Source organism: Pararhodobacter sp. SW119, from assembly GCF_017811755.1.
Classification (GTDB): domain Bacteria; phylum Pseudomonadota; class Alphaproteobacteria; order Rhodobacterales; family Rhodobacteraceae; genus Pararhodobacter.
The window spans coordinates 1-55,926 of sequence record NZ_JADDJF010000012.1 but is presented as its reverse complement, the minus strand read 5'-3'; the positions used below and the strand labels follow the sequence as shown (position 1 = coordinate 55,926).

The window sequence follows — 55,926 nt, the reverse complement described above, 5'->3', positions numbered from 1 at the left end:
TGGCCGCGGGTGAGGTCGACGCCGTCACCGGCTTCAGCTTCACAAGCTACCTGAACACGGTCCGGCTGGGGATCGACCCCGACGACATCTCGGTCATGCTGATGGCGGACTACGGGCTGGCGCTTTACGGCAACGCGATCATCGTGAACACCGATTTCGCCGAGGCGAACCCCGAGGCGGTGACCGGTTTCCTGCGCGCGGTCGCGCACGGGCTGCGCGATACCGTTGCGGACCCCGAGGCCGGCATCGCCGCCCTCGCCGAGCGCAACCCGGCGCTTGATTCCGAACTGGAACTGGAACGGTTGGAGATCGCGCTGCGCGACAACATCCTGACCGACTGGGTACGCGAGAACGGGCTGGGCAACATCGATGCGGACCGCTTCGCGCTCTCGCTCGAGCAGATCGCGATGACCTACGAGTTCCAGACCGAACCCGATGCGTCGCGCTACTTCACCGACGCCTATCTGCCCGACGACGGCAGCCTGACGATGGAATGAGGCGGCGCACGGCGCGGTCCGGACGGGTCCGGCCCTTGCGGGGCCGGTCCCGGAACCGCGCAGTACCGGCAGGATGAAGGACGGCTCGGCTTGGGCAACCTGATCGAGATCAAGGGCGTGACGCACGCCTACAAGACCAAGCGCGGCCCGTTTCCGGTGCTGCGCGATCTGGACATCGTGATCCCCGAGGGCAGCTTTTGCGCCGTCGTCGGCCCCTCGGGCTGCGGGAAATCGACGCTGACGCGGCTGATCGCGGGGCTGATGTTTCCCGACGAGGGCGAGGTCTGGCTGCATGGCGAACGGGTGACGAGCCCGCGCAAGACCGTCGGCATGGCGTTCCAGAACCCGGTGCTGCTGGAATGGCGCACGATCCTGCAGAACGTGATCCTGCCGCTGGAGATCGTCGCCCCGCGCATGCCTAGGCGCGAGAAGGAGGCGCGCGCGCGCGAACTTCTGGCCCTCGTCGGTCTGGAGGGGAACGAGAACAAGCGCCCGTCGGAACTGTCGGGCGGGATGCGCCAGCGCGCCTCGCTCTGTCGGTCGCTGGTGCACAAGCCCGACGTGCTGATCCTGGACGAGCCCTTCGGCGCGCTCGACGCCTTCACCCGCGAGGATCTGTGGCAGACCATGCACGAGTTGCGCGTGAAGGAGCCGGTGACGGCGGTGCTGATCACGCACGACCTGCGCGAAAGCGTCTACCTGGGCGATCAGGTCGTGGTGCTGTCGGGCCGCCCGGCGACGACACAATACGTCATGGACATCGATCTGCCCGGGCCGCGGCCGCTGGAAATGATCTACACGCCCGAATCCGTCGAACGGCTGGCGGTGCTGCGCAAGCAGATCCAGATCGCCCAGGGCCGGGCAGAGGTGGAGGCATGAACATCACCTGGCAAAAAGTGCTGGTGCCGCTGATCGCCATGGCGGTGCTGCTGCTCGCCTGGGAAGCGCTGGTCTGGTACATGGGCTGGCCGAAGTTCAAGATGGCCGCACCCTCGGACCTGTGGCCGGCCTACGTCCGGTTTCAGGAGCTGTTCTGGATCTACGGCTGGCAGACGCTGTGGCGCACCATCGCGGGGCTGCTGCTGGCGGTGGTCTTCGGCACCTTGATCGGCATGGTCATGGGCCTCAGCCGGATCATGAACGACGCGCTCTATCCGATCCTGGTGGGATTCAACGCGATCCCCAAGGCCACCGTGGTGCCGGTGGTGGCGCTGATGTTCGTCGGCCAGCACGATTTCAACACGATCCTGATCGCCTTCCTGATCTCGTTCTTTCCCATCGCCGTCTCGGTCGCCATCGGGCTTTCCACGCTGGAGCCCGAATACCGCGACATCCTGCGCTCGCTCGGCGCCTCGCGCTTCACCGTCTTCTGGAAGATCGCGTTGCCGAAGACCCTGCCCGAATTCTTCGGCGCGCTGAAGGTCGCGGTGACGCTGGCCTTCATCGGCACCAACCTGGTGGAGATCATTACCCCCCACGGCCGTGGGCTGGGCCACCTCTTCCAGTCGGCGCAGATCAATTCCGACTTCCCGCTGATGTTCGCGGTCCTCATCGCGCTCGCCGTACTCGGGATCTTCCTCTACTACATCGTCGTCGCGCTGGAACGCATCTTCGCCGGCTGGGCCGAGCGTAGCCCCACCTGACACCGCAGTGATCTGCACCCCCGCGCCGCACAACCGGAGTTTGCAGGAAATTCATTGACTCACCAAGGGTCGTGAGGGACAATAACGTTAACGACTTGCGTGGCAGAGGCAGGGTGGGCCGCGCGGGCATTTTCATTTGATTTTTGTTTACGGGTCGCGGCTGGGCTTTGCGTCGGCGACCGTCGCATGGCCATTCGCGGACCGGAAAAGAGAGGTCTGCCATGCCTGTACCTGCCGCCGAAAAGGATCAGAAAGCCGCTAAGGGCCGTGCCGACGGCAGCGCGAAGACGGTGGCGCAGCACGCGATCACCGTGGTCGGCACCGTTGTCCTGGCGCTTTCATTGGTCTGGATGCTGCTGGGCGCCGGCCAAGGCTTTCAGCTGGAAATGGACGGCCTGAAGCCGAAACTGGTGGTCGCCGCGCGGGAAGAGGCCCTTGGCCGGGTAATCGACGCGGCCCTCGTCGCCGACGCGCGCGAGACGCACGCGATCCTTCAGGCGCGGGACTTCCACCAGCCGGATTCGATCCCGCTGGAAACCATACCGACGATCCTCGACAGCCAGCTCGACATTCACGCGGTGCTGACGCGTGCCCTGTTGCGGGATCGCGGGTTCTTTCGCGTCAGCGACCCGGCGCTGATCACGGCGCTGGCGAACCTGTCGCCGACCGATCCGGCCTCCGGGCAGCTGCGGCAGATGCTCTTCAACCTCGAAGGCCCTTTCGCCCGCCCCAACACGCTGGACGGCGCTCGCGGGCGGTTCATCACCGAGGTTCTGGAAAGCCGCCCCGCCGACGACACCCTGGTTGCCGAGATCTGGTCGGGCTTCATCGCGCAATCGTTGTCCTTCCTCTATCCCGAGTTGCGGGCCAACCTCGTGCCTTCGAACATGCCGGTCAGACTGCAGATCGGCGAGGGCGGCAACGTCGTCTGGAACGCCGCCGCCTGCAATGGCAGCGACCTTTCGCGCAAGTTCCTGCAACTCTGGCAGGAAACGCCGGACGGCGCGATGATCGAACTGCCGGTCACCGTCTTCGTTCGGGAAACCCTGCCGATCAACCATTGCCGGGGCGAGCCGCTGAAGCTGATCGACATCGCCCGCGCGCGCGAGGCGAAGCTGGGTCTGCCGAACGAGTTGCACGCGAGCCTGATGGCAGAGGCCTCGTCGATCGAGAATGGCCGGCTGCGCTTTTCCTTCGCGATCTTTCCGGCCGGGGTTGCGCCGTCGGCGCCACCCGAGCCGCCACAACAAAGCGGAATCAACAATGGTCATACGGATGCCGATGCCGGTTAAGTTCCTGTTCGCCGGGGTGTTCTGCGTGCTTGTGTCCGGCTTCGGCCCAGCGGCCGCAGTGGCGCAGCAGCAGGCGTCCTGCACCTATCAGGGGCGGGTCGTTCCGCATGGGACGCAGATCGGCGTGCTGCGCTGCCAGAACGGACGCTGGGTGCGGGCATCGGGCTAGGCGCCCGCGCGCAGTCCCTCAATCGACGCGTTCGCGCGCCTGCAGCCGCTGTTCGATCGCCTCGAGGCGTTTGAGAACCTCGTCGCGGTAGGCGTCGGTGGCGGCGTTCGATTCCACCGCATGGGCGTCCTGCATCGAGTTCACGATTAGGCCGACCAGCAGGTTCACCACCGCGAAGGTCGTGACCATGATGAAAGGCACGAAGAACGCCCAGGCGTAGGGATAGACCTCCATCACCGGGCGGACGATGCCCATCGACCAGGACTCCAGCGTCATGATCTGGAACAGCGAATAGGCCGAGTTGCCAAGGTCGCCGAACCAGTCGGGAAAGCTGTCCTGGAAAAGCTTGGTGGCCATCACCGCGCCGATGTAGAACAGCATCCCCATCAGCAAGAAGACCGACCCCATCCCCGGCAGCGCGCGGACGAACCCCTCGACCACCCGGCGCAGCGACGGCGAGACCGAGATCACGCGCAGCAGGCGCAGAATGCGCAGCGCGCGCAGAACACTGAAGGTCTGCGCGCCGGGCACCAGCGAGATGCCGACGATCACGAAGTCGAAGATGTTCCAGCCGTTGCGGAAGAAACTCAACCGCTGGGAATAGAGCTTCAGCGCGATCTCGATGACGAAGACGGTCAGGCACGCGGTATCGAGCGCGATGATCAGTGGACCGGCGGTGTCCATGATCGCGTACGAGGTTTCCATGCCGAGCAGCACGGCATTGAAGAGGATCACGCCGATGATCCCCTGGCGCACCCAGGCCTGGTCCAGAAAGCGGGCTACTCGTTCGCGGTTGGTCATGCCGTGTCGTTCCTTGTCTTGCCTGGGCCGGACGGTAACGGGCCTTCCATCCCGCGCCATATGGCGGCTTCGGCCGCGCGCCGCAAGTTCCCGCTTGGCTGCGCTTTTGCGTGGACCGACCGGCTCGTCACGCGCTCCCCATGACCTGATCCAGTCATGTCACCGGCTGATGTCCACCGCGTGACGCCGGGGGGCGGTGCATGCGCCAGAAGTTTCATTGCGGTTAACGACAAGCCTTTCGTTATGTCTATCAATGACTTGCCGAAGTGCTCAAATTTGAGCACCCCACCCTGATCGCCTCCTTCGCCCGGCGCAGGCGCCAGCCGAGGCTGCTGCCCGCCCCCGCGGCCTACACCGCCGCATGACCGGCGTCGCGGCTCAGGCGCGCCACAAGCTCCACATGCGGCGACCAGCGGAACTGATCCACCACCTGCACCCAATCGATCCGGTAGCCTGCCCCGGTCAGGATGCGGGCGTCCCGGGCAAAGGTCACCGGGTTGCAGGAGACCGCGGCGATGACCGCCGGCGCAGCGCGGCCGGCGGCGACGATCGCGCGCGCCTGCGCCTCTGCGCCGGCGCGGGGCGGGTCGATGACCAGCCCGTCGAAACGCGCCAGCTCGTCGGCCAGAAGCGGGCGGCGGAACAGGTCGCGGGCCTCGGTCGTGACCCGCCTCAAGCCCGGCGCGCCGCGCCAGCCGGCGTCCAGAGCGTCCAGCATCGCGGCGTCGCCTTCGACCGCGTGCACCTCGGCCCCCTCGGCCAGCGGCAGCGCAAAGGTGCCGCAGCCGGAGAACAGATCGGCGACGCGCCGCGCCCCGGTCAGCGCTTCGGCCACCCTTGCGCGCAGCGCGGCCTCGCCCTCGGCCGTCGCCTGCAGGAAGGCGCCGGGCGGCGGGGTGACGCGGGCGCGCCCCATCGGCAGCGTCGGCGGTTGCGGCTGGTAGACCGCCTCGCCCTCCCAGGTCAGGCGGGCAAGCCGTTGCATCGCGGCAAGCTGCGGCAGCGCCCTGCGCAGGTCGGCATCCAGCGGCTTGCCGCCGCTCACGGTGACATCCACGCCCTGCTCGACGGCGGTGACGGTCAAAGCCATCTCGCCCTTGCGCGAGGCGCCGGTGGCGACCAGTCCCGCCAGCCCCGGCAGCGCCGCCATCAGCGCCGGGACCAGCAGCAGGCAGTCGGGGATCGCCGTCAGCGTGTCCGACCCGCGCGCGTGAAAGCCGACCAGCGCCCCCGATTTCAGCCGTCGGCCGGCAAGGGTGGCGCGCCGACGGCTGGATCGGGGCGATGTCTGGATCGGCCGAAAGGACGCTGACACCCCCTGTGCGGCAAGGGCCGCCTCGACGACCTGCCGTTTCCAACCTGCCACGAACCCGTCCGACGCGTGCTGCAGCGCACACCCGCCGCAGGCGCGGTAGTGCCGGCAAGGTGCGGCGACACGGTCGGGCGAGGGCTGCAGGATTCGCGGCTGCGCGATCCGCCCCGCTTCGACCTCGCCCTCGACCACCTCGCCGGGCAGGGTGCGGGCGACGAAGACGCCTTCCGCCACGCCATCGCCGCGATGGCCCAGCCGTTCGACGGTCAGCTGCATGGCGCCGGTACCGCCGGGCTGAAGGCGTAACCCTCGGGCGACAGGATCGTGGCCTCGCGCAGCCCGTGGGGTTTGTCGGCAGGCGGTTCGATCACCAGCCCGCCGGCGGTTTCGGCGCGCCCGCAGGCCGCATCCGGGTCGATGCCGAAAAGATAGACCTGCGCCCCGGCCCCGCGCGGGGGCTCTTCGGGCAATAGCCCGTGCAGCGGGTGGCGGGCAAAGGTTGCATCACGGTGCAACTGGATCAGCGTTTCGCCGTGGCGGACCAGCGCGAAATCGTCGCTCAGCCGATGGATCGTCAGGCCGAAGACCGCCTCCAGAAACGCTGCCATCTTGCGCAGATTGCGGCACAGCAGGTTCAGCCCCAGCCCCCGCAGGCTGCGTCCGAAATCCGCCGGGCTGACGGTTTCCAGGTCCATCAGACCGCCTCCTCGACCCCGATGAACCCGCCCGACTGGCGGGTCCAGAACCGCGCATAGACACCCCCCTGTGCCAGCAGGTCGTCATGCGTGCCTTCCTCGACGATGCGCCCGGCCTCCAGGACGATGATGCGGTCCATGCTGGAGATGGTCGACAGCCGATGCGCGATCGCCAGAACCGTCTTGCCGCGCATCAGATGCTCCAGCGCCTCCTGCACCTGCGCCTCGACTTCGGAATCGAGCGCGCTCGTCGCCTCGTCCAGCACCAGGATCGGCGCATCCTTCAGGAAGGCGCGGGCCAGTGCGATCCGCTGCCGCTGTCCGCCCGACAGCCGGACACCGCGCTCGCCCAGGTGCGCGTCATAGCCCGCACGCCCCATGTGGTCGCGCAGATCGGCGATGAAGTCATGCGCCTGCGCCGCGCGCGCCGCCGCCTCGACCTCGGCGCGGCTGGCGTCGGGGCGCCCGTAGCGGATGTTGTCGAAGGCCGAGCGGTTGAACATCGCGGTTTCCTGCGTGACCATGCCGATCTGCCGGCGCAGGCTTTCCTGTGTCAGGCGGCGCACGTCCTGCCCCTCGACCAGCACGCGCCCGGCTTCGACGTCGTAGAGCCGCAGCAGCAGGGCCACCAGCGTCGACTTGCCCGCGCCCGAGGCTCCGACGATGCCGATCTTTTCGCCCGGCCGGATGTCGAGGTTGATCCGTTCGACGCCGCCCGCCTGCCGGCCATAGGCAAAGTCCACGTTCTCGTAGCGGACGGCCCCGGTGATCGCCCCCAGGTCCACGGCATCGGGCGCGTCGACGAAGGTGGGTCGCGCCGTCAGCGTCTTCATCCCGTTCTCGACCTCGCCCAGGTTGCCGTAGATCGTCATCAGCACGAAGCTGACCCAGCCGGTCATCTGTGCGATACGGATGGCGATGGCGCCGGCGGCGGCGATGTCGCCGGGGCTGGCCTGGCCCAGCGTCCAGAGCCAAGCGGTGCCGCCGATCAGCAGCACCGGCAGAATCCCCGCAACCGTCATCAGCCAGAAGCGGAACGCCGCCTGCACCTGGCCGAAGTCGATCGAGCGGTCGCGGAAGACGTCCATCGCATTCAGCGCGGCGCGGTCTTCATGTTCTGAATGGGCGAACAGCTTGACGGTCTTGATGTTGGTGATCGTGTCGACGACCTGACCCGAGACCATCGCCCGCGCCCCGGCCCGCGCCCCCGACTTGGCACGTACATTCGGCAGGAAATGCCGGATAAGGACGAAGTACCCGATCATCCACACTGCCAGCACCACCGCCATACGCAGATCTATCGTGACCAACAGCACGACCGAGCCGATGATCGAGGCCAGCGCAAAGGCCACGGTGTTGATCGACTCGTTCGCCACATCGGTCAGCGCGCGCGCCGTCTGCACTTGTTTCTGCGCGATCCGGCCGGCGAAGTCGTTGTCGAAAAAGGTCACCGGCTGGCCCAGCGTCCAACGGTTGAGCCGCGCCTGCACCAGCACGTTCACGTTCGGCTGCACCACGATCGTGTTCGCCGCCGAGGAGGCGCCAAAGGCCAGCGGCCGCAGCACGATGAAGAAAGCCGCGAAACCCGCCAGCAGCAGCCAGTTCTCGGCGAAGAAGGCGCCGGGGCCGGACTCGAGCGCGGCATCGATCACCGCGCCCAGGATCAGCGCCGAGAGCACCTCCATCACGCCCGCCAGCGCCGAGATCGCGGCGGCCGACAGCAAGACCGGCCAGGCGCCCGACAGCCCCCAGTGAATGAACCGCCACAGCGTCGCGGGCGGCGGCCCCGGCGCCGGCTGGAACGGGTCGATCAGATCGGCCAGTTTCATGCCCGCGCGCCCTTCTTCATATGTCCGGAAATATCCCGGGGGGTGAATTGGCGCAGCCAAGAGGGGGGCAGCGCCCCCCTGCCGACCTGCCGCAAAAGCCGACCGCTCACTCCGCCGCCTCCTCGATCCCGATGAAGCCGCCCGACTGCCGCGCCCAGAACCGCGCGTAAAGCGCGCCGCGATCCAGCAGTTCCGCATGGGTGCCTTCCTCGACGATGCGGCCGTCGTCCAGCACCACGATCCGGTCCATCCGGGCGATGGTCGACAGCCGGTGGGCGATGGCGATCACGGTCTTGCCCTCCATCACGCCGTAAAGCGTCTCCTGGATGGCGGCCTCGACCTCGGAATCGAGCGCGCTCGTAGCTTCGTCCAGCACCAGGATCGGCGCATCCTTCAGGATCACGCGCGCGAGCGCGATGCGCTGCCGCTGCCCACCGGACAGCTTCACGCCGCGCTCGCCGACACGGGCGTCGTAGCCCGGATTGCCCTCGGCATCGGCAAGGCCGGCGATGAATTCATGCGCCTCGGCCCGTTCTGCGGCGGCGATCATCTCGGCTTCGGTCGCGTCCGGCCGACCGTAGAGGATGTTCTCGCGGACGGAGCGATGCAGCAGCGCGGTGTCCTGCTGGACCATGCCGATCCGCGCGCGCAGGCTGTCCTGCGTCACGCGCGTCACGTCCTGCCCGTCGATCAGGATGCGCCCGCGCTCGGGGTCGTAGAAACGCAGAAGCAGCTTCACCAGCGTCGACTTGCCCGCGCCGGAGCGGCCGACGATACCCAGCTTCTCGCCCGGCTCCACCGTCATCGACAGGTCCTGCAGCCCGCCGGATGGCCGCCCGTAGTGATGCGTCACGCCCTGCAACTCGATCCGCCCCTCGGTGAACTCCAGGGGTTTCGCATCCGCCGCGTCGATAAGGGTGATCGGCTGGGCGATGGTCTCCATCCCCTCGGCGACGACGCCGAGGTTGCGAAAGAAGCTGGACACCGCCCACATGATCCAGCCGGTCATCGCGTTCAGCCGCAGGACCAGCGCCGCGGCCGCGGCCACCACCCCCAGCGAGGCCGAGCCCGCGGACCACAGCCACACCGCCCAGCCGACCACCGCGACGATCAGGAAGCCGTTGATGATCGACAGCCCGACATCCATGATCGTGAAGATCCGCATTTCCTTCTGGAAGGTGTGGCGGGCGTGTTCGATCGCTTCCCTCGCGTAGTCCACCTCGCGCGCGTGGTGGGCGAAAAGCTTGACGGCGTGGATGTTCGTGTAGGCGTCGACCACCCGCCCGGTCACCGCCGAGCGCGCGTCGGCCGCCGCCTGCGAGGCCGGGGTCACGTGCCGGATCGTCCAGCGCACCAGCCCGACATAGAGCGCGAGCCAGACCAGCAGCGGGATCACCAGCCGCGGGTCGGCGCCCATCAGCAGGATCGCCGCGCCCAGGATATAAGCGATCGAAAAGCTGAGCGCGTCGAAGACCTGAAAGACCGCCTCGCCGGCCGCCGGCGGGGTCTGCATGATCCGGTTGGCGATGCGCCCGGCGAAGTCGTTCTCGAACCAGCCGACCGACTGGCGCAGCACCTGCCGATGCGCGCGCCAGCGGATGATGGTGCCGAAGTTGGGCAGGATGGCGTTGTTGATCAGCCCCACGTCCAGCATCTGCAGCACCGGGCGCACCAGCAGGATGAAAAGCGCCGCCAGCGCCAGTTCCCAGCCGTGCGCCGCCCAGAAGCCCGCCGCGCCGGTCGTTTCCAGCAGGTCGACGACGCGACCCAGGTACCACAGCAGACCCACCTCGATGAAGGCGACGATGACCGACATGACGGCGGCGGCGATGAAGACCCGGCGGAACGGCCCCATGTACTGGCGCAGGAACGGCCAGAGCCGTTGCGGCGGCCGGTCGCTTTCGGTGTAGACCACATAGGGGTCGACAAGGTTTTCGAAGAACTTGAGCACGGGGGGCGCGGTCCTGAACGGGTGCCGTGGAACTTAGCCCTTGCCGCGCTGAATGCAAAGGAGGCGCGCGTCGTCCGGCCCCGGGATCAGGCCGGTGTCGGGGTGCCTGGGCCCCTTTGACGGGCGCCGAAAGGGCGGCACAAGGAGCGGTCCGCTAGCGGACCGAAGGTCAAGCCTCAGAAAAACAAAGATTAAAGTCGTGATCGCAACCATTTCTAAAGGTTTGGTCTGCGGCGGGTGGGGGGCGTCAGTCGCCCAGCACCAGCGCCCGCAGCGCCGCGCGGTCGGGGGCGAAGTCCTGCGCGATCCAATGCGCCTCGGCGCGCTTGAGCGCGGCGCCCAGGGGGGGGCCGGACAGCGCCGGCGTCAGGTCGGCGGGGCGCAGGGGAAAGACCGATGCGGCACCGCGGTCGAGGTCGGCGCGCCATCCGTCGGGCAGCGGCGTCCCCTGGGTGGCGGCGCGGGCCAGCAGCGCGTCGGTCCCCAGGGCGCGGCCCAGACGGTAGCCCAGTGCCGCCGGGCGATCGTCGCCTTGGATCGCTGCGTGCAAGCGCGCGAGGTCGCGCGCCTCGGCCCGCGACAGGCGCAGCGCCTGCGACGGGTCCGGCCCGCCCAGCGTGGCCAACCTTCGCAGCCAGTCGCCGGGCGCACCCCCTTCCAGCGCGATCAGCCGGGACAGCGGACCGGCCGCGGCCCCCGGCAGCAGCGCCGCCAGCACGCCGATCACCTCCATCGCGGCGACGGCGGGCGCGGGGTCGGGCGCGGCCAGAAGCTTGCGCATCTCGGCGCCGACGCGCTCGCGCGACAGTCCGGCCAGCATGTCGACATGCGCCGCACAAGCCGCCAGCGCCTGCGGGTCGAGGCCGCCTTCGGGATCACCGTACTGGGCGTGAAAGCGAAAGAAGCGCAGGATGCGCAGGCAATCCTCGGCGATGCGGGCGTGCGGGTCGCCGACGAAGCGGATGCGGCGCGCCTGCAGGTCGGCCAGCCCGCCCAGCGGGTCCACCACCGTGCCGTCGGCGCGGGCATAGAGCGCGTTCATGGTGAAGTCGCGCCGCGCCGCGTCCTGTGCCAGATCGGTGGCGAAGGCCACGCGCGCGTGACGCCCGAAGGTCTCGACATCGTGGCGGAAGGTGGTGACCTCGTAGCCGGTGCCATCGACGACGATGGTGACCGTGCCATGGGCATAGCCCGTCGGCACCGCCTTCAGCCCCGCCAGGCCGGCCATGTGAAGCACGGTCGCGGGCAGGGCGTTGGTGGCGATGTCGACATCGGTGACCGGCGCGCCCAGAAGCGCGTTGCGCACGCAGCCGCCGACGCAGAACGCCTGGTAGCCGGCGCGCGCCAGCATCCCCAGCACCGCCTGCGTGCCGGCGCACGTCAGCCAGTCGCCCGATACCTTCATGCTTCGACCGCCCTCATGCCAGTCTTTCGGCCAGTTGGCGCAGCATCCGCGCCGTCGCCCCCCAGATGTAATAGGGCCCCCACGGGACGACATAGTAGCTGCGCCACTGGCCCAGCCAAAGCCGCCTTTCGACCCGGTAGCGGCCGGGATCGGCCAGATGGGCGAGCGGGACGAAGAACGCCTCCTCGACCTCGGCCTCCTGCGGGAAGGGCTGGAAGGGGGCGGTGACGCGGGCCAGCACGGGCGTCACGGTATAGCCGGTGACGGTCTCGTGCGTGGGCAGATGGCCCAGGGGTTCGACCAGACCACGGTGCAGGCCCACTTCCTCCTCGGCCTCGCGCAGGGCGGCGGCGGTGGCGTCGGCGTCGCCGGGGTCGATCTTGCCGCCGGGCAGAGAGATCTGGCCGGCATGATCCCGAAGCCCCGAGGCGCGCTTGGTCAGCAGTACGGACGCGCCCCCCGTGCCCGCGCCGATCGCGATGAGGACCGCGGCCGGGCGCAGCTTGCGCCCGGCCGGCAGCCGGTAGCCCGGATTCAGGTCGAAATCGGACGATCCCGTGCCGGGACCCGTCAGCGCCGCGCGCAACCGTTCAGGCGTCAGGTCCATGCTCGGTTCCATCGCCCGTGGGCTTGCTGGCCTCGAATCCCAGGGTTGCCGGGTCGAGGATGTAATGCGCGCCGCAGAACTGGCAGTCGGCGGTCACCGTGCCCGCGTCCGTGGTCATCGTGGCGATGTCCTTGGCCGAGTAGATCGACAGCGACTGGCGCACCTTCTCCTCGGAACAGGTGCAGCCGAAGGCGAGGGCCTGCGCATCGAAGACGCGCGGCGCTTCCTCGTGGAAGAGGCGCAGCAGCAGGTCCGTCGACTGGACCGAGGGGCCGATCAGTTCGATCTCCTCCACCGTGTCGAGCAGCAGGTTGGCGCGGTTCCAGTTCTCGGCCTCGTCGCCGTCGAGCACGTCTTCGGGCGCCAGCAAACCGCCTTCGCCGGTGGCCCCGCCGGTCGCGTGGGGCGAGGCCTTGGGCAGATGCTGCAGCATCACCCCGCCGCCGCGCCACAATTCGTCCCGGCCGGGCAGGCGCGAGCGGCCGAAGCCGGTGGCGAAACGGGTCGGCAACTGTTCGGACTGGGCGAAGTAGGTCTCGGCGCAGGCCGACAGCGAGCCGCCGGAGATGGGCGTGATCCCCTGGTAGGGGCTCATGTCGCGGCCCTGGTCGATGATCAGCGCGAAATACCCCTCGCCGATCTGGCTGAACGGGTCGGCGCCGGGGTCCAGTCGGTCGCGGTCGAAGCTGGCATAGCCGCGGATCCGGGCCGGGTTGCCGGCCTCGTCCGGGGCGAAGTAGTCGGTCGCGATCAGCCGCGCCGGCCCGTTGCCGCGGATCTGCAGCGACAGCCGCCAGCGTAGCTTCATGGTCTGGCCGATCATCGCGGTCAGCAGCGCGGCCTCGGCCACCAGCGCCTCGATCGGCGTGGGGTAGTCGTGCTGGCTCAGCACGCGCTGCAGGACGCCGTCCAGACGGACGACACGACCGCGGATGTCGCTGCGGTCAAGCTGGAAGGGCAGGACGGTGTCGTCCCAGGCGATTTGCGCACCGAGGGTCATGACGGGCCTTCGTTCAGGGCTTGGAATCAAGTCCTGCATATAGGAAGTGAGGACGCCGGTCCAAGGGGCAAGCCCGCGACCGCCCACCCGCTGCCCGAGGTAAGCCCATGATCCCACGCTATGGCGAGCCGCCCGAGACCGGCCGCCGCTACCGCCGCCGGCACGGCGTCTACGGGGTGCTCTGGCGCGACGGGCGCATCCTGCTGACGCATCAGACCGAACCGCACCCGGAGTTCCAGCTGCCCGGCGGCGGGATCGACCCCGGCGAAAGCCCGTTGCAGGCCCTCCACCGCGAGGTGCGCGAGGAAACCGGCTGGCGGATTGCGCCGCAGCGCCGGCTGGGAGCGTTCCGGCGGTTCACCTACATGCCGGAATACGACCTCTGGGCGGAAAAGCTGTGCACGATCTACCTGGCCCGGCCCCTGCGCCCGATCGCCCCGCCGTCCGAGCCCGGCCACAGCGCCCACTGGCTGCACCCAGCGGACGCCGCGCGACAGGTCGGAAACCCCGGCGATGCCGCATTTGTCATTGGGGTGATGCGAAAAATTCTTTCCTGAACGGCTCTGATTCGGCATCAAAAGAAAAAACAAGACAGGCAGACCGGGACATGTGGGTGATTCGCGTATTTCTTGCGGCGCTTCTGGCGCTGGCCTTGGCCGGCTGTTCAAGCGGGCCGCGCTTTCTGACCTATGACGGGCCCGAGGTGACGCGCGTCATCGTTGAGAAAAACTCGCGCTACATGCACCTGATGCACCACGACCAGGTGCTGAAAAGCTACCGGGTGCAACTGGGCTATCCCAACGGTCACAAGCAGCAGCGCGGCGACCGCCGCACGCCCGAGGGCGAATACACGATCGACCGGCGCAATCCGCGCTCGCGCTTCCACCTGTCGCTGGGCATTTCCTACCCCAACGAGCAGGACATCGAATTCGCGGCGGCGCGGGGCGTCAATGCCGGCGGCGACATCTTCATCCACGGGCGCGGGCCGAACCATCGGCGCGCGCGCGGCGACTGGACGGATGGCTGCATCGCGGTCGGCGACCGCGAGATCGAAGTGATCTATTCCATGATCCGCGACGGCACGCCGATCACGATCCTGCCGTGACCCCTCAGAGGCCGGCCATCGGCGTCGACGCGGCGCCGGTGGTCAATGCCCACCACAGCTTGCCGTTCGTTTCCTGATACCAGGCGAAGCCGATCTCGTTCATCTGCGGGTCGAGCAGCAGGCCGCGGGTTTCCCGCGCTTCCAGCCAGGCGGTCAGCGTTTCCAGTTCCGTCTCGAAGGTTTCCGAGATCAGCTCGCCCAGGAAGCGCCCGCCATAGCCCGCCCGATTCGCCCGGTCGATGGGCGAGGAGCCGTCCGAGCCGAAATGCCACGGACGCCCTTGGCGCGACATGTCGCGCGCATGCGCCGCCGCCGCCGATGACAGCCGGTCGTTGAGCTGAACGGGGCGCAGGCCGCGCCGCGCCCGCGCGGCATTGATGCCGTCGCGCATACGCGCCTGGACACGCGGGCCGTCGCCGGCGCCGATGCGGTAGACGGTGGGCACCGGTCGCCCATCAGGGCCGAGGCGCATGCCACCGGTGGTGGGCGCACAGGCAGCAAGCGCCGCCAGGGCGACCGAAACGACAGGCAGAAGAGGATTGGTCATGGCAATTCCGTTGGCGACTGGTTTTCCGTAACCGGACTGGCACGCCTTAACGGCTTGCAACACGAGATTCAAACGCAACTCGGCGTGAGCGGTTCCGTAAAAGTTGCCGGCGCGGCAGATTCGCCATAGAATTCACGGGTTCCGACCTGGGGGGGCAAGGAATGAGCAACGAATCGACCGGGCGCCTCAGCCGGCGCGTGTTTCTGGCGGCGGGTGCTGCCGCAGGGGGTGTACTGGCGGCGCCAGCGGTCTGGGCGCAGTCCGCCATGGCCAACAGCACCGAACTCGAAACCCCGGTGCGCGAGATCGTGCAGCGCAACATCATGAGCTTCACCACGCGGCGCTGGCGCGACCATTTTTCCAGCCTGCGGGGCGGCGCGATCCTGTGCGACACGCAGAGCCGCTGCGTGCACTTCTGGTCCGCCGACCAGAGCGTCTATCGCATCTATCCCTCCTCGGTCCCGATGACCGAGGAGATGACGCGGCGCGGGCGCACGCGGGTCGTGCAGAAGGTGGTCGGCCCCAGCTGGTCGCCTACGCCCAACATGCGGCGGCGCAACCCCGAATGGCCGCCCTACGTGCCGCCCGGTCCCGACAACCCGTTGGGAACGCACGCGCTTTACCTGTCGTGGCAATATTACCGGGTGCACGGAACGAACGATACCCGGAAGATCGGGCGACGCTCGTCGAACGGCTGCATCGGGCTTTACAACAATCATATCCAGGAGCTTTTCAGCTATGCCCGCGTGGGCACACAGGTGTTGCTAATTTGACGACATGACTGGGAAAGTACCCCTGTCTGCCGCAGACTCCCGTTGCTTTTTGCGGGTTGCGGTGTTTTCAGGAATAGGACGATCTGTCGTCTTGACTGCTCTGCATCGTCATCGCCTTGTGAGGCGATGTTGCGCAATTACTGGAGGTTGAAATGAAGAAACTTGCTCTTGCCGCGCTGTTCGCCGTTGTTGGTGGTGCTGCCATGGCTGGCGCTCTGGCCGATCCGATCATCGAGCCCGAGGTCATCGTCGAGCACTCGACGTCGTCGGCAGCCGGGATCATCATCCCGCTCCTGCTGCTGGTCGCCGCCGTGGTCGCGCTGCGCTGATCCAGGTCCTTCGGGACACGAAAAGGGCGCGGGTCTGACCCGCGCCCTTTTCTCATGCCCGCCCCCCCAACCGCGTTCCGACCGACAGCGACAGCGTCGCGCGCCGTTCGGCGGGGTATCGGCCGGTCCAACAGCCCCGCGATCGGCCCCCGGACCGGCATTTGATCCGTACCGTGGCGGACAACGCCGGTAGACCACCAGACAGGCTGGCGGCGGAGGTTGAAATTCGGTTAATTTTTCAGGCTTTGTCTGGCGATATCAGCGGTTTATCCGTCGGTCCGCTAGCGGACCGCCCCTGAAAACGCGCCGATCCGGCGCAAAAAGGCCGGATCGGGCGCCGGATTTAGCGCGTCCAGCCGGCCAGATTGTCCTCGATCACCGCGCAAAGCGCGTCGACATGCGCGGCGTCATCATTGAGGCAGGGGATATAGGTGAACTGCTCGCCGCCGGCCTCCTCGAAGCTTTCGCGGATCTCCTCGTTGATCTCTTCCAGCGTCTCGATGCAGTCGGCCGAAAATGCCGGCGCGATCACCGCCAGCCGCTTCACCCCCTGCTTCGCCAGTTCCGCGACATGGTCGACCGTGTAGGGCCGCAGCCACTCCTCTGACCCGAAGACCGACTGGAAGGTGGTCTGGACCTTGTCCTTCTCCCACCCCAGCCGCTCGCGCAGCAGCCGTGTCGTCTTGGCGCACTGGCAGTGATAGGGATCGCCCTCCATCAGGTAGCGCTTCGGCATGCCGTGGTAGGACGCGACCAGCACCTCGGGCTTTTCCGCGGCGGCATCCCAGGCTTTCTGCACCGACTGCGCCAGGGCCTCGATGTAGAGGGGATGGTCGAAATAGGGCGCGACGGTGCGCGCTGCGGGTTGCCATTTTTCCTTCATCAGCGCGCGGAAGAACTGGTCGCAGGCCGTGGCCGAGGTGGCGCCGGCGTAATGCGGATAGAGCGGGAAGAAGAGGATGCGCTCGCAGCCCGCCTCGACCAGCGCGCGGACCTTCGAGTCGGTCGAGGGGTTGCCGTAGCGCATGCAGAAATCGACCACGACCTCGCCGCCGAAGCGTTCGGTCATCCGTTCGGCGATGCGGGCGGTCTGGTCCTTGGTGATCGTCATCAGCGGGCTTTCGCCCTTGTCGTGGTTCCAGATCGATTTGTAGTTCGCGCCCGAGGTGAAGGGCCGCTTGGTCAGGATCACCAGTTGCAGAAGCGGCTGCCAGAGGAACGGCGAATAATCGATCACGCGGCGGTCCGACAGAAACTCGTTCAGGTAGCGCCGCATCGACCAGTAGTCGTAGTTGTCGGGGGTGCCGAGATTGGCCAACAGGATGCCGGTCCTGGCGCGCGTCACCGCCGGATGGTCCGCCGGTGCATGTGCCAGGCGTCCGCTGCCGGGGGTGTCCTTGTGAACGGGGCAGGCCCCGGCCTGCGCGGGGGCCGGTTTCGGGGCGGGCTGTGCATCAAGCATGGCGGGCATGGTCCTTGGCAACTTTCGGCTCAGGTAGCGGCGCGCGCCGCGGGTTCAATCCCTCGCGCCGGTCACGCGGCGCGGGGGTGCGGGTTAAAGCGGCTCCTCGGCGGTACCAAGCGCCTCGGCAAGGCGGGAGGCGGCCGAGCCGGGGCGCAGGGGCTTCGGCTGTGTGTCGGCGGGCGCCCAGCCGGTCAGGAAGACTGTCTCGATCGTGGCCGGCAGTCGACCCTCCGCGTCGCCCCACTGGCTGCGATAAATCGTCTCGGCCCGCGTCAGAACGGCGCGCGGCAGCGGTGCGCGATGCCGGCTGGCCAGCGCATTTCCCTCGCCCATGCCGCGCAGATCCGCGACGAGGTGGCGCAGATCACGGTAGAGCACGCGGCGCTTGACACTGTCGGCGACCGGCAGCGCCAACCCGGCACGTTGCAAGAGCCCCCCGAGATCCCGGATCTCGCCCATCGGCAGCACCCGGGGGGACAACCCGCCCAGCAGGTCGCTTTCCGCCTGTGCCAGCGCGGTGCGCAGTTCGTGCAGCGTCTGTCCGCCGAAAAGCGCGGCAATGAGCAGGCCATCGGGCCGCAAGGCGCGGCGGCACTGGATGATCTGTCCCAGCGGATCGTCGGCCCAGTGCAAGGTCAGCGCGTGGATCACCAGATCATGCGCACCCGGTTCGAGCGCCAGTACCGGCTCGTCCCCGACGATGCGCGCGCCGGGAATTCGGCTTTGCCAGATGCGCGGAAAGGGCGTGATCACGGCGGGGTCGGTAAAGGACCTGTTAACTTCTTTAAGCCTCTCCTCGACCTCGTCGGCGGTGTCCTGGTGCAGGAACAGGTCCGCCGTCCGTGCGGCGCGGCGGCGCTGCGCGGCAAGGCGGGTCCGGTCGGTCAGGGCGGGGGTCATGGTCTTGGTCATGGCAGTCCGGGCCGCGAAGTCAAGGGCAACGGGTCAGGAAAGGGGCGCGAATGGCCGGAAATGCACTGCGGATGGCAGCCCTCGAGCGGCTGGGTCCGGTCCTGCGCGGGGCGTTGCGTGTCGTCTATCCGCCGCAATGCCTGACCTGTGAGACCCCGGTCGCCGAGGAAGGCACGCTTTGCCCCGCTTGTTGGCCGGATGTTCGGTTGATCCACGGGCTGGCCTGCGACAAATGCGGCATTCCGCTGCCCGGCGAAAGCGCGACGGCTGTCCTCTGCGACGATTGCCTGACCATAGCGCGCCCCTGGGGACGGGGGCGGGCGGTCCTGCTCTACGGGGGCGGCGCGCGGCGGCTGGTCCTTGGGCTGAAGTACGGCGACCGGCACGACGTCGCCGCACCCGCGGGGCGGTGGATGGCGCGCGTGGCGCGACCGTTGCTGCGACCCGACAGCGTGATCGCGCCGGTACCGTTGCATTGGTGGCGGTTGTTCCGGCGGCGCTACAACCAGTCGGCCTTGCTGGCCGCGGCCCTGGCGCATGAGACGGGGGCCGAACTGGTGCCGGATCTTCTGATCCGAAACCGTCATACGGGCAATCAGGACGGTCGCAGCCGGGCCGACCGCTTTGCCAATCTGCACGGGGCGATCGTTGCCCGTCCCTCCCGGTCGCCGCGCATTGCGGGGCGGCATGTGCTGCTGGTGGACGACGTGATGACCTCGGGCGCGACGCTGGCCGCGGCGAGCGAGGCCTGTTTCAAGGCCGGCGCCGATGCCGTGGATGTCATCGCGCTTGCCCGTGTCGGGCGCGAGGAGACCGATTGAAACGTGCCGCGGCGGCCTGAAGGGTTCCCCTGCGCGCGCATCCGGACTACATCCTACGCGAGGTTGTGGAGTTGTCGGAATGCAGGCCGTTGAAATCTATACCACGCCGCTTTGCGGCTATTGCCATGCCGCCAAGCGACTGCTGCGCGAAAAGGGTGTCGCCTTTTCCGAGATCGACCTGGCGACCGAACCGACCCGCCGGGCGGAGATGGTCGGTCGCGCCGGTGGTCGGCGCACTGTGCCGCAAATCTTCGTGGGCGAGACGCATGTCGGCGGCTGTGACGAGCTTTATGCGCTGGACCGCGCCGGCGGGTTGGATCCGCTGCTGAACGGCGGCTGAGCGATGCGCGCGGGACTGCTGCAGATCACATCGAGCGATGATCCGCAGGCGAACCTGCCGATGATCCGCGACGCGGTACGCAGGGCCGTCGCTGGCGGCGCCGGTTTTGTGCTGACGCCAGAGGTGACGAATTGCGTGTCGTCGAGCCGGACGCATCAGGCGCAGGTCCTGAGCCTGGAGGAAGACGATCCGACCCTTGCGATGCTGCGCGAGGAGGCGGCGCGCGCGGGGGTCTGGCTGCTTGTCGGATCGCTGGTGCTGAAGACGCGCGACCCGGATGGCCGCTTCGCGAACCGGTCGTTCCTGATTTCGCCGGGCGGCGACATTGTGGCGCGCTACGACAAGATCCACATGTTCGATGTCGAGGTTTCGGAGACCGAGACCTATCGCGAGTCGGCCGGGATCCGTCCGGGGGACCGGGCGGTTCTGGCGGCGACGCCTTTCGCGGCGGTGGGGATGACGGTCTGCTACGATATCCGGTTTCCGCAGCTTTATCGCGCGCTGGCGCAGGCCGGGGCCGAGGTGCTGACGGTGCCGGCGGCGTTCAGCCCGGTGACCGGCGCGGCGCACTGGGAGGTGCTGCTGCGCGCCCGCGCGATCGAGACGGGGTGCTATGTGCTGGCGCCGGCGCAGACCGGCACGCACCCGGCGTCGGGCGGGCGGGAGCGTCGGACCTGGGGGCATGCGATGGCTGTTGCGCCGTGGGGCGAGGTTCTGGCCGATGCCGGGACCGAGCCGGGGTTGATCCATGTCGATCTGGACCTCGATGCGGTGCGTTCGGCGCGTGCGCGGGTGCCGTCGCTGCGGCACGACCGTCCCTGGGACGCGCCGGGATGAGTTCAGGCGCGACCGAGGACACGCTGGCCGTCGCGCTTTTCGCCGAGTTGTTCATGGCCGACCAACTGGCGCGCGCGCGGCTGTCCAAGGTGCTGCCGAGGGGGATGGAGTTGTCGCATTTCACCGTGCTCAACCACCTTGCCCGGCTGCAGGAGGAGCGCACGCCGGCGCAGCTGGCGCGGGCCTTTCACGTCACCCGCGGCGCGATGAGCAACACGCTGGCCAAGCTGCAATGGGCGGGGCATGTGCATATCCGCCCCGACTGGGAAGATGCGCGGCGCAAGTTCGTGTCGATCAGCCCCTCGGGTAAGGCGGCGCGGGATGCGGCGCTGCACGCCATCGCGCCGATCATCGTGGAACTGGCGCGCAAGCTGGGCCGCGACCGGGTGCGGGCGGTGATCCCGGTGCTGCGCGAGTTGCGGGCGATGTTGGAGGCGCGCAGCATCGAGTGAAAAGGCCGTCGCCGGGGGCGATCCGGCCAGGCTGCTCAAGCTTGAGCAATCGCGAAAGTCTTTGATAAAGAACGACAACGGTTTTTTTGTTTATCGGATTTTAACCCTCCCGGCCGCGAACGTGCCGCGCTCCTGGCAACCGAACTCAGGCCGCGATGGTGCGGCCGGTGGGGATCAGTCGGCCAGCGCCTTGGCCAGTGCGCGGGCGACGCGCGGTACGCTTTCTTCGGTCAGGCCGGCGACGTTGAGCCGCCCGCCGCCGACGACGTAAACGCCGAATTCCTCGCGCAGGCGGGCGATCTGCGCCTCGCTGCCGCCGAGGACCGAGAACATGCCCTGCTGCGCGGCAAGCTGGCCGAAACGGTCGGAGCCGGTTTCCCGCCGCAGCGCGTTGGCCAGCGACCGGCGCAGCCCGGCGATGCGGTTGCGCATCTCTTCCAGTTCTTCCAGCCAATCCGCCTTCATCGCCGGGTCGTCCAGGATGGTGGTGACGACACGCGCGCCGTGGTCGGGCGGGAAGCTGATCGAGGCGCGGTTGAGACCGGCCAGCGTGGCCTGCACCGCCGTGCGTTCCTTTGCGTCGCAGACGACCAGCGCGATGCCGGCGCGGTCCCGGTAGAGGCCGAAGTTCTTGGCCGCGGAGGCCGCGATCAGGACCCGCGGCACACGCTCGGCCAGGAGGCGCAGGCCCGCGGCGTCGGCCTCGACCCCGGCGCCGAAGCCCTGATAGGCGATGTCGACGAAGGGGGTCAGGTCGCGCTCGGTCAGGAAATCGGCCATCGCCGACCAGTCCTGCGCGGTGAAATCGGCGCCGGTGGGGTTGTGGCAACAGCCGTGCAGCAGGACGACATCGCCGGGCTTCGCCGCCTGAAGGTCTTCCATCATGCCGGCGTGGTCCAGCGCGCCTTCGGCGGCGTCGTAATAGCGATAGCCCTTCTGCGCCACACCCACGACCTTGGCCAGAAGCGTGTGGTTGGGCCAGGTCGGCTGCGAGATCCAGACCGTGGCGTCGGGCCGGGCGGTGCGGATCAGTTCCATCACCAGCCGCACCGCGCCGGTGCCGCCGGTCGTGGCGGCGGCGGCGATCTGGTCGTCTGCGACCGTATCGCCCAGCAGCAGCGCTGCCATCGCGGCGTGATAGGCGGGATCGCCGGCGAGGGCGGTGTAGGTCTTGGTGTCCTGGGTCTTCAGCAGATGCGCCTCGGCGGCTTTCACGGCGCGCATCACCGGCGTGTTGCCGCTGTCGTCGCGGTAGACGCCGACGCCGAGGTCCACCTTGTCTGCGCGCGGGTCGTCGCGGAACATCTGCATCACCTGCAGGATCGCGTCGGGGGCTGGGGTCTTGAGCGACTGGAACATGGAGACTCCTTTCACAGCAGCGGCTGTTGGAAGACGTGATCGCGTTGCAGAACGCGGGAATGCACCTCGGTCCGGACCGGCGCGAAGCCGAAGCGCTGATACTGGATCAGGGCCCGGGGGTGATCGAGCGTGCAGGTGTTGACGGTCATCTTCGCGACCCCCTCGCGGGCCCAGCCGGAGAGGATGGCGCTTTGCAGAAGCCAACTGCCGAGGCCGCGGCCCACCACCTCGGGCACGAGGCCGAAATAGGCGAGGTCGCAGATCCCTTTGGTGCGCCAGTCGAGCAGGAAGAAACCCTGCGGCCAGCCCTGCCCCATCAGCGTGAAGAGCGCGACATCGGGGTCGGCCAGCCACGCCTCCAGTTCCTCGGTCGGGGCGTTGTGCAGGTCGGTCCAGGCATGGTCGCGCCCGACCGAGTCGTAGAGCGAGAGCAGATACCAGCGCGGCGGCGCCTCGGCGCGCAGAAGCAGGGCCTCGCGGCCGACGGGCAGCTTCGGCCAGTCGAACCGCGGCCGCGCCGCCATCTCGAGCCATGTGACGCGGTAATCGACCCGCTCGCCGGCGCGGTGGGCAGGCATGGTTCAGCCCTTTCCGATGGGCAGGTCCGGATACATGCCCCATTCGGTCCAGGACCCGTCGTAGAGCGAATGTTTCGGGTGGCCAAGACGCTCCAGCGCCAGGCTCAGGATCGCCGCGGTGACGCCGGAGCCGCAACTGGTGATCACCGGGCGGTCGAGGTCGACGCCGGCCTGGTCGAAGGCTGCGCGCAGGCCGTCCGCATCCTTCATCGTGCCGTCGGCGTCGAAAAGCTGGCCGAAGGGCAGGTTGAGCGAATTCGGGATGTGCCCGGCGCGCAGGCCGGCGCGCGGTTCCTCGGCGTCGCCGCGGAAGCGGTCGGCGGAACGGGCGTCGACGATCTGCCAGTCGCCCAGCTTGGACGCGGCGGCGACCTGCGCGACGTCGCGCACCAGATGCGCCTGGCGCTGGACGGTGATGTGGCGGTCGCGCACGACGGGGGGCATATCCTCGAGCGGGCGCCCCTCGGCCTTCCACTTGGGCAGGCCGCCGTCGAGGACGGCGACATCGGTCTTGCCCATCAGCCGGAAGGTCCACCAGACGCGCGCGGCCGAAAAGATGCCCATGCCGTCGTAGACCACGACCTGATGCCCATCGCCGACGCCCATCGCGCGCATCCGGCTGATGAACTTCTCGGGCGGGGGGGCCATGTGCGGCAGGTCCGAGCGGTGGTCCGAGACCTCGTCGATGTCGAAGAAGCGCGCGCCGGGGATGTGGCCTTCGGCGTATTCGGCGCGGGCGTCGCGGCCCATCTGCGGCAGGTAGTAGGAACCGTCGAGGATGCGCAGATCAGGGTCGGACAGATGCGCGGCGAGCCAGTCGGTCGAGACAAGCGTACGGGGATCGTCGGCGGCCATGGGCTGTTCCTTCATCGCGGGCGGGGCGGCATCTGACCACTGGTAACGGCCGGGGGGCGCACAGGCAAGTGCGGGCTTTTCCCCGCCCCGGCGGCAAGCTAGGAAAGGCCATGCGCCGCAGCCTGACCCAGATCTACGATGCCCGCGTCGCCGAGGGGGCGTACCGCGCCGATGCCGCGCAGCGGGCGGTGCTGCCGATCCTGGAGGCGTTTCGCGCCCGGCTGGAGGCGCCGCCGCCGAAGAAGCGGCTGCTGTCGGGGCTTTTCGGCAAGTCCGAGCCGGCGGGGCCGATGGGCCTTTATCTCTGGGGCGGGGTCGGGCGCGGCAAGTCGATGCTGATGGACCTATTTGCCGCGGCGGTGGATATCCCCGACAAGCGGCGCGTGCATTTCCACGGCTTCATGCAGGAGGTCCATGCCGGCATGCACGCCGCCCGCAAGCGCGGGGTGGAGGACGCGCTGGAGCCGGTGGCGCAGGCGGTGATCGCAAGGGTGCGGCTGCTGGCCTTCGACGAGATGCAGATCACCGACATCACCGATGCGATGATCGTCGGCCGGCTGTTCGAGAAGCTGTTCGCAGCGGGGGTGATCGTGATCGCCACGTCGAACCGCCCGCCCGAGGATCTGTACAAGCACGGGCTGAACCGGGCGCTGTTCGTGCCGTTCATCGAGTTGCTGCGCGCGCGGATGCAGGTGATGGAGCTGGAAAGCGAGACCGACTACCGCCAGCACCGGCTGGAGGGGGCGCAGGTCTATTTCCATCCCGCCGACGCGACGGCGCGCGACGCGATCGATACGTTGTGGCAGGAGCTGACCGGCGCCGACCCGGGCGCGCCGCTGGTGCTGACGGTGCAGGGCCGGACGGTGGAGCTGCCGCGCCATCACAACGGCGTCGCCCGCGCGGATTTCTGGGAGTTGTGCGGCCGTCCGCTGGGCCCTGCCGACTACCTGGAGATCGCGCGCAACCTGCGGCTGCTGATTCTGGAGCACATCCCGCGGCTTTCGGCAGCAAACTACAACGAGGCCAAGCGGTTCGTCACGCTGATCGACACGCTCTACGAGGCGCGGGTGCGGCTGATCGCCAGCGCCGCGGATGCGCCCGAGGAACTTTATCTGGAAGGTGCGGGCGCGTTCGAGTTCGAGCGCACGGCCAGCCGCTTGCGCGAGATGCAGGCGGCCGACTGGGGGAGCGATCGCAAGGCGGACTGACGCGGCAGACGCGAGGCGTGGGGTTCGGAGAGGGTGCGGAAAAAGCGATGGGGGGCTCCGACCGCCCGGAACCCCCCACCTTCCCACGCGCCCTTCGCACCACACGTGTAACAGGAATTGGTCCGGACCGTCCTGGCCCACTCAGCGACATTGCCAGAAGCGGAGGCCCTCGGCAAATGGCAAATTCCTGCGATTTTAAGCAATTGCGGTGGGTCTGCCGCGGACCCACCGTTTTCAGCCGTAGGCCGCTTCCTTGCCGAAATGGCGGAGCCGATAGTAGACCACCGCGCGATACTTGTTGCGCTCGGACCGACCAAAGGTTTCCACCACCATGTCGATGGCGGCGTCGGGTTCCTGCCCGTCCGGCAGACCCAGCTTGCCCATCCGGTAGTTCTTCTTCACCGTTTCCAGTTCGGTCTTCTGCGACGCGGCGACGGTATTGTCGTCGGCGTCGTGGATCGATGGCCCGCAGCCCGCCGGGCAAGTCTGGCGGGCCGGTCCCGTGATCGCAAGAGCGCGGTCAGAACCGCTCGGCGCGCAGGATATGGGTGTCGGTCACGCTGACCACGCCGATATGGTCGTTCAGGACCGGAAACAGCGCTTCGAGCAGCGCATCGAGCCGGTCGGGTGCGATCAGGCAGATCACCGCGATCATGCCGGTGCCGCGCCCGACCGTCCCCTCGCGCGTCCAGCGGCCCGACCGGCCCGATCCACCGAGGACCGGCAGGATGGTGAATCCGGTCACCCCGGCCTCCTCCAGCGCGCGGGTGACCTGCTTTTCCATCACCCCCTCGATGATGACCTCCACACGCCTGGCATCATGCATCTGCATCGTTCAGCCTCCGGTCAGCGACTGGGCGAGCGCCATGTAAAGCGGAATGCCCAGTGTCAGGTTGAAGGGAAAGGTAATCCCCAGCGCCAGCGTCAGGTAGAGCGCCGGGTTGGCCCTGGGCAGCGCCACGCGCATCGCCGCGGGCACCGCGATATAGCTGGCCGAGGCCGAGAGCGTCATCATCACCGCGACGCCGCCAGCCGCCAGTCCCAGCGCCAGACCGGCAGCCAGCCCGAAGGCTGCGCCGACCAACGGCATGACCAGCCCGAAGGCCACCACGCCCGGCGTCACCACGCGGCCCGCGGCGCGCAACTCCCGCCCCGCGACGATGCCCATGTCCAGAAGGAACAGGCAGAGCACCCCTTTGAACGGCGCCTCGATGAAGGGCGCGATCTCGGCCATGCCGCGCTCGCCGGTGATCCAGCCGATGGCGAAGGCACCCAAGAGCAGCACGATGGAGCCGTTGAGCAATATCTCGCGCCAGAGGTCGCCGTCCACCTTGCCGCCGGCGCCGCCGCGCGTCGCCAGCCACAGCGCCGAAACGATGGCGGGCGCCTCCATCGCCGCGGCGACGGCAACCATGTAGCCTTCGTAGGCGATGCCGCTGGCAGTCAGCAGCGAGGTCGCGGCGACGAAGGTCACGATCGAGATCGATCCGTAATGCCCGGCGACCGCCGCCGCATCGGTGACCGAGACCCCGCGCGCCAGCGCGCGCAGCAGCGCGAAGGCGACGAAGGGCAAGAGGAAGGACAGCACGACGCCCGCCACCACCGCCAGGCCCAGGCTCAGATCCGCGCCGTGCTGCGCCACGCTGGCGCCGCCCTTGAAGCCGATGGCGAAGAGAAGATAGAGCGACATCCCCTTGGCGATGGCCTCGGGGAAGGTCAGGTCGGAGCGCGCCAGCGACGCCCCCAGCCCGAGGACGAAGAAAAGGATCACCGGCGACAGCAGGTTCTGCCCGGCAAGCGTGAGAATCTGCTCCATGCGCCCTCCCTGAACCGCTCACCCGATAGCGCCCGCGCGCCGTCTGGTCCAGAGGCCCGCCGCTTCATCTGTCCGGAAATATCCCGGGGGGAGTCGCGCGTCGCGCGACCGGGGGGCAGCGCCCCCCGTCAGGCCTAGAGCCGGCGCAGCAGTTCCGGCGTTGGCCAGCCGTCGGCGGGCAGGCCCAGCTGCGCCTGCGTGTCCTGCACCGCGGCACGGGTGTTGGCGCCGAGGATGCCGGTCGTCCCGCCGGTGTCGAGCCCCCGCGCCTGCAGCCGGCGCTGCAACTCGCGCATCTGGTCGCGGTCCAGCCCCGGCTGCGGATTGCCCGCGTCATAGACCGGCGCCCCGTCGAGGCGGGTGGCGAAATAGGCCGCGGTCACGACATAGGTGAAGCTCTGGTTCCATTCGAAGAGCACGCGGAAGTTCGGGAAGACCATGAAGGCCGGCCCGCGATGCCCCTGCGGCAGGATGACCGAGGCGCGCATGGACCCGCCGGGCAGGCTGCCGTGACGCGGCTGCACGCCCAGCCGCTGCCAGTCGGCGACCGTCATCTGCGTCCGAAGCCCGGTGCGGGTCAGGTCCAGCCCCTGCGGGATGCGCACCTCATGCAGCCAGGGCTCACCCGCGCGCCAGCCGTGGTGGCGCAGAAGTGCGGCGCCCGACAGGACGGCATCGGGGAGCGAGCGGCGCAGGTCGATCCGCCCGTCGCCGTCGCCATCGACCGCAAGGCGCAGGATGTCGGAGGGCAGCATCTGCACCATGCCGATCTCGCCCGCCCAAGCGCCGGTGGTGGTGGCGGGGTCGAGCATGCCGCGCCGAAAAAGCTCGACCATGGCGAGGACCTGCGGCCGGAAAAGCTCGGGCCGGCGGCAGTCATGGGCGAGCGTCACCAGCGCGTTGGCGGTGTTGAAATCGCCCTGGAAGCTGCCGTAGTCGGTTTCGAACGCGAGGAAGGCCAGCAGCATCGACGGCGCCACGCCATAGTCGCGCCGCGCCCGGTCGAAGAGCGCCGCCTGTTGCTGGCGCATCCGCTGGCCGCGGGTCAGGCGGTCCTGGCTGATCAGCTGGCGCGAGAAGTCGATGAAGGGGCGGGTGAAGAAACCCTGGCTGCGGTCGCGCTGCAGCACCGCGGGGTCCTGACGCACGGAGCGGAAGAAGCGGTCGACGACCTCGCGCGGCTGGCCCTGGGCGACGGCTTCGGACTTCAGCCCCTCGACGAAGGTGGCGAAGGGGCCGCCGCAGCCTTGCGCGGCGGCGGGCAGGGGGGTCACCGCCAGCACGGCGGCAAGAAGGAACTGGCGCATGGAACCTCTCGGAATGTTTTCGGAAGGCTAGCAAGCCCCGCCGCGGGTTCCAAGCGTCGTCTGGGGCTGGTGTGCGCACCGAGTGGGCTGTCCGGCGAGCCCGGAAGTGGCGCTGCGCAAATTTGCGCAATTCGCCAAGCTTATGAAATACAATGATAAACGTTTTTCCCGAAAGCTTTGGTTAACCTTGGGTCCGACCGGAAAGCGGGTGCCGCGACGTCCCGGTTCCCAAGGGGACCGGGGCGCCCTGCCGGCGGGTCTCGGCCGTCTCAGCCGCGTCCGTGCGGTTCGTCAAAATCCAGCACCGGCCCGATGGGCACGATCCGGTGGGGATTTATCGTCTCGTGGCTGTAGTGGTAGTGGCGCGTGATGTGGTCCATCTGGACCGTCCCCGCCACGCCCGGGTGCTGGTAGAGCTCCCGCGTGTAGGCCCAGAGGTTGGGGTAGTCGACGATGCGCCGGCGGTTGCACTTGAAGTGCCCGTGATAGACCGCGTCGAAACGGAAAAGCGTGGTGACCAGCCGCCAGTCGGCCTCGGTCAGGCGGTCGCCCATCAGATAGCGGTTGTGGGCCAGGTGCCCCTCCAGCCAGTCGAGCGAGTCGAAGAGCGGGCCGACTGCGGCGTCATAGGCTTTCTGCGTCGTGGCGAAGCCCGACTTGTAGACGCCGTTGTTGACCGTGTCGTAGATGCGTTCGTTGATCGGCTCGATCGCGTCGCGCAGGTCTTCGGGCCAGTAGTCGTCGGTGTTGCCGGTGATTTCGTCGAAGGCCGAGTTCAGCATGCGGATGATCTCGGCACTTTCGTTTGAGACGATAGTTCCGCGCTGCTTGTCCCACAGGACCGGCACGGTGACCCGGCCCGAAACCTCGGGGTCGGCGCGGGTGTAGACCTGGTACATGAACTTGGCCCCGTGCAGCGTGTCGCCGGTGGCGCCGGGGAAATCGGTGCGGAACTCCCAGCCGTTGTCCAGCATGTCGGGGTGGACGACCGAGACGTCGATATGATCTTCGAGCCCCTTCAGGGCGCGGAAGATCAGCGTGCGGTGCGCCCAGGGGCAGGCGTAGGAGACGTAGAGGTGGTAGCGTCCGCTTTCCGCCTTGAAGCCCCCCTCGCCCGACGGGCCGGGGCTGCCGTCCGCCGTCACCCAGTTGCGAAAGCGCGAGGTGTCGCGCTTGAACGCGCCGCCGGTGGCGCGCGTGTCATACCATTCCGAGGACCATTCCCCGTCGATCAGCTTGCCCATGTGGAACTCCTTTGTGCTTCCCTCAAGATCGTGCGGGCTTCCGGGGTTTCAACCGACAGGTGCGCGCACGCGCTGTGCGCGCCCGAACAGCGCGAAAAATCGCAGGCGTCATAAAAGGATAACTTGTTTTCTACAGGGTTTCCGGCATGATCAGGGAAGCTGCCGGGGGGCACGTCATGCTGGAACATCTGCCGGAAGACATCCGGCGCGGACTCGATGTCGCGCGCCTGCGAAACGAGCGCAAGAGCCGCCGGCTTTGCGTCCATCTGAACGACGCGGTCTTTCCGATCCGGCGGTTGTGGGACGACGGCTTCGCCATTGATGCGGCGCGCGCGCCGAAGCTCCGCGGACTGATCGATATCTACGACGGCCCGCGACACCTGTTGCACGCCTTGGTCATCGCGTCCGAGCTTGAGGACGACGAGATGCGCTACGAGTTCAAGCAGGCCACCGAAGTCAGCTACCAACCGGCGCGCGACTATGTCGAGGAGGTGCCGGCGCCTTCGGGTTTCCTGTCGTTCCTGCCGCGCCTGATCTGACAGCCGCGCTTCAGTAGAGGTCGAGGCGGGGCGGGTTCGCCGCCCAATAGGCGCGCGCCGCCAGAAGCAGCCTGGCGGTCGGATCGTCCAGACCGGAAGCGGCAAGGCCGTACGCCTCGGCCTGGCGCGTCAGGGCATTGCGCGTGGCCGGCCCGACCGCGCCGTCGACCGCGATCGATTCGCCCAGGACCACCAGCAGCATCTGCGTGGCGCGATCCTTGGCGCGGGTATCGATGCGTCCCAGTTGTTCGCGGGCGCGATCGACCGCGTCGGAATTCGGCATTTCGACAACCTTGGCGGCGCGCAGGGCGGCGTCGGCGGGGCTGCGGTCGGCCAGCCGGCCGGTCAGGATGATCTCGGCGGCGTTGGTGCCGGAGGTCCCGTCGCCGCGTTCCATGCCGACGTCGTACCAGCGCAGCGCCTCGGCCAGGTCCTGCTCGCCCAGCTGGCCGCGCACATACATGCGACCCAGGTCCGCCGGCGCGCGCGGGTGCCCGCCCTCGGCGGCGCGGACCAGATAGTCGCGGGCGCGGGTGAAGTCGGGGTCGTTGCCGTCGAGGCCGAGAAGGGCGACGAGGCCGAGGTTGTGGTGGCCGTAGATGTCGTTGCGCTCGCTCGAGACGGTGAGGTAGGCCATGCCGCGCGCTGGCTGGTAGATGCCCGAGTCGCGCACCATGAAGTTGTAGCCCAACTCGTTCATCGAGAACGTGTGCCCCATCTCGGCGGCGCGATCGAGAAGTTCGAAACCCCGCTCGCGCTCGGCCTCGGTGGACGCTTCGCGGAAAAGCTGCTTGCCCAGTTCGTGCATGGCGAAGGGGTCGCCGGCGGCGATGCCCCGTTCGAGAAGCGCGCGCGCACGTTCGGGATCGGCGGGGATGTTGAAGACCGTGCGATCGACCTGCGGGGCGGTCAGCAGGATGGCGAGTTCGGTATAGGCGCGGATGTGGCCGGCTTCGGCGGCGGTGCTGAAGCTGCGGTAGGCGCCTTCGAAATCGCGATCGGCAAGTTGCGCGCGGCCGTACTGGAAGAGGAAGCGCGCGGTTTCCGGCGCGGCGGCGACGGCGGCGCCGCAGGCCTCGAGCGCCACGGCGGGATCGATCTCGTTCGGCCAGCGGTAGTAGCCGACCCCCTGCAGGTCGAGCGCGTCGCCGGCCTCGAGGTCGCAGGGGTCAACCTCGAGCTCGAGGTTGACGGTCACGGTCTGCGCGCTGTCGCCGGTGTCCAGACGCATGCGAAAGCTGTCGGAGACGCTGAAATCGGCGTCGCCGACCGCGTGGATCTCGCGCAGGGCGGGACGGAAGGTCAGCGCGCCGCCGCGCAAATGCACGGCATCGCTGAGACCGACGGGGACCAGGTTGCGGGTGGCGCGCCCGGCGTCGGCCAGTTCGGCCAGTTCGATCCGGCCGCGGGTGGGCGCGGTGACGATCTCGGCCCCGTCGATCGACCGGCCGAGCACGGCGGCAACGGCGTCGCCCAGCGGCACGCGGCGGTCGAAGCGCAGATCGACGGTGAGCGAGTCGGGCAGGGCGGCGAGTTGCGTTTCGGGTTCGGGCGCGACCTGCGGCGTTGACGCGACTTCGTCGGCGGGGGTTTCATCGACCGTCGGGGCCTCGGCGAGGGTGTCTTGCGGGGGCTCGGGGCGCACCGCGGCCATGGGAATTTCGGCTGCGGGCGCGTCATCCTCGGCCGGCATGCGCTGCAGCACGAAGGGTCGCACCAGGGTCGAGCTTTCCCAGGGCACCTGGAAGCCGTCGGTCACGGAATAGACCCGTTCGCGCACCTGCGAGAGGACGCTGGTCAGGTTGTCGCGCGGGCTTTCGCGCACGGCGCCGATCAGCGCATGGGTGTAGGGGCTGTGACCGCCGGCTTCGCCGTCCAGGGCCAGCGCCCCGGGCGAGGCCGAGAAGGCGACGAGCGAGTTGATCGGCGTACGCATGACCTGGAAGCCGTCGCGTGCCTCGTAGAAGCTGGCGTCGAGGCCTGCGGCCAGCATGTGGTCGGGCAGCGGATTCTCGCGGCAGGCGTCGATGATCGCGGCATGCGCCGATGACCGGGCCGAGAGCGCCTCGATCACCCGGTCGAGCGTGATCGAGTATTTCGGAAGATCGTAAACATCGTCGAACCGGGCGTCGACCGGCAGCAGGTAGTTGCGCTGGCCGATCTGGACGCCATGGCCGGCGAAGAAGAAGAGGACCTCGTCGCCTTCATCGACGTTGAGGAGCGCGGTGCGTAGCAGATCCTCGAATTCCTCTCGGTCGAGGTCGTAGCCGTCGTGCACGCGAAAGCCGAAGTCGCGCAGCATTTGCGCCACGGCGCGCGCATCGGCGACGGGGTTGGCCAGCGCCTCCACCGCCTCGTAGCGTTCGTTGCCGACGACCAGGGCGATGCCGCCGCCCGACAGCGATTGCGCCGCGGCGGGACCGGCCGCCAACGCCAGGACGACCGCGACGGTCGACACGACATGTCGGAGGGGACCCGCTGCTTCGCCGCGCGACCCTTGCTTTTCCGGATAGGTCGCCAGTTCCGACATGGCCTTACCAGCCGCCGCCACCACCGCCGAGTTCAGGCTCGTAGTCGAGTATCGGCGCAGTTGCGGGTTGCGTCGTCGGGGCCGGTATCGTGGCGGCCGGCGCGCGACGAGGTGCGGAAGTCGTCTGCTGCGTCGGGGCGCGACGCGGGGCCTGGGTGGAAGCGGTCTGTTGCGCTGGCGCGGCCTGCGTTCGCGTCTCGGCGCTTTGCATCGTGTGTTGGCACCCCACCAGCGTGAAGGCCGACAGAAGACCGATCGCAAGAGAAAATCGCATGCCGCCTCTCCCTGAAAGTATTTATCGAATGACGCTTAATTACCAGAACCGCGCGCATCGCGCAACAAAACACTCGCGAACACATGCGGGTCAGAGGCGCGCCGGGCGCGGATCTTCGCCGCCCGAAAGCGCGCGGGCCGCTGAAAAAGCGACGAGAATCTTTCCGGCCCTCACACGCACGGGTTGACAAATCTCCATGAGTTGTCATCAATTTATCATGTCATCGTGGCGAACTTTTGTGTATCCTAGTGGCCTGCGGCGTGTATTCTCGCGCCGGCAATAGACGCAAGGCCGACTCGGTTATTGCGCGCGCATCGGGAGGACGGAATGGACCTTGAGGCGCTTCTCGCCCCGCGCGAGGGCAATCCTCCGAGCGGAGAGAACCTCGAATACGAGGATGTCTTCGTCGCGATGGAGATTGCCGCGCGCCCGGTCGAGGAACGTCAGGCCGGCGACGAAATCCTGGAAGGGGCGGATCCGGACTACGGCGATCTGCGCATCAAGGCGCTTGCGGTCATGGCGCAAAGCCACGATCTGCGCGCCGGTGTGGCGCTGTCCGGGGCGCTGCTGTTCACCGAGGGTCTGACCGGTTTCGCCCAAGGCACGGCCTATGTCCGCGGCTGCCTGGAACGCCACTGGGAAAGCTGTCACCCGCAACTCGATGCCGAGGACGACGACGACCCGACGATGCGCATCAATTCGCTGCAGTCGCTGGCCGAGCCGGGGCGCATCCTGCGCGGACTGCGGACGGCGCCGCTGAGCGACAGCCGGGCGTTCGGCAAGGTGACGCTGCGCGACATCCAGATCGCCACCGGCCAGATCGCCCTGCCCGAGGGCGAAAGCCCGTTCTTCGACAATGCCTCGATCGCCGCCGCCTTCCGGGATACTGACAGCGACAGCCTGACGGAAACGCTTGCCGGGGCGCGCGCCGCGAAGGAGAACCTGCAGGCGATCGACGGAATCTTCAACGAACGCACGCCGGGCCAAGGGCCGCAACTGAGCGAGCCGATCCGCCTGCTGCAGCAGATCGAGCAGCATCTGGCGGCCGCGGCGGGCGTCGAGGTCGCCGGGGCGGACGAGGCCGGGGCGGAGGATGCGCCGGGCGGCGGCGCAGCACCAGTGCGCGGCGCGCCCGGTTCCATCGCCTCGACCGCGGATGTGCGCAGCGCGATGGATGCGATCATCGCCTACTACCAGAAGAACGAACCCTCCAGCCCCGTGCCGATGCTGGTCGAGCGGGCGAAGCGGCTTGTCGGCGCCGATTTCATGGTCATCGTCAAGGAGCTTGCTCCGCAGGGCGTCGACAATGTCCGATTGGTAGGGGGGATTCCCGATGAAGATTACTGACCGCCGGCCTGACAGGTTCACGATGCCAACCTTCCCCCTTTTCACCGACCCTAGGAGTGATCGATGAGCAGTTCGCAGAAATTCATCGCGCGCAATCGCGCGCCACGCGTACAGATCGAATACGACGTCGAGGTCTACGGCGCCGAGAAGAAGGTGCAGTTGCCCTTCGTCATGGGGGTGATGGCCGATCTTTCGGGCCAGTCCGAAGTGGCCTTGCCGTCGGTCAACGACCGCAAGTTCCTGGAGATCGACGTCGACAACTTCGGCTCGCGCATGGCGGCGATCAAGCCGCGGGCGGTGTTCACGGTGCCGAACACGCTGACCGGCGAAGGCAACATGGCCGTCGACATCACCTTCGAGAGCATGGACGATTTCACCCCCGGGGCGATCGCCCGCAAGGTCGAGCCGCTGCGCGAGTTGCTGGAAGCGCGCACCCAGCTGTCCAACCTGATGACCTACATGGACGGCAAGAGCGGGGCGGAGGATCTGCTGTCGCGCGCGATGCAGGACCCGGCGCTGCTGAAGTCGCTGGCCGCGGCGCCGGCGCCGAAGGATGACGAAGAAGCGGCGAAGGAGTGAGCGAAATGAGCGACACCACCTCTCAGCAGGGCGCGGCCGCCCAGGGCGAAGCCCTCGAGGCCGATGATTTCTCCGCGCTGCTGAACAAGGAATTCAGGCCGAAGTCGGATCAGGCGCGCAGCGCCGTGGAAAGCGCGGTGCGGACGCTGGCCGAACAGGCGCTGGCCAACACCGCGCTGATTTCCGACGACGTGCTGCAATCGCTGGAATCGATCATCGCGCAGATCGACCGGAAGCTGACCGAACAGGTCAACGCGATCCTGCACGCCGAGGAGTTCCAGAAGCTCGAAAGCGCCTGGCGCGGGCTGCACTACCTTGTGAACAACTCCGAAACCGACGAGATGCTGAAGATCCGGGTGTTCAACGTCTCCAAGAAGGACCTGCACAAGACGCTGCGCAAGTTCAAGGGGACCGCCTGGGACCAGTCGCCGATCTTCAAGAAACTCTACGAGGAAGAGTTCGGCCAGTTCGGTGGCGAGCCCTATGGCTGTCTGGTCGGCGATTATCATTTTGACCACAGCCCGCAGGACGTGGAACTGCTGGGCGAGATGGCCAAGGTGGCCGCGGCGGCGCATGCGCCCTTCATCACCGGCGCCAACCCGTCGCTGATGCAGTTCGACAGCTGGCAGGAACTGACCAACCCGCGGGATCTGACCAAGATCACCGGGACGCCGGAATACGCGGCGTGGAACAGCCTGCGCCAGAGCGAGGACAGCAAGTACATCGGCCTGGCGATGCCGCGTTTCCTGGGCCGCATGCCCTATGGCGCCAAGTCCGACCCGGTCGAGGAATTCGCCTTCGAGGAGCATGTCGGCAATGCCGAATCCGAGAACTTCTCGTGGGTGAACGCGGCCTACGGGATGGCGGTCAATATCAACCGGTCGTTCAAGGAATACGGCTGGTGCTCGCGCATCCGGGGGGTCGAATCGGGCGGGACGGTCGCTAACCTGCCGACCCACACCTTCCCGACCGACGACGGCGGGGTGGATATGAAATGTCCCACCGAGATCGCCATCGCCGACCGGCGCGAGGCGGAGCTTGCGAAGGCCGGGCTGATGCCGCTCATCCATCGCAAGAATACCGACATGGCGGCGTTCATCGGTGCCCAGTCGCTGCACAAGCCCGCCGAATACGAGGATCCAGACGCCACCGCGAACGCGAACCTGGCGGCGCGGTTGCCGTACCTCTTCGCGACCTGCCGCTTCGCGCATTACCTGAAGTGCATGGTTCGCGACAAGATCGGCTCGTTCAAGAGCCGCAACGACATGGAGTCCTGGCTCAACAGCTGGATCCTCCAGTACGTCGACCCGAACCCGGCGACATCGAGCGAGGGCGACAAGGCCCGCAAGCCGCTGGCGGACGCCACGGTCGAGGTTTCCGAAGTGGAGGGGAACCCGGGATACTATTCCTCGAAGTTCTTTCTGCGGCCGCACTACCAGCTCGAGGGGCTTTCGGTTTCGCTGCGCCTCGTGTCGAAGCTGCCGAGCGAGAAGGGATAAAGCCAAGGCCTTGCCCCGCGCCCTATTTGGCGTGCGGGACAGGGCGTCGTTTTCGGAACCGGCGGTTACCACCGCCGAGCAACATGAAGGAGATTGGATATGGCCGTCGACATGTTTCTCAAGATCGGTGAGATCAAGGGAGAGTCACGAGATTCCAAGTACAACGGCAAGGAAGGCTGGTTCGACATCCTGGCCTGGTCGTGGGGCGTCAGCAACAGCGGCACCACACATATGGGCAGCGGTTCGGGCGCGGGAAAGGCGAATTTCCAGGACATCTCGGTGACCAAGTACATCGACAAGGGTTCGACCGATCTGATGAAGTCCACCGCCAAGGGAACCCACCACGCCAAGGCGACGCTGATCGTGCGCAAGGCGGGCGACAAGCCGCTCGATTACCTGGTCGTCGAGATGGAAGACGTGATGATCACCTCCTATTCCACCGGCGGTTCCGGCGGCGAGGATCGGCTGACCGAGAACGTCTCGATCAACTTCGACTGGTTCAAGATCAAGTATACCGAGCAGCTGAAGGATGGCGGCGCAGGCGCGACGCCGGACTTCGCCTGGTCGATCGCCAGCCAGGCCGAGAAGAAGGCCTGAGACCGACGAGCGGCCCGCCGACAGGGCGGGCCACTTAATCTTCCACGCGGAACGCGGCGGAGCCCATGGACGCGACCGAACATCTGAAAAGCGGCGACCTGGAAGGGGCGCTGCAGGCGCTTCAGCGCGAGGTGCGCGCAAAGCCGGGCGACCCGCGGCTGCGCGTCTTCCTGTTCCAGTTGCTGTGCGTGCTCGGTGACTGGAAGCGGGCGATCACGCAACTCAAGCTCTGCGCCGAGCTTGACCCCCGGGCGATCCCGATGGCGCAGGCCTATCGCGAGGCGATCGTCTGCGAGATGCAGCGCCAGAAGGTTTTCGCCGGCGAGGCGAGCCCGATGGTGATGGGCGACCCGCAGCAATGGCTGGCGCTGCTGATCCAGGCGCAGGGGCACCTGGCCCGCGGCGAAATCGGCCATGCCGAGACCTTGCGAGGGCAGGCCTTCGACGCGGCGCCGGCAAGCCCCGGTGAAATCGACGGCACCCGGTTCGAGTGGATCTCGGATGCCGACATGCGGCTGGGGCCGGTCCTCGAGGCGGTGATCAACGGGCGGTACTTCTGGGTGCCATTCGGCGCGATCCGCAGCCTGACCCTGGAGCCGCCGGAGGACCTGCGCGACGCGGTCTGGATGCCGGCGCAGATCGAACTGGTCAGCGAAGGCGAGGTCGTGGCGCTGATCCCGACGCGGTATCCCGGCACGGTGCAGGACGGCGCGACAGCCGAGAAACTGGCCCGCGCGACAAGTTGGCGGGACGCGGGCAACGGCCTGTTCACCGGGCTCGGCCAACGGGTTCTGACGACCGACGCGGTCGAGTTGTCGCTGATGGACGTGCGGCGCATCACGTTGGATCCCGTGCCGATCGGGACGGGATAGACGGCATGGCGGATCGCACGATCAGCGACAAGCTGCAGCCCGCCCTGCTCGACCGGCTTACCGACGACGAGCCGGAAAAGCGGACCGAGGCGCGCGACCGGCGTGTCATCGATATCCAGCGCCTGCGCGAGATCGTGCAGCGTGACCTCGCCTGGCTGCTGAACACGCAGAATGCCGACACCTGGATCGACGCCGCGCGTCACCCGCAGGCCGCGCGGTCGGTCCTGAACTTTGGCATCGGCGATCTCTCGGGCAGCTTCGCCACAGGCGACCGGGCCGGCATGTTGCGCGATTCGATCCGGCAGGCGATCGAGACTTTCGAGCCGCGCCTGCGGCGCGGTACCGTCCAGGTCGAGATGACGTCGCAATCGGTGGAACGCGGCGTTGTCCTGACCTTCGACATCCGCGCCGAGATGTGGGCGCATCCCGTGCCGATGGAGCTTTACCTGCGCAGCGAGGTCGATGTGACCACCGGCGATGTGCAGATCGAACGGGTGGCGTGATGGATACCCGGCTGCTGAGCCACTACGAAGCCGAGCTTGCCTTCATGCGCGACATGGGGGCGGAATTCGCCGCCGCCTATCCGAAGATCGCCAGTCGGCTGGGCATGGAGGGGCTGGAGGTGTTCGACCCCTATGTCGAGCGTCTGCTGGAGGGTACCGCCTTCATGGCGGCCCGGGTACAGCTTGAACTGGAACAGCAGTTTCCGGCCCTCACCTCGAACCTGCTGGAGATCGTCTATCCGCACTACCTGGCGCCGACCCCGTCGATGATGGTCGCGGCCTTCGAGCCGGATATTAACAATGCCGGCGTCAAGGCCGGCTTCCGCCTGCCGCGGCATACCCAGTTGCGATCGCGCGTGATCGAGGGGGAACAGACCGCCTGCATCTATCGCACCGCCGCCGACGTGACGCTATGGCCGCTGAAGATCGCCGAGGCCGAGTATATCGCCAGCCGCGGCGAACTGGTCGCGGCCAATGTCGCGGGTGATACCGCGGCGCGCGCGGGCATCCGATTGCGGCTGAAGCGCACCGACAACGAGCCGATCGCCAAGTTGCCGCTTGACCGGCTGGTGCTGCATCTGGGGGGCGGTGGGCGCGGTCCGCACGATCTGCTGGAGGCGCTTTGCACGCGGTCCAGCGGGATCACCGGGCGTTCGGTCGATCCGCGCGCGGACTGGGTCGCGCCGCTGCCGGGGGCCGCCGTTCAGCCGCGCGGCTTCGATCCCGAGGAGGCCTTGCTGCCCCTGCCGCGCCGGAGTTTCGATGGCTACCGTCTGCTGCAGGAATATTTCGCCATGCCGGCGAGGTTCCATTTCGTCGAACTGACCGGGCTGCAGCCGGCGATTGCGCGCGCCGAGGGCGACTCGGTCGACCTCTATCTGCTTCTCGGCGAGGCGCTGCCGGACGGCGGTTCCTGCGTTCACACGGGCGCTTTCGTGCTGAACGCGGTGCCGGCGGTCAACCTTTTCGAACGGCGCTTCGACCGGGTGTCGATCTCGCAGGCCGATGTCGAACATCACGTCGTGCCGAACCGGACCGCGCAACTGGATTATGAGGTTTTCGCCCTGCAGTCGGTCACCGGAATCAGCGGCGAGGGGCAGGCGGACACGCCGTTCCTGCCGTTCTATTCGGCCACCGATCTGACATCGGCGGGGTCCGGTCATCCGGCCTATTTCACTCTTCGGCGGCGGCTGCGGCAGCGCACCGAACGCGAGCGGTTGCGGGGCACGCGAACCTCGTATCTGGGCTCCGAGGTCTTCCTGTCGCTGGTCGATCGCAGCCAGGCGCCCTATCCGGCGGCGCTGAACCAGATCGCGGTCAAGGGGCTGGTGACGAACCGCGACCTGCCACTACTTCTGTCGGGTGCCGGGCGCGACACCTTTCATCTACCCGAAGGCGGGCCGGTCCTTTCGGTCTCGACCCCGGTGCCGCCGACCCGACCGCAACCCAGCCTTGCGCATGGCGACACGGCCTGGCGGCTGATCAGCCATCTGAGCCTCAACTACCTTTCGATCGCCGAGACCGGCGACGGCGACCGCAGCGCCGCCGCCGCGTTGCGCGAGATGGTCGGGCTTTACGTCCCGCCGGGCGACCGTGCGCTGAGCCAGCAACTGGAGGGGATCGCGGGGGTTTCCACCCGGCCGATCGTGCGCCGGATGACCGGCGATGTCCTGTCGACCGCGGTGCGCGGCCTCGAGATCGGGCTCGAGTTCGACGAGAGCTTTTTCGAGGGCACCGGCGTCTATGCGCTGGGCGCCGTGCTCGAGCGGTTCTTCCGCAAGTATGTCGCGATCAATTCCTTTACCGAAACGGTCCTCAGGACCCAGCAACGCGGAGAGATCGTTCGATGGAAGCCCGGCGCCGGCATGGGGCGGATGATCTGACGCTCTATGCGCGTCTGGTCCAGGACCCCCGGTCCCATCATCTGTTTCAGGCGATGCGCATCCTCGAGGCGCATCACGCCGACCGTCCGCGACTGGGCAGGTCGCGCCGGCCGGAACAGGATGCCCTGCGCCTGGGCCAGGAGCCCGAACTGGCTTTCGCACGCACCACGATCGTCGATTTCGCGCGCGATCGCCAAAGCGGACGCCTGCGGCTGGCGCAACTGGCCTTCGGGTACTTCGGACCGAACGGGCCCCTGCCGCTGCACTTGACCGAGTTCGCGCGCGAGCGGAAGCGCAAGCATCGGGACAGTGCCTTCGTCGCCTTCGCCGACATGCTGACGCATCGGTTGCTGTCGCTTTTCTACCGCGCCTGGACCACCGGTCAGCCAGCGCCCTCGTTCGACCGGCCCGATGCCGATCCCTATGCGCGCAAGGTCGCGGCGCTGGCCGGGCTGGACGGCAAGGCGTTGCGCGACCGGGATGCGATGCCCGATCTGGCCAAGCTGCATTTCGCCGGCCATCTCTCATCCGGCGCGAAACCGGCCGAGGCGCTGGTGGCGATGATCTCGGCCTTCTTTGACGCGCCGGTCCGGCTACAGCAGTTCGTCGGTTCCTGGCTCGAGCTTGAACCCGACGACCGGTGGCAGTTGGGGCAACCGGCAGGTCTGGGCCGCACCACGAGCATCGGTAACCGCGTCTACACGCGAAGCGCCAAGTTCCGCATTCGCCTCGGTCCGGTCGGGCTGGAGGAATTCAAGCGCCTGCTGCCCGGCAACGGGTCGCTTGAACGACTGGCGTCGATCGTGCGCAATCATGTCGGCGATGCGCTGGACTGGGACGTGAACCTGGTGCTGAAGGCCGAGGACGTGCCGCGCAGCGCGCTTGGCGGGACCACCGCGCTGGGTCACACCAGTTGGCTGGGCACGCGGCGCAGCGATGCGCGCGACGCCGATGATCTTTACCTCGCCCCACCCCATGTCCTGCGCCGGCAGCGCGCATCAGCCCAAGGCCCGGCGCCGGCCGCAGCCCCCGTGAAGGAGACCCCGAGATGAGCGACATCAGCCGCGTTAAACTCTTCGGCAAGCTGAACGCGTTCGGCTACAAGGCGATCGAAGGGGCGACCGTGTTCTGCAAGCTGCGCGGCAACCCCTATGTCGAGATTGTCCACTGGATGCACCAGATCCTGCAAAACCAGGACAGCGACCTGCACCGCATCATCAAGCACTATGACCTGGACCCCGGCCGTGTCGCCGCCGACATGACCCGCGCGCTGGATGCCCTGCCGCGCGGGGCGAGTTCGATCAGCGATCTTTCCGACCATCTGGAGGATGCGATGGAGCGCGCCTGGGTCTGGGGCTCGCTTCTCTACAATTCCAGTCAGGTGCGGACGGGGCATCTGATTCTGGGCATGCTCAAGACGCCTTCGCTGCGCAACATCCTGTTCGGCATCTCGGGCGAGTTCCAGAAGATCAAGCCGGACGCGCTGGCCGATGAGTTCGATGCCGCGACCTCGGGTTCGCCGGAGGAGGGGATGGCGCCGAAGGACGGTTCGGTGACCGGCGGCGGGGCGGCGCCGGGCGAGGCGTCGGGCGCGATGGCGCCGGCCTCGATGGGCAAGGAAGAAGCGCTCAGGAAGTTCTGCACCGACATGACCGAGCAGGCGCGCAGCGGCAAGATCGACCCGATCGTCGGCCGTGACGGCGAGATTCGGCAGGTCGTCGACATCCTGATGCGGCGCCGGCAGAACAATCCGATCCTGACCGGCGAGGCCGGGGTCGGCAAGACCGCCGTGGTCGAGGGTTTCGCGCTGCGGATCGCGCGCGGCGACGTGCCGCCCGCGCTGCGCGAGGCGCGGCTGATGGCACTGGACGTGGGGCTGCTGCAGGCCGGCGCCAGCATGAAGGGCGAGTTCGAGAATCGCCTGCGCAGCGTCATCGACGAGGTGCAGGCCAGCCCGAAGCCGATCATCATGTTCATCGACGAGACGCACACCCTGGTCGGCGCAGGCGGGGCAGCCGGCACCGGCGATGCGGCAAACCTGCTGAAGCCGGCGCTGGCGCGGGGCACCTTGCGCACGATCGGCGCAACGACCTGGGCCGAATACAAGAAGCACATCGAGAAGGACCCGGCCCTGACCCGGCGTTTCCAGGTGGTGCAGGTCGACGAGCCGGATACCGAACGCGCGATCCGCATGATGCGGGGCATCGCCTCGATGCTGGAGGGGCACCACCGCGTCCAGGTCCTGGACGAGGCAATCGAGGCGGCGGTGAACCTGTCGGCGCGATATATCCCGGCGCGGCAATTGCCCGACAAGTCGGTGAGCGTGCTGGATACCGCCTGCGCCCGCGTCGCCGTCAGCCAGCACGCGGTCCCGGCCGAGGTGGACGACAGCCGTCGCCGGATCGAGGGGCTGACGACCGAGCTGGAGATCATCGACCGTGACGAAACGGCCGGCTACGATGTGGCCGACCGGCGTGAGGCCGTGACGGCCGCCAAGGAAGCCGAGGAAGCGCGCGAGGCCGAACTCAACGCCCGCTGGGAGGCCGAGAAAGCCGTGGTCGAACAGATCCTGGCCTTGCGCGCGAAACTGCGAGAGGGCGGCCAGCCGGTCGACAATGCCGCCGCCGAGCCGTCCGAAGGCGATGCGGCGCCGGCTGAAACGGCAGACGACCGCACCGGCCTGATCGCGCAACTGCGCGCCAAGAACGCCGAGTTGCAGGCGCTTCAGGGCGAGACGCCGCTGATCCTGCCGATCGTGGACGCGCAGGCCGTGGGGTCGGTCGTCGGTGACTGGACGGGCATACCCGTGGGCCGGATGCTGCGCGACGAGATCGCGACGGTGATCGACCTCGACAAGCATCTGGCCAAGCGCGTGATCGGCCAGGACCATGCCATGCGGATGATCGCCAAGCGCATCCAGACCAGCCGCGCCGGGCTCGACAACCCGTCAAAACCCATCGGGGTGTTCCTGCTCGCCGGCACCTCGGGCGTCGGCAAGACCGAAACGGCACTGGCGCTGGCCGAGGTGCTCTATGGCGGTGAGCAGAACGTCATCACCATCAACATGAGCGAGTATCAGGAGGCGCATACGGTGTCGTCCCTGAAAGGCGCGCCACCGGGTTATGTCGGCTATGGCGAGGGCGGCGTGCTGACCGAGGCGGTGCGTCGGCGACCCTATTCCGTCGTGTTGCTGGACGAGGTCGAGAAGGCGCATCCGGACGTGCACGAGATCTTCTTCCAGGTCTTCGACAAGGGCGTGATGGAAGATGGCGAAGGGCGTCGCATCGATTTTCGCAACACGCTGATCCTGCTCACCTCGAACGTCGGGTCCGACCTGATCATGTCGATGTGCGCGGACCCCGAACTGATGCCCGAGCCCGAGGAGATCGCCAAGGCGCTGCGCGATCCGCTGCTGAAGGTGTTTCCCCCGGCACTGCTGGGGCGGCTGGTGACGATCCCCTATTTCCCGCTAAGCCCGGACATGATTGCCGAGATAACACGCCTGCAGCTCGACCGGATCAAGCGGCGCGTGACGGCAAGCCACGGCGTTCCCTTCACCTACTCCGACGCCGTGGTCGACACCATCGTCAGCCGCTGTCAGGAACTGGAAAGCGGCGGCCGGATGATCGACGCGATCGTCACCAACACCATGCTTCCCGATATCTCGAACGAGTTTCTGCGACGGATGTTCGAGGGGCAGCCGGTGGACCGGGTCGCGATTGATGTGCAGGATGGCGATTTCATCTACGATTTCGACGCGGCTGACGCAGGGATGCGGAATGTGGCAGAATAGGCGTAAGCGGCCTGGCACGGAATCGGGGCGCGCTGCGTCCCGAACCTGCCGCCGTGAAATGCGCTGGACGGGAAGGTTTGAATGAGCACGTCACCGGATTTCGACAAGATCGGCTCTGCCATCGAGGGCAGCTTCGGCGATGCGCCCGTCCATTTTCGGGCCGCGCGGGTGTCCGAGGCGTTGAGTACCGTGACGGAGATCCGGATCGAGTTTCTGACCACCGACCGGGCATTCGATGTCGAAAGCCTGCTCGGGACCCGGATGACCCTGAAGCAGAAAACCGAGAACGGAACGCGCAAGTTCCAGGGAACCGTCGTGGCGGTGGAGTTTCTGGGCACGTCCGAGAAGCAACTCTACTACGGCGTCGACGTTCGACCTTGGCTGTGGTTTCTGCGTCGCAGCAGCGACATGCGCATATTCCAGGGCAAATCCGTCCCCGAGATCGTGACCGACCTCTGTGGCGAATACAGTGTCAGTCTGCTGCGCCAACGTCTTTCCGAAAGCTACGAGGCGCGCGAATACTGCGTCCAGTACGGCGAGACCGACTTTGACTTCATCAGTCGCCTGATGGAGGAAGAGGGGATCTACTACTATTTCAATCACGAGGGCGACAGCGAGGAAATGATCCTCGCCGATGGCATCGGCTCGCATGACAAGCTGAAGGGGCAAGGCGAGCTTTCGTTCCGCGCCTTCGACCGGAATACCCGGGTGGACGAGCCGCATGTCTTCGAATGGTCGCACAAGGGGCGTGTCGTTTCGGGCAAGGTCTCGCTTGTCGACTACGACATGACCAAGCCGAATACCGACCTCAAGGTCAGTTCCTCGGTGAAGAAGGGCGATCATTCGCACGGGGAATACGAGCTTTATGAAGGCGACGCCGCCTATACGCAGGGGTCCGCCGGCGAGGTATTGGCCCGCATCCGGGTGGAGCGCGAGGCCCACGCCGCCCGCCGCCATGTCGGCGCGGCAAACGCGGCCGATCTGGGTGTCGGCTGCACCTTCAGCTTGAAGGACGCGCTGAAACCGGCCGATGATGACAGCTATCTTGTCATCGCGGCGACGCATCATCTGAAAAGCGCGGCATCAAGCGAGCCTGACACGCCCCCGTTCGCTGCCGGGTCGACGCCGCTTCTGCGCTATCCGCATCCGCTCGGCCATTACGCCTGCACTTTCGAAGTCGCGCCGGCGTCGGAGCCGTTTCGCCCGCCCAAGGTGACGCCCGCGCCGCGTGTCGCGGGGGTTCTGACCGCGCTCGTCACCGGGCCGAGCGGGGCCGAGATCTACACGGACGAGTATGGACGCATCAAGGTCCAGTTCCACTGGGACCGCGAGGGCAAGAAGGACGAGAACACGACCTGCTGGGTGCGCACCGTCGTCCCCTGGAGCGGGCGCGGCTGGGGAATGTTCGCCATCCCGCGCATCGGGCAGGAGGTGATCATCGAGTTCGAACGCGGCAATCCCGACCGGCCGATCTGCACCGGCATGGTCTACAATGCGGTGACCAAGCCGCCGTTCGAATTTCCGACCAACCAGACCATGTCGGGGCTTCGCACCAATTCCAGCAAGGGCGGCGGCGGCTTCCACGAGCTCATCTTCGAGGACAAGAAGGACGAGGAATACGTCCGCATGATCTCGGAAAAGGATTACTTCCTGAAGATCAAGAACAACGCCGAAATCACCATCGGTCTGGACAAGAAGGACAAGGGCGACCTGACCCAGACGATCCATCGCCACAAGACCGAGACCTTGAAGACGGGCGACTACACCTTCAAGATCGAGAAGGGCAACCGCAAGGTCGAGATCGCGAAGGACCACACCGAGAAGATCGGCGGCAATTCCAAGCTGACCGTCCAAAAGGGCAACATGTCCACCAAGGTTAAGCTGGGCAAGATCGAAGAGGAGGCGATGCAGTCGATCGAAATGAAGGTCGGTGAGTCGTCGATCAAGATCGACCAGATGGGCGTGACGATCAAGGGCATGATGATCAAGATCAACGGCACCGCGATGCTTGAGGCTAAGGCACCGATGTCCACCGTCAAGGGGGATGCCGTTCTGATCCTCAAGGGCGGCATGACGATGATCAACTAGGGGCCGCGACATGTCGGACAGGTTTGCAGATCTGAAGAAGGTCCCGAAGGAACCGGCCGCGCGCATTCTCGCGACCAAGACCACGAAGCTGGACACATGGCTCGATGCGCCGGCCAGCGCCTCGGTGGAGGTCGTGCTAGCGGAACTGGCGGAGAAGAAGGCCTGGGTCGATCTGTTGCGGCTTCTGTCGGCGGCGCTGCCCGACCGCGAGGCGGTCTGGTGGGCCTGCATAGCGGCCCGTGACATCACGGGCGAGACTCCGACGGCCTGCCTCAAGGCGGCCGAGGCCTGGGTGTTCAAGCCCACCGACGAGAATCGGGAGAAGGTTCAATTGGCGCTCGAGGTGGCGGACATGGACGACGATACGGTGCTGGTGGCGACCGCGGCGCTCTACGCGCCCGGCACCATGGGCCCCGGCGACATGGCCGAACATCCTGCGCCTCCGGCCGCGGTGTCGGCCTGCGCCTTTGCGATGAACATGACCACGCTGGGCGTGGTGGAGGACCCGCTCCTGCATCTGCAATGGCTGATCGACCGGGGGGTCGATATCGCTCGCGGCGGCAATGGCAAGATCGCGGTCCCGGATTTCGACACCGCGCCCAAACCTGTCGCCGACGATGAGGACGACAAGCAGCAGGAGGATGTCTGATGCCCGGACCGCCGCAAGCCCGCCTGGGCGATCTGCATGCCGGCCCCGCCTGCACGGTGACCGGCCCGATGCCGATCATCCCGCCCTGCGCGATCACCGTCCTGGTCGGCAAGAAACCTGCGGCGCGGATGGGCGACATGTGCGTGGGCGTGATGCTGTCGCCGGTGGGCGTGCCGATCCCCGCCCCGCCGCACCCGATCGCCAAGGGCTCGATGACGGTGCTGATCCAGAAGCAGCCCGCCGCGCGCATCGGCGACATCTGCGCCATGGGGGGGACGATCATCCTTGGTGAATTCACGGTACTGACAGGGGGCTGACAGCTAGATGGCAGTCGTTCTGAAATTCTTGTCCACCGGCTCGATCCCCGGCAGCGGCGAGCCGGTCAGGATGATCGGCCCGTCGCTGACCATCGGTCGCGGGAGCGAGAACGACCTGGTCCTGCCCGACCCGGACCGCCTGATTTCAAAGGCGCACTGCGTGATCGAGGATCACGGCGGCCAGATCGTCGTCATCGATCTGTCGACCAACGGCACGTTTCTGAACTACGGCAAGGTCCCGCTGGGGCAGACACCGACGCCGCTCAACGAGGGCGACGTGCTGTCGATGGGAACCTATGAACTGGTCGTGAGCCTTGTGCCGGACCAGGCGCCCGCGCCGCCGGCCGACCATGCCGCGCGGGGGGGCGGTTCCGCTGCGCGAGCCCAGCCGGACCCCCTGGACGACTTCGACAAGGAGATGGGCGGCGGCGATTTCCTGGACGACCTGCTGGATGGCGGCGACCAGCCGAAGGGCCCGGCGAACTGGGTCGAGCGGAAGGATCGTCTTGACGAATTCCTGCCGCCGCTGTCGGATGAAGACCTGCTCGGACCCGCCCCCGCGACCGACGGCCCGGCCATGTCCGACCATGGCCCGGGGACGTCGGACGCGTTCACCTCGCGGTCGGCGAAAGCCTCGCAGATCCCAGATGACTGGGACGATCTGCTGGCGCCGGATAGCGGTACGCCGCCCCAGGACGCGCCGCCCGAGCCGCCGCAAGCACCCGTGCCGCCGCGGCCGCAGCGACCCGCCCCGCCGCCCCCGGCCGAGGGAAATGACGATATCGACGATCTGCTCGGCCCACCGCCCCGGACGTCTGCGCCTGCCGCGCCACCGCCCGCGGCCACGCCCCGGCCCACCCCACCCGCGTCGCCAGAACCGCCGCCCGCCGCCCGCGGCGACGAGGCGGCGGCGCGCGCCTTCCTCGCCGCGTTGGGGGCCGAGGATCTGGGCATTCCCGATGCCGAGCTCGAGGCGACGATGGCGAGGCTGGGCGCGACGATGCGGGTCATGATCGAGGGGTTGCGCGAGGTGCTTATGACGCGCAGTTCGATCAAGAGCGAGTTTCGCATCGAACAGACGCGGATCAGCGCGGGGGGGAACAACCCGCTCAAGTTCTCGGTCAGCCCCGACCAGGCGATCGAGGCCATGGTGCGTCCGCGCGCCAAGGGATATCTGGCAGCACAGGCCGCGACCGAGCAGGCGCTCGACGATATCAAGGCGCACGAGGTGGCGATGGTCACCGGCATGGAAGCCGCACTGCGCGGCATCCTGCAGCGGCTGGACCCCGCGACCCTGGCCGGAAAGATCGAAGCCGGCGGCGGCATCAGCCGGCTGCTGAAGGGCAAGAAGGCCCTCTACTGGGAAACCTACGAAAAGATGTACGCCGAAATATCGGACCAGGCGACCAACGATTTTCACGAGATCTTCAGCCGCGAGTTCGCCAATGCCTATGGCGAGCAGCTCGAGAAGCTGAAGACGCAACGATGAGGCGAAGCATGTCGGGCAAGAAGGAGGGGTTGCGTGTCCTGGGATAGCAAGGTGCTGTGGACTGAAGGGCTGTTCCTGCAGCCGCACCATTTCCAGCAGGCCGACCGCTATACCGAGGCGCTGGTCGCCGGGCTGGCGCACCGGCTTGCGCCCTATGCCTGGGGCGTTTCGCAACTTGTGATCGACGACGAGGCGCTGAAGGTCGGCAAATTCGCGCTGAAGTCCTGCGCCGGGCTGACGCAGGAGGGCATCGTCTTCCGCGTCCCGCAGAAGGACGACCACCCGCCGGCGCTGGAAGTCCCCGACACGATCCGCGACTGCGTGGTCTACCTGACCGTGCCGCAGCGCCGGCAGGGCGCGGCCGAAGTCGACCTGACGGGGGCCGAGAACTCGGCAAGTCGCCTCCGCCCCGCCGAGGTCGAGGTCACCGACGCCATGAGCACCGACCGCAAGGCGGTGACGCTGGGCGTGGGCAAGCTGCGGCTTCAGTTCGGCCTGGCCGTCGACGATCTGGCCGACAAGCTGGCGATCCCGATCGCGCGCATCATCGAGGTGCAGCCGGACAAGCGCATCGTGCTGGACACCGCCTTCATGGCCAGCGGCATCGATGCCCGCGCGGTGCCCCCGCTCGACGGGTTCCTGCGCGAGCTGGAGGGGCTTCTGTCGCATCGCATGACGGTGCTTTCCGGCCGGCTGGTGGAAAGCGGGCCGACCCGCGCCGCGGCCGAGATCCAGGATTTCCTGCTCCTGATGGTGGTCAACCGCGCGCTGCCGCTCTTCCGGCATCTGGCGCAGATCGAGAATGTGCATCCGGCGACCGCCTTCCGCGAATGCATCGCCCTCGCGGGCGAACTGGCCACCTTCATGGCCGGCGACAAGCGCGTGCCCGAGTTTCCACCCTATCGCCACGACGACCTGACGCGCACCTTCCAGCCGGTGATCCGGTCGCTGCGCCAGTTCCTCAGCGCGGTGCTGGAAAGCACGGCGATCCAGATCCCGCTGGAGCCGCGCAAATACGGCATCTCGGTCGGGATCATCACCGACCGGAAACTCATCGGCAGCGCAGGCTTCGTGCTGGCGGTCAAGGCCGAGATCCCGGACGAGGCGGTGCGCCGGCACTTCGCCGGCCACGCCAAGATCGGCCCGGTGGAGGAGATCCGCCAGCTGGTCAATTCCGCCCTGCCGGGCATCGCGCTGCGCCCTCTGCCGGTGGCGCCGCGGCAGATCCCCTACAACGCCGGCGTCGTCTACTTCCAGCTCGACGGCGAAAGTCCCTACTGGCGCAAGATGACGACCTCGGGCGGGATCGCGGTGCATGTCTCGGGCGACTATCCGGGGCTCGAGATGAACTTGTGGGCCATCCGCAACGCGTGAGATACCGGGGGATAAGGTTCAGATGTCCGACAACGACCCCTTCGCCGAACCGGATGACACCGACAAGACGGTGATCCGCCCCAATCCGGGCGCGCGGCGACCGGTTTCGCCCGCCCAGCCGCCGGCCCCTGCCGAACCCCCGGCGGCGCGGTCGGAAACACCCGAACCCGCAGTGCCGCCGCAAGCCGCGCGCGGCAGCGGCCCCGGCCCGGTCATCGCGCCCACGGGCATGAACCAGCTGGTCGCGCTCGCGACGCCACTCTTTTCGCTGATCAGCCGTATCCGGAACCGCGCGCAGCACCTGGACCCCGAGAAGCTGCGCCAGAGCGTCGTCGCCGAGGTGCGCCGCTTCGAGGAAGCCGCGCTCAAGGCGCGCGTCGATCCGAAGAACATCAAGGTCGCGCGCTACGCGCTCTGCGCGACGCTGGACGACGTGGTGCTGAACACGCCCTGGGGCGACCAGTCCAGCTGGGGGCTGCATTCGATGGTGGCGACGTTCCACCGCGAAACCGTGGGCGGCGACCGGTTCTACGATCTGCTTTCGCGGCTGGAACAGGACCCGGCGAACAATCTGGAACTGCTCGAGTTCATGTACATGTGCCTCTCGCTGGGGTTCGAGGGGCGCCTGCGGATCGACAGGGCCGGTGCCGCGCGGCATCAGGAAATCCGCACGAACCTGGCGACCATCATCCGCAATCAGCGCGGCACGGCCGAGCACGACCTCTCGCCTCACTGGCAGGGGGTGAACCGCCCGCACCGGCCGCTTTCCGCGTGGAAGACCGTCTGGATCGCCACCGCCGCCTTGGCCGTGATTCTGGCGCTCAGCTACACCGCGTTGTCCTGGGCGCTGGGCACGGGCACGCAGCGGCTGATCGGGCAACTCGGGACCGTGGACAGCGGCAGCGTGCCGCAGATGTCGCGCCCCGCGCCGCCGCCGCCCCCGCCGCCGCCCACCCGGCGCGAGGTGGCGCAGCTAGAGACCGTCTCGGGCTTTCTCTCCGAAGAGATCGCCGAGGGCCTGATCGAGGTGCTGGAGGACGGCAACGCGATGACCATCCGTATTGCCGGAGCCTCCATGTTCGCTTCGGCCTCGGACGTGTTGCAGGACCGCTATCGCGTTCCGCTGGAACGCGTCGCGAATGCGCTGAACGAGGTCGAGGGCCGGGTGATCATCGCGGGCCACTCCGATTCGATCCCGATCAACACCGCGCGCTACCCGTCCAACACGCATCTGTCGCTGGCGCGTGCGACGACGGTGAAGGACGTCCTCGCACCGCTGCTGGATAACCCCGACAGGCTGTCGGCCGAAGGGCGCGCCGAGCGTGAACCCATCGCCGACAACGCAACGGCCGAGGGGCGCGCCGCCAACCGCCGAATCGAGGTCATCCTGATCCGGGAGGAGTCGTGATGTCGGCCCTGTTGAGCGTGCTTCGCCTGCTGGGCGGAACCAGCCCCGTCATTCTTGCCACGGTGACGATTCTCAGCCTCTGTATCTGGTATTTCGGACCGCTCCTGCGGATCGGCGATTTCGACCCCTTCGCCACGCAGACCAGCCGGATCGTCACCATCGTCGTGCTGGTCGTCCTGGGGCTGGCACTGGTCGGCTTCATCGTCTGGCGCCGCCGCCGGCGCGACAAGCGCATGGCCGAGGAAATGGTCGAAAGCGCCGAGGGTGAGGCCAGCGACGCCCTTGTCCGCGCCGAGGTCGAGGAGCTGCGCGGCAAGCTGCGTAAGGCGCTCGGCTCGCTGCGCAAGTCGAAGCTGGGACGGCGGCATCTTTACGAACTGCCCTGGTACGTGATGATCGGCCCGCCGGGGGCGGGCAAGACCACCGCGATCGTCAACTCCGGGCTGAAGTTCCCGCTGGCCGACGAGATGGGCAAGTCGGCCTTGGGTGGCGTCGGCGGCACGCGCAACTGCGACTGGTGGTTCACCAACGATGCGGTGCTGATCGACACGGCTGGACGCTACACCACACAGGAAAGCGACGCCGAGGTCGACAACGCCGCCTGGCTGGGGTTCCTGTCGCTCCTGAAGAAGTATCGCAAGCGCCAGCCGATCAACGGCGCCGTCGTCGCGATCAGCCTTTCGGACCTGTCGCTGCAGGACGAGATCACGCGCAAGAGCCATGCCCAGGCCGTTCGTCGGCGACTGAACGAGCTGCGCAACACGCTCGGCGTGCACTTCCCGGTATATGTTCTTTTCACCAAGGCCGACCTCATCGCCGGTTTCGCCGAATTCTTCGACGGCCTCGGCAAGGAGGCGCGCGAACAGGTCTGGGGCTTCACGCTGTCGCTGAAGAAGCGCGCCAGGCCCGAGGACCAGCCGCTTGCCGGATTCGATGAACAGTTCCAGGCGCTGCTCGACCGCCTCAACGCGCAACTGATCGAGCGCATGCAGGTCGAAACCGATCCCTCGCGGCGCAGCCTTGTCGCCGGCTTTCCGGCGCAGGTCGCCTCGGTCCAGCCGGTGGCGCGGGACTTCCTCGACGAGTTGTTCGTCGAGTCGCGGTTCGAGGATCGCCCGCTGCTGCGCGGCGTCTATTTCACCTCGGGCACGCAGGAGGGCACGCCCATCGACCGGCTGATGATGGGCATGGCGCGCACCTTCGGCATCGGTCGGCAGGCGATCGGCACGGGCAGCGGGACCGGACGGTCCTTCTTCCTGACCCGGCTCTTCCAGGGCGTGATCTTCCCCGAGGCGGGGCTTGTGTCCGCCGACGACCGGGTAGAGCGGCGCTATCGCCTGACCCGCGCGGCAGCCATCGCCGCCGTGGTGATCGTCGCGGTGACCATGACCGCCCTCTGGACGCGCAGCTTCCTCGGCAACCGCATGCTGGTGGCCGAAGCCGCCGAACGGCTCGACAGCTACCGCGAGGCCGCCGCCGCCATCCCCGGCAGCCCCATCGCCGATACCGACCTGCCCTCTGTCGTGCCGGCGCTGAACCTTTTGCGCGGCATGCACGGCAATCCCGCCGCCGGCGAGCCCGAGGTGCCGCAGCGCCTGACCTGGGGCGTCTACCAGGGGCGGGTGATCGGCAACGAGGCCGCGCTCGCCTACCGCGCGGCGCTCAACCAGCACATGCTGCCCCGGCTTCTGCTGCGCCTCGAAGAGGTCATGCAGATCAACTTCAACGACCAGGACGTGCTCTATGACGCGCTCAAGGTCTATCTGGTCCTGGGCGGCCAGGGCCCGATGAACGCGACGATGGTCCGCGACTGGATGCGCGAGGATTGGGAACTCGCCTATCCCGGCGTCCAGCGCGAAGGCCTGCGCGCCGATCTGGAGGCGCATCTGATGGCGATGCTGGACCAGCCGCTGCTACGCGTCCCGCTCAATGGTCCGCTGGTCGATCAGGTGCAGCAGATCCTGCGCGAGATGCCGATGGCGCAGCGCGTCTACAACGGCATCCTCAGCAGCCAGCGCGTGAACGAACTGCCCTCCTGGCGCGTCTCCGAAGTCGCCGGGCCGGCGGTGTCGCGCGTCTTCGCCCGCTCCTCCGGTCGCTCCCTTGCCGAGGGGATCGCCGGGGTCTTCACCCGCCGCGGCTTTCAGGACGTCTTCCTGCCGGAAGCGGTCAGCGTCGCGCAGCGCATCCAGCGCGAAAGCTACGTGCTGGGCGTCGAACCCGGCGAGGAGCCCAGCGAGACCGAGATTGTCGAACTCAGCCGCGACGTGCTGAACCTCTACTACAACGACTATGTCGCCCGCTACGACGGCATCCTCGCCGATGTCGACATCCTGCCGCTCGAATCGCTCAGCCACGCGGTCGAGGTCACGAACGTGCTGGTCGGGCCGGCCTCGCCGCTGGTCAACCTGCTGAACGCGGTCGCCCACGAAACCCGGCTGGTCCGGCAGGAGGCGTTGTCGCCCGCCGAACTGCTGACCTCGGGTCTTGGCGTGCAGGAGCGGATCGTGCTGGAGGCGCTGGAGCGGCGCGACGGTCCCCCCGGCCGCTATGTCGAGGACCGCTTCGCCTGGCTGCACGACCTGGTCACCGCGCCCGAGGGGCTTGCCTCGCCGCTGGACGAGCTGATGCGCATGCTGGGCGACGTGAACCAGGAACTCAGCCGCCTTTCCTTCAGCCGCGACGAAAGCTTCGTCAGCCTGCCCGACGACAACCCGCTGGCGCGCTTCCAACGCGCCACCGCGCAACTCGAAGGCCCCCTGCAACGCTGGGCGACGCAGATCGCCACCGGCTCCTCCGGGATCACGGCCGAGGGGACGCGCGCGCAGATCAACGCGCGCTGGCGCGGTCAGGTGCTGCCCTTCTGCGAACAGGCGCTGGCCAACCGCTATCCGTTCAACCGGCGCGCCGGGGCGGATGTGGCGATGGCCGATTTCGCCCGCCTCTTCGCGCCCGGCGGCATGATCGAGACCTTCTTCAACGAGAACCTGCGCCGCTTCGTCGACACCCAGTCCCGGCCGATGACCTGGCGCTCGGTGAACGAGGCGGACCTGGGCATTTCGGACCAGGTGCTGGCGCAGTTCCAGAACGCCTTCCAGATCCGCGACGCCTTTTTCGCGCAGGGCGCGACGCCCCAGGTCAGTTTCCAGATCACCCCCTTCGCCGTGGACCCCAACGCCGACACGGTGACGCTGGAAATCGACGGGCAGCGCACGACCTTCGGTCACCGCGACGCGGGTTCCGCCCCGCTGGCGGTGTCCTGGCCGGGCGAGGTCGGCCTCGCCGGCGTGCGGCTCGATCCGCCGGCATCGGGCGTGCAGAACATCCTTGCCAAGGACGGGCCCTGGGCCTGGTTCCGGCTTCTCGACAGCGCCGAGATCCGGCGCACCAGCGTCGCCGACCGCAGCCGCGTGATCTTCAACGTCGGCGGGCGCTTCGCGATCTACGACCTGCAGGCGGGATCGGTCCTCAACCCGTTCAACCTGCCGGCCCTGCGCAACTTCAGCTGTCCGCAGTCCTTCTGATGGGCGGCGCGTTCGGAGCCTTCGGAAAGCTGCCCTCGATGGGGGATTTCCTGCGCGCCGATACGCCATCCGGCTTCGTCGAGGCCTGGGACCCCTGGCTTCAGCGGTCCCTGCTGGCGGCACGCAACGCCCTCGGGCCGCGCTGGGGGGACTGCTACATGACCGCGCCCATCTGGCGTTTCACCCTGGCCCACGGCCTCGCCGGCCGGCTTCCGGTCACCGGCATCGTGATGGCCTCGATCGACCGCGTCGGGCGGCAGTTCCCGCTGACCCTGATGGCGCCGCTGCCGCAGGGAACCCCGGTCATGCTGGCGCATCTCGCCGGCGAGGCGATCTTCGCGCGGCTCGAGACGCTCGCGCTCGACGCGCTGGAAAGCTCGCTCGACCGGCTGCGATTCCTGCAGCGGCTGGCCAGCCTGCCACGCCCGACCCCCCCCGCCGCCGCCCGCCTGGCCGAACGCGCGGACATGCTGACGCTGGTCCGGGCCGAGGCCGGCGGCGCCGCCGATCTGGCCGGCGCGCTGCTGGAGAACCGCCTGCGCCAGCCCAGCATCTGGTCGGCGCTGCTGGCCGAGGGCACGCGGCTGATGCTGGTCGACGGGTTGCCGCACAACGGGCAGGTGACCGGGCTTTTCGACCTGACCGCGCCGGTCTGGACGCAAGGGCAGGGGGGCGCCTGATGAGCGGCCGGCCGGTGATCCGCTTCAGCGCTACCTCGCATGTCGGCCGCGTGCGCAAGGTCAACGAGGACGCGATCCTCGCCACGCCCGAAACCCGGGTCTGGGCGGTCGCCGACGGGATGGGGGGGCACGCTGCCGGCGATGTCGCCAGCCGCATCGTCATCGACCAGCTGGCGATGCTGCCCGAGGGTCAGGAACCGGCCGACCTGATGCGCGCCGTGCGCGACGCGCTGCACCGCGCGCATGACCAGATCCGGCAGGAAGCGGCCGCGCGCCAGGTCGATACCATGGGCGCGACGGTGGTGACGCTGGTGTTGGCGGACGGTCATTTCGTCGCCTTCTGGGCCGGAGATAGCCGCCTCTACCGCTTCCGCGACGGCGAGGTCGAGATGCTCACCACTGACCATTCCGCCGTGGCCGAAATGGTCCTGGACGGCGAGATGACCTGGGACGAGGCCGAATTGCACCCGCTGTCGAACATGGTCACGCGCGCGGTCGGCGTGGGTGAGGAACTGGAGCTGGACAAGGTCCGCGGGGAGTTGCACCCCGGCGACCGCTTCCTGCTCTGTTCGGACGGGCTGAGCAAATACGCGACCTTCGCCACCCTGCGCAGGCTCGTGCCGCGCGCGCCCATCGAGACGGTGACCGACACGCTCCTTAACCTCGCGCTCGACGGCGGCGCCAATGACAACGTCTCGATCATCGTGGTCGATGTGCTCTGAGCCCCGCGCCCCGGACCGCCGCACTCGGACCTCGCGTCCAGGATCCGCCCTGGATCCGCGCGAAACCGAAAGTTTCATTGCGGTTAACGCCGCAGATTTTCATTTTTAGA

Annotated in this window: 53 protein-coding genes and 1 pseudogene (1 of these 54 only partly in view); 33 read left to right on the top strand and 21 right to left on the bottom strand. The window is 67.7% G+C overall.

Annotated features, from left to right (window positions below):
* From IM708_RS09490 to IM708_RS09470, 5 genes are all read left to right on the top strand, one after another.
* Positions 1–497 carry the 3' portion of an ABC transporter substrate-binding protein gene (locus tag IM708_RS09490; protein WP_348524958.1) on the top strand. It extends 511 nt beyond the left edge of the window, so only the last 497 of its 1,008 coding nucleotides appear in the window; the start codon falls outside the window, past its left edge; its stop codon occupies positions 495–497.
* Between the two features lie 90 nt (positions 498–587).
* A complete protein-coding gene (locus IM708_RS09485; RefSeq protein WP_209426279.1) occupies positions 588–1,376 on the top strand; it encodes an ABC transporter ATP-binding protein in 789 nt (262 codons plus the stop codon).
* Positions 1,373–2,140 (top strand): ABC transporter permease, encoded by a 768-nt coding sequence (locus tag IM708_RS09480; protein ID WP_209426278.1) that lies wholly within the window; start codon positions 1,373–1,375, stop codon positions 2,138–2,140. Before IM708_RS09485 ends, IM708_RS09480 begins: the two co-directional genes overlap by 4 nt.
* Positions 2,141–2,361: 221 nt before the next feature.
* Positions 2,362–3,432, top strand: a complete 1,071-nt coding sequence (locus IM708_RS09475) for a hypothetical protein (protein ID WP_209426277.1) — start codon at positions 2,362–2,364, stop codon at positions 3,430–3,432.
* Positions 3,404–3,601 carry a hypothetical protein gene (locus IM708_RS09470; protein WP_209426276.1) on the top strand — a complete coding sequence of 66 codons (198 nt, stop codon included), beginning with the start codon at positions 3,404–3,406 and terminating at the stop codon, positions 3,599–3,601. Before IM708_RS09475 ends, IM708_RS09470 begins: the two co-directional genes overlap by 29 nt.
* An 18-nt stretch (positions 3,602–3,619) precedes the next feature.
* Here the strand turns inward: IM708_RS09470 and IM708_RS09465 are convergent, their stop codons facing one another.
* From IM708_RS09465 to IM708_RS09430, 8 genes are all read right to left on the bottom strand, one after another.
* Positions 3,620–4,402, bottom strand: a complete 783-nt coding sequence (locus tag IM708_RS09465; RefSeq protein ID WP_209426275.1) for an ion transporter — start codon at positions 4,400–4,402, stop codon at positions 3,620–3,622.
* A gap of 349 nt (positions 4,403–4,751) precedes the next feature.
* A complete protein-coding gene (locus IM708_RS09460; protein WP_209426274.1) occupies positions 4,752–5,990 on the bottom strand; it encodes a class I SAM-dependent RNA methyltransferase in 1,239 nt (412 codons plus the stop codon).
* Positions 5,981–6,409, bottom strand: coding sequence for a VOC family protein (locus tag IM708_RS09455; RefSeq protein WP_209426273.1), 429 nt, complete (start codon positions 6,407–6,409; stop codon positions 5,981–5,983). The genes IM708_RS09460 and IM708_RS09455 overlap by 10 nt, the downstream gene beginning before the upstream one ends.
* A complete protein-coding gene (locus IM708_RS09450; protein WP_209426272.1) occupies positions 6,409–8,238 on the bottom strand; it encodes an ABC transporter ATP-binding protein in 1,830 nt (609 codons plus the stop codon). Before IM708_RS09450 ends, IM708_RS09455 begins: the two co-directional genes overlap by 1 nt.
* Positions 8,239–8,344: 106 nt before the next feature.
* Positions 8,345–10,189, bottom strand: coding sequence for an ABC transporter ATP-binding protein (locus IM708_RS09445; RefSeq protein WP_209426271.1), 1,845 nt, complete (start codon positions 10,187–10,189; stop codon positions 8,345–8,347).
* A gap of 247 nt (positions 10,190–10,436) precedes the next feature.
* Positions 10,437–11,594, bottom strand: a complete 1,158-nt coding sequence (locus IM708_RS09440; RefSeq protein ID WP_209426270.1) for a CCA tRNA nucleotidyltransferase — start codon at positions 11,592–11,594, stop codon at positions 10,437–10,439.
* Between the two features lie 13 nt (positions 11,595–11,607).
* Entirely contained in the window at positions 11,608–12,201 is a 594-nt protein-coding gene (locus IM708_RS09435; protein ID WP_209426269.1) for a CoA pyrophosphatase, read from the bottom strand.
* Positions 12,185–13,201, bottom strand: coding sequence for an Hsp33 family molecular chaperone HslO (locus tag IM708_RS09430; RefSeq protein ID WP_209426268.1), 1,017 nt, complete (start codon positions 13,199–13,201; stop codon positions 12,185–12,187). Before IM708_RS09430 ends, IM708_RS09435 begins: the two co-directional genes overlap by 17 nt.
* A gap of 107 nt (positions 13,202–13,308) precedes the next feature.
* On the opposite strand from IM708_RS09430, the gene IM708_RS09425 reads away from it, so the two are divergent.
* Together IM708_RS09425 and IM708_RS09420 are read left to right on the top strand one after the other, a co-directional pair.
* Positions 13,309–13,758, top strand: a complete 450-nt coding sequence (locus IM708_RS09425; RefSeq protein WP_209426267.1) for an NUDIX hydrolase — start codon at positions 13,309–13,311, stop codon at positions 13,756–13,758.
* A gap of 50 nt (positions 13,759–13,808) precedes the next feature.
* Entirely contained in the window at positions 13,809–14,306 is a 498-nt protein-coding gene (locus IM708_RS09420; protein ID WP_209426266.1) for a L,D-transpeptidase family protein, read from the top strand.
* 4 nt (positions 14,307–14,310) lie between these two features.
* Here the strand turns inward: IM708_RS09420 and IM708_RS09415 are convergent, their stop codons facing one another.
* Positions 14,311–14,853, bottom strand: a complete 543-nt coding sequence (locus IM708_RS09415; protein WP_209426265.1) for a CAP domain-containing protein — start codon at positions 14,851–14,853, stop codon at positions 14,311–14,313.
* Positions 14,854–15,014: 161 nt separating this feature from the next.
* Here IM708_RS09415 and IM708_RS09410 point away from each other — a divergent pair, with 161 nt between their 5' ends.
* Positions 15,015–15,626, top strand: a complete 612-nt coding sequence (locus IM708_RS09410; protein WP_209426264.1) for a L,D-transpeptidase family protein — start codon at positions 15,015–15,017, stop codon at positions 15,624–15,626.
* Positions 15,627–15,778: 152 nt separating this feature from the next.
* Positions 15,779–15,955, top strand: a complete 177-nt coding sequence (locus IM708_RS09405; protein WP_209426263.1) for a hypothetical protein — start codon at positions 15,779–15,781, stop codon at positions 15,953–15,955.
* A gap of 343 nt (positions 15,956–16,298) precedes the next feature.
* On the opposite strand, the gene hemH is transcribed toward IM708_RS09405, so the two are convergent.
* Complete coding sequence (gene hemH, locus IM708_RS09400) at positions 16,299–17,417, bottom strand: ferrochelatase (RefSeq protein ID WP_209426262.1); 1,119 nt, start codon at positions 17,415–17,417, stop codon at positions 16,299–16,301.
* 93 nt (positions 17,418–17,510) lie between these two features.
* A complete protein-coding gene (locus tag IM708_RS09395) occupies positions 17,511–18,332 on the bottom strand; it encodes a methyltransferase domain-containing protein (protein WP_245243099.1) in 822 nt (273 codons plus the stop codon).
* A gap of 89 nt (positions 18,333–18,421) precedes the next feature.
* Between IM708_RS09395 and IM708_RS09390 the strand changes: the two genes are divergently transcribed.
* The 4 genes from IM708_RS09390 (at position 18,422) to IM708_RS09375 (ending at position 20,782) form a co-directional block, all read left to right on the top strand.
* Positions 18,422–19,153, top strand: a complete 732-nt coding sequence (locus tag IM708_RS09390) for a ComF family protein (protein WP_209426314.1) — start codon at positions 18,422–18,424, stop codon at positions 19,151–19,153.
* 79 nt (positions 19,154–19,232) lie between these two features.
* A complete protein-coding gene (grxC, locus tag IM708_RS09385) occupies positions 19,233–19,493 on the top strand; it encodes a glutaredoxin 3 (RefSeq protein ID WP_209426261.1) in 261 nt (86 codons plus the stop codon).
* Positions 19,494–19,496: 3 nt separating this feature from the next.
* Positions 19,497–20,330: a carbon-nitrogen hydrolase family protein gene (locus IM708_RS09380; RefSeq protein WP_209426260.1), complete on the top strand. Its 834-nt coding sequence runs from the start codon at positions 19,497–19,499 to the stop codon at positions 20,328–20,330.
* On the top strand, positions 20,327–20,782 hold the full coding sequence (locus tag IM708_RS09375) for a MarR family transcriptional regulator (protein WP_209426259.1): 456 nt from the start codon (positions 20,327–20,329) through the stop codon (positions 20,780–20,782). Before IM708_RS09380 ends, IM708_RS09375 begins: the two co-directional genes overlap by 4 nt.
* 174 nt (positions 20,783–20,956) lie before the next feature.
* Here IM708_RS09375 and IM708_RS09370 read toward each other — a convergent pair whose 3' ends face one another.
* Genes IM708_RS09370 through sseA form a run of 3 tightly spaced genes read right to left on the bottom strand, consistent with a single transcriptional unit; the run spans position 20,957 to position 23,574 of the window.
* On the bottom strand, positions 20,957–22,141 hold the full coding sequence (locus tag IM708_RS09370; protein ID WP_209426258.1) for an amino acid aminotransferase: 1,185 nt from the start codon (positions 22,139–22,141) through the stop codon (positions 20,957–20,959).
* A gap of 11 nt (positions 22,142–22,152) precedes the next feature.
* Positions 22,153–22,719: a GNAT family N-acetyltransferase gene (locus tag IM708_RS09365; protein WP_209426257.1), complete on the bottom strand. Its 567-nt coding sequence runs from the start codon at positions 22,717–22,719 to the stop codon at positions 22,153–22,155.
* 3 nt (positions 22,720–22,722) lie between these two features.
* Positions 22,723–23,574 carry a 3-mercaptopyruvate sulfurtransferase gene (sseA, locus tag IM708_RS09360; RefSeq protein WP_209426256.1) on the bottom strand — a complete coding sequence of 284 codons (852 nt, stop codon included), beginning with the start codon at positions 23,572–23,574 and terminating at the stop codon, positions 22,723–22,725.
* A gap of 110 nt (positions 23,575–23,684) precedes the next feature.
* Here sseA and zapE point away from each other — a divergent pair, with 110 nt between their 5' ends.
* Positions 23,685–24,782 carry a cell division protein ZapE gene (gene zapE, locus IM708_RS09355; protein WP_209426255.1) on the top strand — a complete coding sequence of 366 codons (1,098 nt, stop codon included), beginning with the start codon at positions 23,685–23,687 and terminating at the stop codon, positions 24,780–24,782.
* A gap of 234 nt (positions 24,783–25,016) precedes the next feature.
* Here zapE and IM708_RS09350 read toward each other — a convergent pair.
* The 5 genes and pseudogenes from IM708_RS09350 to IM708_RS09330 all read right to left on the bottom strand — a co-directional run.
* Positions 25,017–25,256, bottom strand: a pseudogene (locus tag IM708_RS09350) (DUF2853 family protein); the annotation flags it as partial.
* A 46-nt stretch (positions 25,257–25,302) separates the two neighbouring features.
* Complete coding sequence (locus tag IM708_RS09345; protein WP_209426254.1) at positions 25,303–25,614, bottom strand: transcriptional regulator; 312 nt, start codon at positions 25,612–25,614, stop codon at positions 25,303–25,305.
* Between the two features lie 3 nt (positions 25,615–25,617).
* The gene (locus tag IM708_RS09340) at positions 25,618–26,598 is read right to left on the bottom strand and encodes a sodium-dependent bicarbonate transport family permease (RefSeq protein WP_209426253.1); all 981 of its coding nucleotides are present in this window, start codon (positions 26,596–26,598) and stop codon (positions 25,618–25,620) included.
* A gap of 134 nt (positions 26,599–26,732) precedes the next feature.
* Positions 26,733–27,905: a lytic murein transglycosylase gene (locus IM708_RS09335; RefSeq protein ID WP_209426252.1), complete on the bottom strand. Its 1,173-nt coding sequence runs from the start codon at positions 27,903–27,905 to the stop codon at positions 26,733–26,735.
* 269 nt (positions 27,906–28,174) lie between these two features.
* The gene (locus IM708_RS09330) at positions 28,175–29,149 is read right to left on the bottom strand and encodes a glutathione S-transferase family protein (RefSeq protein ID WP_209426251.1); all 975 of its coding nucleotides are present in this window, start codon (positions 29,147–29,149) and stop codon (positions 28,175–28,177) included.
* Positions 29,150–29,295: 146 nt separating this feature from the next.
* On the opposite strand from IM708_RS09330, the gene IM708_RS09325 reads away from it, so the two are divergent.
* Positions 29,296–29,688 carry a hypothetical protein gene (locus tag IM708_RS09325; protein ID WP_245243098.1) on the top strand — a complete coding sequence of 131 codons (393 nt, stop codon included), beginning with the start codon at positions 29,296–29,298 and terminating at the stop codon, positions 29,686–29,688.
* 10 nt (positions 29,689–29,698) lie between these two features.
* On the opposite strand, the gene IM708_RS09320 is transcribed toward IM708_RS09325, so the two are convergent.
* Both IM708_RS09320 and IM708_RS09315 read right to left on the bottom strand, forming a co-directional pair.
* Complete coding sequence (locus IM708_RS09320; RefSeq protein WP_209426250.1) at positions 29,699–32,218, bottom strand: caspase family protein; 2,520 nt, start codon at positions 32,216–32,218, stop codon at positions 29,699–29,701.
* Positions 32,219–32,222: 4 nt separating this feature from the next.
* Positions 32,223–32,492, bottom strand: coding sequence for a hypothetical protein (locus IM708_RS09315; protein WP_209426249.1), 270 nt, complete (start codon positions 32,490–32,492; stop codon positions 32,223–32,225).
* Positions 32,493–32,819: 327 nt separating this feature from the next.
* Between IM708_RS09315 and tssA the strand changes: the two genes are divergently transcribed.
* The 18 genes from tssA to IM708_RS09225 all read left to right on the top strand — a co-directional run bounded on the left by tssA (position 32,820) and on the right by IM708_RS09225 (position 55,816).
* Positions 32,820–33,839 carry a type VI secretion system protein TssA gene (tssA, locus tag IM708_RS09310; protein WP_209426248.1) on the top strand — a complete coding sequence of 340 codons (1,020 nt, stop codon included), beginning with the start codon at positions 32,820–32,822 and terminating at the stop codon, positions 33,837–33,839.
* A 63-nt stretch (positions 33,840–33,902) separates the two neighbouring features.
* A complete protein-coding gene (gene tssB, locus IM708_RS09305) occupies positions 33,903–34,418 on the top strand; it encodes a type VI secretion system contractile sheath small subunit (RefSeq protein WP_209426247.1) in 516 nt (171 codons plus the stop codon).
* 5 nt (positions 34,419–34,423) lie between these two features.
* A complete protein-coding gene (tssC, locus tag IM708_RS09300; protein WP_209426246.1) occupies positions 34,424–35,917 on the top strand; it encodes a type VI secretion system contractile sheath large subunit in 1,494 nt (497 codons plus the stop codon).
* A 99-nt stretch (positions 35,918–36,016) separates the two neighbouring features.
* Entirely contained in the window at positions 36,017–36,514 is a 498-nt protein-coding gene (locus IM708_RS09295; protein WP_209426245.1) for a type VI secretion system tube protein Hcp, read from the top strand.
* 65 nt (positions 36,515–36,579) lie between these two features.
* The gene (locus IM708_RS09290) at positions 36,580–37,386 is read left to right on the top strand and encodes a type VI secretion system accessory protein TagJ (RefSeq protein WP_209426244.1); all 807 of its coding nucleotides are present in this window, start codon (positions 36,580–36,582) and stop codon (positions 37,384–37,386) included.
* Between the two features lie 5 nt (positions 37,387–37,391).
* Positions 37,392–37,889 (top strand): type VI secretion system baseplate subunit TssE, encoded by a 498-nt coding sequence (gene tssE, locus IM708_RS09285; protein WP_209426243.1) that lies wholly within the window; start codon positions 37,392–37,394, stop codon positions 37,887–37,889.
* Positions 37,889–39,772, top strand: coding sequence for a type VI secretion system baseplate subunit TssF (tssF, locus tag IM708_RS09280; protein ID WP_209426242.1), 1,884 nt, complete (start codon positions 37,889–37,891; stop codon positions 39,770–39,772). The genes tssE and tssF overlap by 1 nt, the downstream gene beginning before the upstream one ends.
* Positions 39,736–40,824: a type VI secretion system baseplate subunit TssG gene (gene tssG, locus IM708_RS09275; RefSeq protein ID WP_209426241.1), complete on the top strand. Its 1,089-nt coding sequence runs from the start codon at positions 39,736–39,738 to the stop codon at positions 40,822–40,824. The genes tssF and tssG overlap by 37 nt, the downstream gene beginning before the upstream one ends.
* Positions 40,821–43,565, top strand: a complete 2,745-nt coding sequence (gene tssH, locus IM708_RS09270) for a type VI secretion system ATPase TssH (RefSeq protein WP_209426240.1) — start codon at positions 40,821–40,823, stop codon at positions 43,563–43,565. Before tssG ends, tssH begins: the two co-directional genes overlap by 4 nt.
* Before the next feature lie 81 nt (positions 43,566–43,646).
* Entirely contained in the window at positions 43,647–45,653 is a 2,007-nt protein-coding gene (gene tssI, locus IM708_RS09265) for a type VI secretion system tip protein TssI/VgrG (protein ID WP_209426239.1), read from the top strand.
* Between the two features lie 10 nt (positions 45,654–45,663).
* Positions 45,664–46,302: a hypothetical protein gene (locus tag IM708_RS09260; protein WP_209426238.1), complete on the top strand. Its 639-nt coding sequence runs from the start codon at positions 45,664–45,666 to the stop codon at positions 46,300–46,302.
* On the top strand, positions 46,302–46,619 hold the full coding sequence (locus IM708_RS09255; RefSeq protein ID WP_209426237.1) for a PAAR domain-containing protein: 318 nt from the start codon (positions 46,302–46,304) through the stop codon (positions 46,617–46,619). The genes IM708_RS09260 and IM708_RS09255 overlap by 1 nt, the downstream gene beginning before the upstream one ends.
* A 7-nt stretch (positions 46,620–46,626) precedes the next feature.
* Positions 46,627–48,108, top strand: coding sequence for a type VI secretion system-associated FHA domain protein TagH (gene tagH, locus IM708_RS09250; protein WP_209426236.1), 1,482 nt, complete (start codon positions 46,627–46,629; stop codon positions 48,106–48,108).
* Positions 48,109–48,141: 33 nt separating this feature from the next.
* Positions 48,142–49,482, top strand: coding sequence for a type VI secretion system baseplate subunit TssK (gene tssK, locus IM708_RS09245; protein WP_209426235.1), 1,341 nt, complete (start codon positions 48,142–48,144; stop codon positions 49,480–49,482).
* 22 nt (positions 49,483–49,504) lie between these two features.
* Positions 49,505–50,890, top strand: a complete 1,386-nt coding sequence (gene icmH, locus IM708_RS09240) for a type IVB secretion system protein IcmH/DotU (protein ID WP_209426234.1) — start codon at positions 49,505–49,507, stop codon at positions 50,888–50,890.
* Positions 50,890–54,414 carry a type VI secretion system membrane subunit TssM gene (tssM, locus tag IM708_RS09235; protein ID WP_209426233.1) on the top strand — a complete coding sequence of 1,175 codons (3,525 nt, stop codon included), beginning with the start codon at positions 50,890–50,892 and terminating at the stop codon, positions 54,412–54,414. The genes icmH and tssM overlap by 1 nt, the downstream gene beginning before the upstream one ends.
* Positions 54,414–55,094: a type VI secretion system-associated protein TagF gene (gene tagF, locus IM708_RS09230; protein ID WP_209426232.1), complete on the top strand. Its 681-nt coding sequence runs from the start codon at positions 54,414–54,416 to the stop codon at positions 55,092–55,094. The genes tssM and tagF overlap by 1 nt, the downstream gene beginning before the upstream one ends.
* Positions 55,094–55,816 carry a protein phosphatase 2C domain-containing protein gene (locus tag IM708_RS09225; RefSeq protein WP_209426231.1) on the top strand — a complete coding sequence of 241 codons (723 nt, stop codon included), beginning with the start codon at positions 55,094–55,096 and terminating at the stop codon, positions 55,814–55,816. The genes tagF and IM708_RS09225 overlap by 1 nt, the downstream gene beginning before the upstream one ends.
* Positions 55,817–55,926 lie beyond the last annotated feature (110 nt).

What these genes read in the sequence shown, in the direction of transcription:
- IM708_RS09450 (WP_209426272.1), bottom strand. Translation starts at nt 8,238, where the DNA reads ATGAAACTGGCCGATCTGATCGACCCGTTCCAGCCGGCGCCGGGGCCG.
- IM708_RS09330 (WP_209426251.1), bottom strand. Translation starts at nt 29,149, where the DNA reads ATGGGCAAGCTGATCGACGGGGAATGGTCCTCGGAATGGTATGACACG.
- tssA (WP_209426248.1), top strand. Translation starts at nt 32,820, where the DNA reads ATGGACCTTGAGGCGCTTCTCGCCCCGCGCGAGGGCAATCCTCCGAGC.
- IM708_RS09260 (WP_209426238.1), top strand. Translation starts at nt 45,664, where the DNA reads ATGTCGGACAGGTTTGCAGATCTGAAGAAGGTCCCGAAGGAACCGGCC.
- IM708_RS09340 (WP_209426253.1), bottom strand. Translation starts at nt 26,598, where the DNA reads ATGGAGCAGATTCTCACGCTTGCCGGGCAGAACCTGCTGTCGCCGGTG.
- zapE (WP_209426255.1), top strand. Translation starts at nt 23,685, where the DNA reads ATGCGCCGCAGCCTGACCCAGATCTACGATGCCCGCGTCGCCGAGGGG.
- IM708_RS09440 (WP_209426270.1), bottom strand. Translation starts at nt 11,594, where the DNA reads ATGAAGGTATCGGGCGACTGGCTGACGTGCGCCGGCACGCAGGCGGTG.
- IM708_RS09375 (WP_209426259.1), top strand. Translation starts at nt 20,327, where the DNA reads ATGAGTTCAGGCGCGACCGAGGACACGCTGGCCGTCGCGCTTTTCGCC.
- tssG (WP_209426241.1), top strand. Translation starts at nt 39,736, where the DNA reads ATGGAAGCCCGGCGCCGGCATGGGGCGGATGATCTGACGCTCTATGCG.
- IM708_RS09435 (WP_209426269.1), bottom strand. Translation starts at nt 12,201, where the DNA reads ATGGACCTGACGCCTGAACGGTTGCGCGCGGCGCTGACGGGTCCCGGC.
- icmH (WP_209426234.1), top strand. Translation starts at nt 49,505, where the DNA reads ATGTCCGACAACGACCCCTTCGCCGAACCGGATGACACCGACAAGACG.
- IM708_RS09415 (WP_209426265.1), bottom strand. Translation starts at nt 14,853, where the DNA reads ATGACCAATCCTCTTCTGCCTGTCGTTTCGGTCGCCCTGGCGGCGCTT.
- tagH (WP_209426236.1), top strand. Translation starts at nt 46,627, where the DNA reads ATGGCAGTCGTTCTGAAATTCTTGTCCACCGGCTCGATCCCCGGCAGC.
- grxC (WP_209426261.1), top strand. Translation starts at nt 19,233, where the DNA reads ATGCAGGCCGTTGAAATCTATACCACGCCGCTTTGCGGCTATTGCCAT.
- IM708_RS09225 (WP_209426231.1), top strand. Translation starts at nt 55,094, where the DNA reads ATGAGCGGCCGGCCGGTGATCCGCTTCAGCGCTACCTCGCATGTCGGC.
- tssC (WP_209426246.1), top strand. Translation starts at nt 34,424, where the DNA reads ATGAGCGACACCACCTCTCAGCAGGGCGCGGCCGCCCAGGGCGAAGCC.
- IM708_RS09410 (WP_209426264.1), top strand. Translation starts at nt 15,015, where the DNA reads ATGAGCAACGAATCGACCGGGCGCCTCAGCCGGCGCGTGTTTCTGGCG.
- IM708_RS09430 (WP_209426268.1), bottom strand. Translation starts at nt 13,201, where the DNA reads ATGACCCTCGGTGCGCAAATCGCCTGGGACGACACCGTCCTGCCCTTC.
- IM708_RS09460 (WP_209426274.1), bottom strand. Translation starts at nt 5,990, where the DNA reads ATGCAGCTGACCGTCGAACGGCTGGGCCATCGCGGCGATGGCGTGGCG.
- IM708_RS09380 (WP_209426260.1), top strand. Translation starts at nt 19,497, where the DNA reads ATGCGCGCGGGACTGCTGCAGATCACATCGAGCGATGATCCGCAGGCG.
- IM708_RS09365 (WP_209426257.1), bottom strand. Translation starts at nt 22,719, where the DNA reads ATGCCTGCCCACCGCGCCGGCGAGCGGGTCGATTACCGCGTCACATGG.
- tssH (WP_209426240.1), top strand. Translation starts at nt 40,821, where the DNA reads ATGAGCGACATCAGCCGCGTTAAACTCTTCGGCAAGCTGAACGCGTTC.
- sseA (WP_209426256.1), bottom strand. Translation starts at nt 23,574, where the DNA reads ATGGCCGCCGACGATCCCCGTACGCTTGTCTCGACCGACTGGCTCGCC.
- IM708_RS09455 (WP_209426273.1), bottom strand. Translation starts at nt 6,409, where the DNA reads ATGGACCTGGAAACCGTCAGCCCGGCGGATTTCGGACGCAGCCTGCGG.
- IM708_RS09480 (WP_209426278.1), top strand. Translation starts at nt 1,373, where the DNA reads ATGAACATCACCTGGCAAAAAGTGCTGGTGCCGCTGATCGCCATGGCG.
- IM708_RS09325 (WP_245243098.1), top strand. Translation starts at nt 29,296, where the DNA reads ATGATCAGGGAAGCTGCCGGGGGGCACGTCATGCTGGAACATCTGCCG.
- tagF (WP_209426232.1), top strand. Translation starts at nt 54,414, where the DNA reads ATGGGCGGCGCGTTCGGAGCCTTCGGAAAGCTGCCCTCGATGGGGGAT.
- IM708_RS09335 (WP_209426252.1), bottom strand. Translation starts at nt 27,905, where the DNA reads ATGCGCCAGTTCCTTCTTGCCGCCGTGCTGGCGGTGACCCCCCTGCCC.
- IM708_RS09290 (WP_209426244.1), top strand. Translation starts at nt 36,580, where the DNA reads ATGGACGCGACCGAACATCTGAAAAGCGGCGACCTGGAAGGGGCGCTG.
- IM708_RS09420 (WP_209426266.1), top strand. Translation starts at nt 13,809, where the DNA reads ATGTGGGTGATTCGCGTATTTCTTGCGGCGCTTCTGGCGCTGGCCTTG.
- tssB (WP_209426247.1), top strand. Translation starts at nt 33,903, where the DNA reads ATGAGCAGTTCGCAGAAATTCATCGCGCGCAATCGCGCGCCACGCGTA.
- IM708_RS09295 (WP_209426245.1), top strand. Translation starts at nt 36,017, where the DNA reads ATGGCCGTCGACATGTTTCTCAAGATCGGTGAGATCAAGGGAGAGTCA.
- tssM (WP_209426233.1), top strand. Translation starts at nt 50,890, where the DNA reads ATGTCGGCCCTGTTGAGCGTGCTTCGCCTGCTGGGCGGAACCAGCCCC.
- tssE (WP_209426243.1), top strand. Translation starts at nt 37,392, where the DNA reads ATGGCGGATCGCACGATCAGCGACAAGCTGCAGCCCGCCCTGCTCGAC.
- IM708_RS09465 (WP_209426275.1), bottom strand. Translation starts at nt 4,402, where the DNA reads ATGACCAACCGCGAACGAGTAGCCCGCTTTCTGGACCAGGCCTGGGTG.
- IM708_RS09405 (WP_209426263.1), top strand. Translation starts at nt 15,779, where the DNA reads ATGAAGAAACTTGCTCTTGCCGCGCTGTTCGCCGTTGTTGGTGGTGCT.
- tssI (WP_209426239.1), top strand. Translation starts at nt 43,647, where the DNA reads ATGAGCACGTCACCGGATTTCGACAAGATCGGCTCTGCCATCGAGGGC.
- IM708_RS09425 (WP_209426267.1), top strand. Translation starts at nt 13,309, where the DNA reads ATGATCCCACGCTATGGCGAGCCGCCCGAGACCGGCCGCCGCTACCGC.
- IM708_RS09470 (WP_209426276.1), top strand. Translation starts at nt 3,404, where the DNA reads ATGGTCATACGGATGCCGATGCCGGTTAAGTTCCTGTTCGCCGGGGTG.
- IM708_RS09320 (WP_209426250.1), bottom strand. Translation starts at nt 32,218, where the DNA reads ATGTCGGAACTGGCGACCTATCCGGAAAAGCAAGGGTCGCGCGGCGAA.
- hemH (WP_209426262.1), bottom strand. Translation starts at nt 17,417, where the DNA reads ATGCTTGATGCACAGCCCGCCCCGAAACCGGCCCCCGCGCAGGCCGGG.
- IM708_RS09475 (WP_209426277.1), top strand. Translation starts at nt 2,362, where the DNA reads ATGCCTGTACCTGCCGCCGAAAAGGATCAGAAAGCCGCTAAGGGCCGT.
- IM708_RS09255 (WP_209426237.1), top strand. Translation starts at nt 46,302, where the DNA reads ATGCCCGGACCGCCGCAAGCCCGCCTGGGCGATCTGCATGCCGGCCCC.
- IM708_RS09345 (WP_209426254.1), bottom strand. Translation starts at nt 25,614, where the DNA reads ATGCAGATGCATGATGCCAGGCGTGTGGAGGTCATCATCGAGGGGGTG.
- tssF (WP_209426242.1), top strand. Translation starts at nt 37,889, where the DNA reads ATGGATACCCGGCTGCTGAGCCACTACGAAGCCGAGCTTGCCTTCATG.
- IM708_RS09370 (WP_209426258.1), bottom strand. Translation starts at nt 22,141, where the DNA reads ATGTTCCAGTCGCTCAAGACCCCAGCCCCCGACGCGATCCTGCAGGTG.
- IM708_RS09315 (WP_209426249.1), bottom strand. Translation starts at nt 32,492, where the DNA reads ATGCGATTTTCTCTTGCGATCGGTCTTCTGTCGGCCTTCACGCTGGTG.
- IM708_RS09395 (WP_245243099.1), bottom strand. Translation starts at nt 18,332, where the DNA reads ATGACCAAGACCATGACCCCCGCCCTGACCGACCGGACCCGCCTTGCC.